This is a genomic window from Paenibacillus residui, from assembly GCF_042677205.1.
GTDB lineage: Bacteria > Bacillota > Bacilli > Paenibacillales > NBRC-103111 > Paenibacillus_L > Paenibacillus_L residui.
Window position 1 is genome coordinate 1 of the sequence record NZ_JBHTIU010000103.1, and the last position, 54,154, is coordinate 54,154.

The window sequence follows — 54,154 nt, forward strand, 5'->3', positions numbered from 1 at the left end:
CGTGTCGCCCGGCGGGTAGCCCGTCCGCGCGGCGACGGCAACGGCGGCGCGGCTGCGGTCCGCTCCCTGCCGGTTCGGAGCCCATGCCGCCAGCTCGGCCAACCGGCCGGTGACGAATTGCTCCGCGGCCAAGCGGTATTCCGGAAGCTGCAAAGCTTCGGATACCGGCTTGCCGAGGGAGGCACCGGCCAGGCCGGCCAGCAGGCTGGCTCCGATCAACAGCAGGGAGCCGGCGGACCAGGCGGCCCGCCAACCGCTGCCGCCGTCTTCGGCGGCGTATTGCCGCCTCAGGCGGGGGATGCGGTTGGCCGCAGCCAGGGCCAGGCCCGCCGCCGTCGACCGCAGCAGAGCCGCCTCGGCCTCGACCGCGAACCAGGCGTCCAGCGCCAGCAAATAGAGGACTGTGGCCGCCAGCAGCCACAGAACTCGCTTCTTGACCAGAAGCAGCGATTGGACGGCTTCCGCCAGCAGCGCGAAGCTGGCAAGCAGCCATAAGGTTCGCGTCGGCGCGCTGACGGCCTCCCAGCTTCCATTCCAAATGGAGGACAGATCGCTCCATAAGGTCTCGCCATAGGCCGACAGCCAGCCGCCTAACGGAAATAGGGCCGGATAATACAGCAGCCCCAGCCAGGTGACGGCGATGGCGGCTTTCAATATCCAGGCCAACGCGCCGGGCAGCCGCAGCAGATCCAGCAGCAGGAAGGCGGCTACAGCCGCGATCAGAGGAGCGGCGGAAGGAATCATGCGCCCTCCGTAAATTTGGGAGAGCGGCAGCAGCCATTCTCTTAGCAGAACAAAGAGAAGCAGGGTCGATGCGGCATCCGCCATCCATCCCCGGACGGATGAGCCGGCATCGGCTTGCAGCGGTCGGTGAGGTTGGCCGGGAACCTTGACCCCGTATGATCTATGCTCCGTCGGAGCAGACAGCAATCCATTCATCTGCGTTTCCCTCCCCTTCCGCTCGAGCCATCGGCTTGTGCCTTGCCTTGCAGCGGTCCGTGAGGATGGGCTGGCACGTTGACCCCGAATGATCTATGCTCCGTCGGAGCAGACAGCAATCCATTCATCTGCGTTTCCCTCCCCTTCCGCTCGAACCGCCTGCACATCCTGCAGCACTTCGCAGCCCAGCACCCTTAATGCCGGGATCCAGCTCCGGCTTCCGGATGCATCGAGTGAGGGCACGTACAGCAAGGACAGCCTCCTCCGGTTGGAACGAACCTGTTTTATACTATGCACCAGCCGTTCATCTATCCGGGAGGTGATCACGTAAATATGCAGCTCCCCCCGGAGGCTCAAGCCGTGAAAAAGCAGGTCATCCGCCAGCACATAGCCTGTCCCCGATTCTAGCGTGGCCAATTGTTCATATATCCTGGCAGGATCGTTGGCTTCCGGAAATAGAGGGCCGGCATCCGGCCCGCCAACGAAGAGGCCGGCCTCCCGCCCTGTTCGCCCGGCTTCCTTAATTAGCCCCGCTGCCAAGGAAACTCTTCTTTCCCAGACAAGATTAAGCTGTCCGGGCTCCGTACCGTCCGGATGGCGATCCAGGAAGATGGCCAGCCGTCCCGTCCGACTGGCTTCGCTCTCCCGCGTTTTTAACGTGCCACTGCGCGCCGTCGCCTTCCAATGAATCCGGTTGAGAGGATCTCCCGGCTCATAATCGCGCACCATCCCGGTCCACCCTTCCCCGGAAGGAGGAGCCAAGCCTGCAGGGCTATCCGCATCCGTGAACACCGGCCTCTGTCTAAGCGGGATGAAGGCCGGAGCAGGGTAAACCGTCAGCAGGGCGCTCTCAGCGGAATATTTTCTGGTGTCGGCCAGACCGAACAGATCTCCCGTGATCGCCTCCACCCTCTCAAAACGATATATCCCCCTGTTTAACCCATGAATGGTATAGGAGCAGGATGCCTGATTCTGAAACCAGGGGAACAACAGTCTGGCGGCGGAATACGTTTGCCCGGTGGACAGATGGGTCCATTGATCCCTAATGAGCAGCCAGGGCAGCGGCAGGAAGGCGCTCCGGCTCAATATAAGATTTATTGTCGCCTTCTCCCCCGCCATCACATGGCTTTCCTCTATATGCCGCTCTATCCTGCAGCGGCGCAAAGCAAAAAGCGAGCCCCCCCATGCATACAGCACAAGCATACCAAGAATGATCAGGGCGAGCATGGAGGCCCTCTCGGCGCCTGCCGCCAGCAGGACAAATAAGGCGGCCGCGAGACACACGATCAGAAATATTCTGCGGCCGTTCATTGCGCTCTCCCCCTGGCTGAGCCCGTAGGATAGGCGCCGGGAATGTTCTTCCACTCCACCAACTGCTCCAGGATCCGCTCCGCATTCTTGCCGGCCATTCTGGCCTCCGGGGTTAACCAAAGCCGGTGAGCCAGCGTAATGGAAGCCACCGCTTTGATGTCGTCCGGAACGACATAGCCCCTGCCTTGAATAAGCGCTCTCGCCTGAGCCGTATGCATAAGAGCCAAGGAAGCCCGGGGGCTGGCTCCGAGCTCAAAGTCCGGATGCTTCCGGGTGGCATTAATCAGCTCGACGATATAATGCTTCAAGGAATCATCGACATGAACGGAACGCACTCTCTTCTGCAGAGAGTTCAGTTCTTCTTTGAGAAGGACGGTTTTCACATAATCGGCAGGATGCCTCTCGTGGCTTCGTCCCAGCATCTCGACCTCATGCGAAGGGTCCGGATAGCCAAGCCGGATCCGGATCAGAAAACGGTCCAACTGCGCCTCGGGCAGCCGATAGGTTCCTTCGTATTCTATCGGATTCTGGGTAGCCAATAGAATAAAAGGAGACGGCAGCTCGTAAGTTACCCCGTCAACGGTGACGCGCTTCTCCTCCATGGCCTCCAGCAAGGCCGCTTGCGTCTTGGCCGGTGTCCGGTTTAATTCATCGGCCAGCACAATGTTGGCAAACAAAGGCCCCGGGCGAAATTCAAATTCATTCGTACCGCGGTTGAACAGCGAAACTCCCGTAATATCGGAAGGGAGCATATCCGGTGTAAACTGAATCCGCTTGAAGCTGCAATCCATCGTTTGGGCCAAGGCCCGGACCAGCGTCGTCTTGCCCACGCCCGGGACGTCCTCCAGCAAGACATGGCCGCCGCACAAAATGGCGATAAGCGCCTGCTCGACAACCTCTCTTTTGCCCAGTACCGCTCTTTCCACATTGGACAAGATTCTCTCAATCCACTCTTCCGGCCGATCAAAGAGATACGAACTATTTATCGATATAGACATGGATGGTCATCCTCCTTCAGGAAAAGGACATATAATTCTAGCATGGCCATCCTATCTATGTTTTAGACCTGATAGACTTGGATATCGTAAGAGGTTATTTGCAAAATGCTATATTTGGACCGGCAGGCTGGCGGACCGGCTTTGGCTCAGAGCTTGCTTTGGGATAGAGGACCATCCGGAGACCTCTTCCATGGAAAGCCGAGAGACTTGTTGGATTCTATATGAACAGTTCTATCGTCCGGCTCCAACGTATAATCGACAATCCGGTAATCGAACAGCTCCGCCATCATCCGCAAGCCGACATAGATTTCCCCATCGATCCGTTGAACATCGGCCATATGGTAAACCTTGCTTTCAGACAGATTTGTCCAGCGGATGATGCCTCCGTTCGGATCAATGGCCGCCTCACGCAGGCCAGAGCGGATGACGGCTTCGCCGGTTACTTCGTCCCACTCCAGCTCGGCATCCCAGCTTGCGGCCAGCTCGGTTAAAGGCACAGCAAACCGGCCGTTGTCAAATTGATACTGACCGGAATTCAACACCACGGGCTCTCCGTCCCATGTAATGGTCAGCGGAAGCGACTCCGACTCTTGCCGTTTATCATGCGCATAATCTTTATCAATCAAACCGGATTCGGCCTGTTTGTTTCCGTCCTGTTCCTGTTCCGAATGGGCAGACGCAACAACCTTGGAATTGTGCTCTCTAACCTGGCCCAATTGACGGACGAATTGGTCATACCCGGTATTCCTTTTCCACTTCAGAGGTCCTATCCGAAACTGAACCGGCTGGTTCTCTTCCGTCAGCGAGGCGAAAGTATAACCTTGTTCCTTGTAATAGGCAATAATTTCGGGAAGCGCCTTGACGGTTTCCTCATGCCCTTTGCCATCATGCATAAGGACAATCAATTCGGAATGAAGCGGACTTTGTTTGACATTCGCCACGATTTCGGCAGCGGGCACCCCCCTGCGCTTGGAATCGCCGCTGTCAACGTTCCAATCCACCACCTGATAACCGGCTTCCTGCAGGTAGTAATAGTAAAATGCATCGAAATTCGTATACGTTCCCCCCGGGGCACGAAGCAAGGAGGGGCGCTGCCCGGTCAGCTCCTGCAAAATCCGTTCGGTATCCACCGTCTGCTCCCAGAAGGCGTCAAAATTGTTATAAAGCTCTTTATAGACATGGTTATAGGTATGATTTCCAAGGCTATGCCCTTCCTCTACTATTCTAGCAACCGTGTCCGGATAACGTTCAGCCATCTGGCCCAGCACGAAGAAGGTCGCCGAAATCCCCTCTGCCTTCAGCAGGTCCAATACCTGCGGAGTAAGACCGCTCGGACCGTCGTCGAACGTCAAATAAACCGTCGGCCGGGCGGAGGGCTCCGGCGGCAACGGTTGATGTTCTTTATATCCTTGAAGCAGCCGGGAATACAGCTCGGCCAGTTCCCCGTCTCCGGCAGCAGCTTCGGCCTTGCCGCTGAAGGCCAAGACCGGCACAAGCAGCAAGACGGCCGCAAGACAGGCCAGCCGAACGGCAGCCCGAAGCAATAACTGATTCCAATAAACAAGATGAGTCATGAAATCCCTCCGCCCGGTTCTATCATTGATCAATCTGATAGAGTATATGGAGCCGGATAGGACAATATGACTAACAAGGGTTAAAACTACAGCAAAAATAAGCTTTTGCTGCACGACTAATCCGGATTTGTATAATTGCCATCATTTGGCGAAGCCCGGGCTTGGCCGGCCTTATGCCCTGCCTTCTTCCAGTCCCAATTCGGCGTTCCCCTTAAGCAATTCACCTTGCAAAGAGGCGATGGGAACGTCCCTCACTGCACATTGCCTGTGCGCTGCGATGGCGGCGGCTGCCCCCGCGGCTTGCCCAATCGCCATACAGCTTGGAGTTAACCGGGTCGTAGCCTGAGCTTCATGTGTTGTTGAAATGCATCGGCCGGCCAGCAGCAGGTTCTCGACCTGCATCGGCACGATGGAGCGGTAGGGAATATCATAAGCGCCGCCCTCCCTGATGAAGTTCGCAGTGACCCCCTTGCCTTCCGGGTTATGAATGTCGATCGGGTATCCGCTTCTTGCGATGACGTCGTCGAAACGCCGTCCATCGAGCACATCCACGCCTTGAAGGACGTATTCGCCAATAATTCTTCTCGTTTCGCGAATCCCTACCTGTGTCCCCGTAGCGGTGACCACAGCGTCCGCAAATCCGGGCACATATTCCCGGAAGAAGGACTCCAGCAGGAGGACCTGCTTTCTTCCCTCCATCTCGGCTTCCGTCAAGTCTTCGACATTCGTCGGATCCAGACCCGAAATCCGGGAAACGTTGACGAGCACCTCATCCTTCCCCGGACCCGTGAAAAACAGCAAGCCTTCCCTCGGTATGGGCAAATCGGCTTTCTTCCATTGGCTGTAAAACCCCATGACGCCGGTCAACGGCAGATGATCCAGTTCTTGAATCAGAGACTTCTCATAAAACTCCTCCGGATGAGCCTGCATATATTGCTTGACCTCGTCGATCCGGACGCCTTTCATGCGGAATTTCATCGTCATGGGCTGCACCCGCTGCCGCTCGTCCCCTTGTTCCCACGGCGCCCCGGCCAAATAAGCGACATCCGCGTCACCGGTCGCATCTATATATACCTTGGAGCGGATGATGTGCTTCCCGCTTTTGTTATGCAGATGGACCCCCAGAATGCGCCCGTCGGAAACTTCAACATCCGTTACCATCGAATGAAGAAGAAGCTTGACCCCCGCTTCCTTCAGCATTTCAAAGACCAGAAATTTATACACTTCCGGATGATATGGCGTTAAAGTGTGGACAAAGCCGATCGTATCCCGCAAATGCCCCGGTGAAGCGTTCAGGCTTACCAACCGGTCCACCACCTCCTGGGCAATGCCGCGTATCACTTGTTTGCCCGTTGAAGTATGAAAGGTCATCCAGGGATAGACCATCGCCATCGTGGACATGCCTCCCAAAAATCCGTACCTCTCCGCCAAAATCGTTTTGGCTCCGCTGCGTGCAGCAGCCAATGCCGCGGCAATCCCGGCCGGCCCTCCTCCAAGCACCGCCACATCATACCTGTCATCGTTACCGTACATTTCCCTATCCTCTCCTTTTTAAATGGAAGTTTGTTGGTCCAAAAGTTATCCTTTTCTAATGGCTCGGAATCCAAGCACTTCACTCGCCCGGTTTGGGCACCCGAGTGCCTAATTATTGGTCGTATAGCTTCGGTCTGGGAGCGCTCCCAGTTTTCTGATATAGTCATATTATTCCTGTTCATATCGGGAAAGTCAATGATAATATTAAGCATGAGCTTTACTTGCCGGTCCTTGGAGAGGATTTCAAAACGGTTCATGGGAGCTCTCCGACTGCTTATAAGTGTATCTGAAGTGGTGGGGAATGTCCGAATGGTTAAGGGGCTAAATAGGCATTGGGGTCTACCTTGAAAATCCATCCATTTTCATCATCTAATGGTGTCGCGGTCAGCGGTATGGGGGTCTAAATGGATTTCATACAGCTAGTTTTGCTCCTTATGGACAAAAAATGTAGACTAAGTGGAAAAACTCCATTTAGTTTGAGCAAAATGGGCGATATCAACATAATTCTTCTATTTTAAATGTAGTTTTTCCATGTAGTTTAGTCATCTTTTGAAGCCTGTTCAAACTACCTGTATAAAATACAGTTACATTCCCGGCGATGCGAGTAGACTAAAAAGTAGACACGCCGTAACTGCGACCCGATAATAAGTTGTAGGAATGGGACAAGATAGAAGTCACCAGGGGCCGCAAACGTGATTGTACAGGGCCAATAGAGGCTTGTAGGAGAACAAATTTACATTCGCTCATAATATGAAGTCACTCCCAACAAAGCGAGTTTTGGCAGGGGTCCCCATCCTCTACAATTATTCCAATTATACATAACATGAAGGTTCCTGCGCCTTCTTTCCTAAAATGCAACAACCTTGTTTTTTCCAGATTACCGATATATAGAAATGGTGGTGGCTGATTTTGTCTCATACATTGGAAACCATAGCCAAGCTGGCCGGAGTTTCACGCGGAACGGTATCACGGGTAGTGAATAATCAACCGGGGGTCAGGAGCGAAGTCCGTGAAAAGGTGCTGCGCATCATTAAGGAAACCGGGTACCAGCCCCATGCGCAAGCCCGCAGCCTGGCCGGGGGAAAGACGGAAAATATCGGGATTGTCGTATTCGGACACAATCCCCTGTTTCTGGCGCATCATCTTTTTTATGAAGTGCTGCAAGGGGTGCAGTCGTTTTTAACAAATTACAGCTATGACCTTCTCTTGTATTCCAACCGGAGCGTCACAGACCGTCAATATTGGAAACGCATCGGAGACAGGCGCAAGATCGATGGCCTTATCATTATGGGTGAGTATATCGATGAAGTCTATTTGCAGTATTACTACGACCGAAATTTGCCGTATGTCCTTGTCGGCAAACGCATCAGCGAGCGTATCCCGCTGTTCTGCGTCACCTCGGACTATCGTCAAGGGGCTTATGAAGCGACGAAGCATCTGCTGGAGCAGGGCCGGCGGAAGATTGTTTTCATTCGGGGGATCCTGGATACCTATCATGACAATGAACGATTCGCAGGCTATCGCCAAGCCCTTGCGGAGGCTGGGATGGATGTGGATGAAGCCTTGATTCTTCATGGAAATGCGGACAAAACATCCGCCTCCGATGCGGTTGCCGCTTTCCTCGCAACGGACACCGAATTTGACGCCATATTCGCCGGCAACGACTTGATGGCCTTCGGAGCCATAGCTGCTTTGCAGGAATACGGGCTGTCCGTTCCACAAGATGTCGCCGTGATCGGTTATGATGACATCCAGGCGGCTGAACACTTCTCTCCGCCGCTGAGCACTGTCAGACAGGACAAGCTTGGCCTGGGCGTCGAAGCTGCCCGACTGCTGCTGCAGTTATTAGCGGGAGAAACCGATGCTTCCATAGCAAGGGATGTCATTATTCCAAACCAATTGGTGATCCGCAGCAGCTCGGTCCGCTGACGATTCAATAATAAATTGGCACAAGGACGGGGCTAAAGATCCGCTGTCCCGGCACAACGGTGCTGAGCGAGAGGGATAGCCGTCTAAAGGGAATGGTTATTTCCAACTTCTTTGAACAGTAAAAAGGCATTCCGGAGCTAGCAGAAGCTCTGGAATGCCTTTTTATCATTACATAAACGGCACGTTGCTACACATTGGGCTCAAGCTCTGATTGGAATTCCTGTTCCGCTTCATAACGGAGCCCCTCCCATATTTTATCTATTACCTTCGACAGATTAGAAACCCCATCCTTATCCTTGGTGTCGGGGCAGAAATAGTATGGGTGTCCCTTCTCAATGGAGACGGTATCTCTGCGCAGAGGATGGGAAAACAGCGACAATCGCCACCAGGTGGCCCAATCCTTCCAGCCCGGCTGGCGAAGCCGGTAGACCCGTTCCCGCCACTCAGGAACAATATGGCATTCGGGGGAACCGACCTGTACGACATGGGGGACGGAATAGCCCTGGCCGGATAACAGCCGCGCTGCACCGTAAGCCGCAATGCCGCCTCCGCTATGGCCTACCAGGACAATGTCCCCTTCGCCGGAACGCCCGTAATCCTTCCGGATGTCCCTCGTCAGCCCGACGATAGCCGGAGAGCGATCGGGCCGGCGGTACATGTCACAGATCACCTGAATAGCTTGACGAAGCATCGTTATCCGGATCCGGCTGCGCGGTAGATGATCCATGGTGCCATAAGGATAAAAGGCCGTCGAATGAATGCGGGAGCAGCCGCCCTCCCGGAATTTGTCCGCCAGCAGCTGCATGGCCGGGGCGAACATATTTCCGGAAAACCAGGTGCCTATTCCGGCAATAAAATAGACGTTAACCGAGCGGGATAAAGGTGAAATCAAATCGCGTTCCCGGCCGCTCATGACGCTTTCTCTCCGTTCGTGAGCGCCGTCAGAACCGCTTCCATATGGCCTTTAAGTCTCACTTTGCGCCATTCCTGAATCAACCTTCCCTGCTCGTCGATGAGGAATGTCGATCGTTCCACGCCCATGTATTCCCGCCCGAACATTTGCTTCAGCTTCCAAACTCCATATAGTCGGCAGACCTTCTGCTCCTCATCGGCCAATAGAAGAAACGGAAGGTTGTGCTTCTCAATAAACTTGCGGTGCGATTTCAAAGAATCCGGACTTACCCCAATAACAACAGCCCCGGCCTGCGCAAAGCGTGAATGATGGTCCCGAAAATCGCAGGATTGCTGGGTGCAAGTCGGCGTTAAATCTTTAGGATAGAAAAAGAGGACCACTTTATGGCCGCGGAAGCCGCTTAGGCTTACTTCCTCCCCGTTAGAGGCCGGCAGAGTGAAATCGGGAACGGCCTCACCCGGTTGAAACTGAGTAGACATGGCTACCTATCCCCCCTTTCCTTTTAATATGCTTCAAAATCTCCCCGACTAATCCATGGAAACCGGTTCTACTGATTCTATTTTAAATGATCAGGAGCCTGCCCCACGATATCTCCGCACCCCATAATTCCATATACTTAGTCCGATGAATGCGAAGATCAATCCGACTACCGGTGTTAATAGAGCGGCCCATCCCCAATTGGCACGGTCCAGAAAATACGACGCCGGATAAAATCCGACGAAAGCAAAAGGAATAACCCAGGTAAGCAGCGCCCGAATGAATCGGTTATAAACATTGACCGGATACCGCCCATAATTTTGGATATTCCACATCAGCGGCAGAATGCCCGTCGGGGCATCGATGAAGAAGGATACCGCCGTCAAGGATGCGTAAACTCCCAAATAAATCAATACCGCTCCAATCAATAAAACGATAAAAACGATCGGATCGTACCATGCCAGCGTAATATCCAGCTGAGTCCATGCATATCCCATGACCACCGCACCGGCCAGCGATCCGACCAAAGAAGCAGGGTCCATATTCTCCAGCACAAGCTGGGCCAGATGGTAGGCAGGCCGGGTCAGCACCCGGTCCATCTCTCCTTTGACAATATACCTTTCGGTAAAGTTCCATAAATTAAAGAAGCAGCTAAACACTCCATAGGGGATCATGAAAAATCCGTAAATAAACAAAATTTCGGCCTGATTCCATCCTCCAAGGTAATCCGTATGCAGGAATACCGCGAGAATAAAAAACAGGTTCATGGCCTGAAACAGCAGGTCCGACAGCACTTCTATCCAGAAATCGGCGCGGTAGGTCAGCCTTGTTTTCATGTAGTTTTTCAAATAATCCCAGAACAAAGAAGCATAAAACATGGACTACCCTCCCTGTACGAACAATCGGTTTCTGGCCGACCGCCACATGATGAGGATCGGAACGATCAGGACCGCAAACCAGAAGAGCTGTACGCTCAGCACTCCGGCTGCCGTGGTCCCTGCCGCATTGCCGGCGAACACTGCTCCGGGCAAATAGGTAATCGCCTGGAAAGGCAGCAGCTTCATTACCGCCTGCCCCCATTCCGGGAAGAAGGAAATCGGGATAACGAGGCCGGAGAACAGGTCAACCGCGACCCTTTTCATCCGCATCATGCCCTCATTATTTTCCACAAAGAAGGCAAAGAGCCCGGTGAGGATATTGATCTGCGAGTTGATCAGAAAACTGAACAGCAGCATCCCCGCAAAAGCAAACCATACCCCCGGATCAGACGGCAGTCGGACTGGAAACAGCAGCGAGGCAATGATCATTCCGGGCACCGAGAATAGAAGCAGGCGGAAGATTCCTTCGCCCATCGCCTGCATCATTTTGACGACCAGATAGTTATAGGGCCGGATCATCTGCACGGCAACACTGCCGTCCCGGATTTCATTGGCAATTTCCCGGTCCAGATTATTGAAGTAAAATGCTCTCGCCATCCAGGAAATAGCTACATAGGTCGTCATCTGGACGGCATCGAGGCCGGCCAGCGAATCTTTGCCCTGGTAGATGGCCTGCCACAGAAAATATTGCGCCCCAATATTAATGACATAAATTACGATACCTGAATAATAATTAACCCTGTAAGCCAGCATCATCAAGAAACGGATGCGGATCAAGTCCAAATAAGCGCTCATCATGAAGAAGCACGGCCCCCTCCGGCAAGCACGGCTTCCTCTTCCTCTTGGCCGGGCGATTCCGTCGTCGTGCCGCTGCCTCTTCCTCCTCCGGGCAGACGATCTGCCGCTGAGGAGCTTCCGGATTTATAGATCTCTCTCACAATATCGTCCGTCTCTGTTTCTATGATTTTGACATCTTCTACGGAAGCGGCTCCTACCACCCGGCCCAGCACTTCCGATATACTGGTTTCCGCCGGAACCCAAACCCTTGCTATGGTGCCCGCTTCGAGAGTCCACCGTACCTGCAAGCCGGCCGTCATCGCCTCCAATTGACCGATAATCACCGGGGCGGCGAAACGGAAAACGACCTCCTTGCCTTGACCCCAGCGGCTCTTCAGCTCTTCCAGACCGCCGTCATAAATAATTTTCCCTTCGTCCAGCATAATGACTCTGGAGCACAGCGCTTCTATATCCTGCAAATCATGAGTGGTCAGCAGAATAGTAGTCCCATACCGCTGATTTAAAGATTTGAGGAATTCGCGAATTTCTGTCTTCACTACGATATCCAGGCCGATTGTCGGCTCATCCAGAAACAGGATGGACGGATTATGCAGCAGAGATGCCGCCAATTCACACCGCATGCGCTGTCCCAGGCTTAATTTGCGCACCGGCCTGTGCAGCAGCTCCTGAAGCTGAAGCCGCTCCACCAACTCGTCGAACCGAGGCCGGAATACCTCAGGCTCCACCCGATAGACTTTGCGCAGAAGCTGGAACGATTCAATTACGCCGATATCCCACCAGAGCTGGCTGCGCTGACCGAATACGACGCCGATTTCGCGCACGAATTTCTCCCTTTCCTTGTACGGGACATATCCGTTGACTTTCAGCTCGCCCGAGGTCGGTACCAGGATACCGGTCAGCATCTTGATCGTAGTCGACTTGCCGGCGCCGTTTTCCCCGATATATCCGCATATCTCCCCTTCGGGAATGTCGAACGATATATGGTCAACCGCCGTAATTTGACGGTACTCTCTTTTGAACAGGTCCTGGAGCGCGCCCTTCAGACCCTCCCGGTTTTTCTGAACTTTGAACTGCTTGTATAAATCACGAACCTTGATGGCCGACATGGCAAATCCCTCCCTCATTATGTCAAATCTAGCAAAATCGGCCCACTTGCGGTAATACAGACGAAAGAACTATAATAAGTGATAGATTTTGCATGATGCTGCCAAGAGTTGTCGTTTCGTGTCCGTTATTTAAGCCGACAGAAGGCTTGTACGCCGGGAAATATTGCTCCTGCTCCGTATAGCAGCCCAGCCTTCATGCGGTCCGGGACTGGCCGGACGGACGTTTCAACCACGGAGATAAGAGTTAATTTATCTCTATTAGCTAATAATACATGAACAACCGCCTTTATGCCAAAAGCTCATTGCCTTCGCTCATATACCAAATGAAGGGAGTTCCCCATGCGAAAAAAAATCAAATGGATTGTGGTTTCCCTGTGTGTTCTGCTGCTGGGAATCATAGGCTATTTCGCTTATCATATATACGATTTTGCCAATAAAATTTATGTCGATCCCACGGAACAGTCGAAATTTTTCTCCCCGGGAAACCCGACTACCAATCCTCCGCCGCCCAAATGGGAAGGCAAAGAGAGGGTTAATATTCTTCTCTTGGGAGGAGATGCCAGGGACCCGAATGAAGCTCCCCGGTCCGATACGATGCTCGTAGCCTCGATTGATCCGGTTACCAAAAAGTCGTACTTATTTTCTATTCTAAGAGATACTTATGTGAAAATTCCCGGGCATAATTCCGATCGGATTAATGCAGCCCTCGCATTCGGCGGCCCAAATCTCGCAATGAGAACAGCTAGTGAATTACTGGGCATTCCGATACAGTACTATATTTACACGGACTTCCAGGGCTTTGTCGCATTAGTGGACGCAGTGGGCGGAATTGATTATGAAGTTGAGAAAGACATGTATTACTATGACAGCTACGACAACTTTAAAATTGATCTGAAAAAAGGTTATCAGCATTTGGATGGGGAGAAGGCGATTCAATACGTCCGCTTCCGGCATGATGCGACCGGTGACTATACAAGAACGGAGCGGCAGCGCAACTTCCTGTCGGCCCTGGCGAAAAAGATGCAGTCCACGACATCGCTGCTGAGGCTGCCCAACATCCTGCAGAGCATCGATCCTTATATCGAGACGAATATTCCGATGAACGATATGCTGAAGCTGGCATCGCTTGGGTACGACGCCAAGACGGAAGGATTGACCAGCGAGCAAATTCCGCCGATGAGCCTTCTTCAGGAGAAAAAAATCGGAGGAGCCTCGGTAGTTACCGTCGACACGAAAAAGCTGCACCAGTATATAGAGGATTTGTTCAACAAGGAAGCAGAGGAGACGGTATCCCCCTCCCCTTCCGTTTCTCCAACACCTGCATCTAATTCACCAACCAACAAAGCTACGCCGAATCCGAAGCGATAGCATCGGCGCCAAGCATGAAGGGATAGGCAGGACCTTGGGTGCCGATTCTATCGGTCAGCGCCCGCAAGCGCCCCGGAAGGGGCGCTTGATCTATAATAGGAATCCAAAGGATGAGGAAACATGGACAGAACACGATCCGAAGCGCTGTATCAAGAAGCGCTCGAACATATTGTCGGAGGGGTGAACAGTCCCTCGCGTTCTTTTAAAGCGGTAGGCGGAGGCGCGCCTGTATTTATGAAGAGAGGAGAAGGAGCTTATTTCTGGGATGAGGACGGCAACCGATACATAGACTATCTTGCCGCTTACGGCCCTATTATTCTCGGGCACGCCCATCCTAAAGTGACCGAGGCCATCTGCCGCGCGGCGCAGAACGGAACGCTGTACGGCACCCCGACCGAGCTGGAAATCGAATTCGCCCGCAAATTGAAGAAGGCCGTACCTTCCCTCGATAAAGTCCGCTTCGTCAACTCGGGGACGGAGGCGGTCATGACGACCATCCGGGTCGCCCGCGCCTACACCGGCCGGACCAAGGTAATCAAGTTCGCCGGCTGCTACCACGGGCATTCCGATCTCGTTCTGGTGGCCGCGGGCTCGGGGCCTTCCACGCTGGGCACACCGGACAGCGCCGGAGTGCCGGTCTCCATCGCCAACGAAGTGATCACCGTTCCGTACAACGATCTGGACGCGCTGGGGACAGCTCTCGAGCGTTGGGGAAGCGAAACGGCCGCGGTCATGGTGGAGCCGATCGTCGGCAACTTCGGCATGGTGATGCCGCAGCCGGGCTTTCTCGAGGGGCTGTGCCGCCTGGCCAGGGAACACGGCGCACTCGTCATCTATGACGAGGTGATCACCGGCTTCCGCTTCCACTATGGCGCAGCCCAGACCTATCCCGGCCTCGGCCTCGCCGATGCCGCAGCGTTGCGCGCCATCGAGCCCGATCTGACCGCGCTCGGCAAGATCATCGGCGGCGGATTGCCGATCGGAGCCTATGGCGGCCGGCGGGAAATCATGGAGCAGGTTGCCCCATTGGGCCCGGCTTATCAAGCCGGAACGATGGCCGGCAACCCGGCTTCGATTTCCGCAGGGCTCGCCTGTCTGGAGGTGCTGGAGGAGCCAGGCACCTACGACAGGCTCGAGCGCGCCGCCAGCCGGCTCACGGAGGGCATCGCCGCCGCCGCCGTGCGCGCCGGGATCCCGCTCACGATCAACCGGATCGGGGGCGCGTTCTCCACGCATTTCTGCGACCATCCCGTAACGAATTACGAGGAGGCGCAGGACACGGACAGCGAACAGTTCGCCCAGTTTTTCCGGTTAATGCTGGAGCAGGGCATCTGCCTGGCACCATCGAAGTATGAGGCGTGGTTCCTGACCATCCGTCATACGGACGAAGATATCGACGAAACCATCCGCGCCGCCGAGCATGCCTTCCGGCAAATGGCGGTTTCGGGCAAGTAAACACCCGCTCGCGGAATCCGAGGGTAAAATATATACCCGGCAATATGGGATGCGGCAACTACAGCGACCCGCGCCTCTCTTGGCGCGGGTCGCTGCTTTGCCGGCATTTTTTCGCACCGCATGAGACTCCCACCGCACGATGCGTTGCGGCTCTGCACTGCGGGTAGTTAGGGGCCCTGTTAATCTTCTATGCTGCGATGTAACTGTATTTTTTTGTTGTAAATATTTTCCATTTGGCAGTTATCCAACTGGATTTCCCCTGCCATTATTGCCCATTATACAAGTAATCCGACTGTTTTATTTTGCAGTGTATAGACCGCATATTCCACTATTTAGCATTGGACCGACTGTTTATTCCACTATTTGAAATTGAATCCACTATATATTCCACTGTTTGGAATTGAATCGACTATATTGAAATTGAATCGACTATACTATTTGGCATTTAATCGACTGTTTACCCCACTTTTTGGCAGCCCCACACTCGTTTTGAAGTAGTTCTACTCTTAACACTTCCGTTATTTGCAATAATACTCCATTCTGAGGCCGATCTGACTGTATTTTATACAGGTAGTTTGCAGCCGATTTCTAATATGTGACTCAACTGCCTTGAAAATCCGTCTATTTTACCGTCTGCAGGCATCGTTGCAAGTGAAGCGGCACGTCTAACTGTATTTTGTACAGGTAGATTCAAGCGAATGGGCGAAAATGATCAAACTAACTGGATAAACTACAGTTAAAATGGGCAACTTTGGGCGAAACGGCTGTTTTGGCGCAATCTAGCTGTAGGTTTTCCAGTTAGTTTCCATATTTCTTCCGAATATAGAAATCTAACTGTATGAAATCCATTTAGTTTGCATTTTTCGCCCTAAAGGATCCCTAACTGTGTGAACCCATATAGTTGTTGCTTAGTTGTTGCTTAGTTGTTACTTTAGAGGATTCCGACTACATGCAATCCATTTAGTCTGCACATTTCGCTCTAGAGGATTCCAACTACATGAAGCCCATTTTCCTCCATGTTGTTAACCACTGTCATACCACGCCACACACACCGCCCACTAGAAGTCTCGTGAGGTGCGGAAAGAACCGAATGATGAAGAGTGCAGTTTATATAAGGCCGCTTTCGAGACCCTGTTTTGTAACCTCATAATAAAGAATTCTTGAACCCGTCCCGCGGATGATCGGCTTTAACCACCCTTTTTGACATAACCGTTTGAGATGAGCTACCGCCGTTCGATGATCGATGGAGAAATAATGGGAAACATCGATGGGCCGGATGGGTCGGGCTAGAAATAAGGAGTAGCGCAAGATTTCATTATCTGCAAAAAATACCCTTTCCACCTTGGTGTTCGCCGATTCATATCGATTAAGCACTATGCGCAGCAAATAGATGCAAAGATCAGGCCGATTAGCCACATCGTCATAAGCAAACGAAATAACATGGAATCCCATACCGCTCAAAAATGTTTCCCGATTCAGTTCGTTGCAATATTTTGTACGATCCATGTTGGCGACATGTTCACCGTAACCTTTAATTTCGATGAGAATTTTCCAGAGTTTTGGCGCAAACACATAATCGGCAAAGTATGACCTACCCCGCCAATCCATCACTTCGTATTCCGGATGCAAGTCATCAAAATGACCTTTTAAAGGCCACCATATATTTTTTGCAAACATGACCTCTGCGTGCCCATGGCCTCTTTCCAGTCTTCCGCGCCTTTCTCCTGTTCTTTTGTTCAGATGATACTCAATAAAAGTGGAGTGCGCCTCCTGAAATCCATTCACATTACCAACTCCCTAAATAAATTTGCTCCTTGGAAAAATAAAAAAACGCCCTCACTCATCAATAAGATGAATAAGGACGTTCTTCGTCACTTTCCTTCATTATAGAGCAAAATGGCTATTTCATCCAGCCGGAAGGCTAAAATCTTAAATTAGCAAGTGAACATCAGCATTGATCCATTGCATGATACGGAATCTGACGAGGACCGCGAGAGACGCTCTCACCATTCGTGACGGAACTATGCTTTGAAGGTTAGCTCGCCTTGCAGACCTCCTACTACCTTCCGCAAGCTTGCCGCCCACCTTGCCACCTCAAGCTTACTTCAAATTGGCGGACCAGTTCTCTGCGCGCTTCTGCAGATCGTCCAGGAACGATTGGATGTCCGGGGCATTGCCTGTCGCTGCTTTGCTTATGAAGCCGTTGACTGCGGGGACGATATCGCTCATGTAGAAGGGGTTCGCTTCATCCATCAGCTCCGAATGTCCGACCTCCGCGATTTTGAGAGCCATCTGGATATATTTGTCCTCCTTGTCGACGAAATCGGCATTTTTCAAAGTAGGCGTGTTGGAGAAGTTCTCATACAGATACTTCTGGGTCTGGTATCCGGACAGAAACTTCATGACCTCCCAAGCAGCGTCCACATCCTTGGCGTCCTTTGCCATGACGAACGGGTCGACCGCCACCCAGCCTTCTCCCTTGGGCCCCATATTCATCCGCGCCTCGAACCGGTCGAGCAGCTCTTTATTGTTGTTCGAGCGATACTCGCTCATCGTGGAACCGCCGGTCTGGTCGATGCCGATGGCGATCACATTCTTCTCCCTTCCAAAGTTCTCCGCCCCCTGTCCGTTGACGAATCCGGCCGGCGGAAGCTTGGCGGCTTCCTTGAGCCACTCCATTACTTTAACCATTTCCGGAGTATTCAGCTTCCACTTGATTCCTTTCAAATCGGTTAAATTTCCTTCCGCGCCCGGAGCGTTAAAGGCCAGCGTCAGAGCAACGAAGGTGGAACCGTTGAGCGAGTTTCCGCTCCAGTACAATCCATAGTTATCCTCGCCGGTCTTCGGGTTCTTGCCGGTCATCTTCTTCGCTTTCTCCAATATTTCCTCCGGCGTCGGCTTCTCGGAAATCGGTTCGACGCCCCACTCCTCAAACAGCTTCTTGTCAAAGACAATCAGCCTGCGTCCCAGTATGGCCGGAATCCCGAATTGCTTCTTCCCGTCCGGCGACTTGGTGCTGTACGAATTATTCCATATTCCGTCCAGGTAGATGCCCGGATCAAAGCTGCTGTCCTTGGCGATCAAATCGTCAATATCGCGCAGCAGTCCTTCGTTGTACCATTGAGAGGCGAAAGCTCCCCCCGAATACAGAATATCCACATCCTTGGACATCAGCATCGCTGTTTGCTTGGCCTTTGCGTTCTCCCAAGGAATCTGGTAAATTTCCAGCTTGATGTTCGGGTACATTTTGTTAAAGGTCTGCTTCAAGTACTGGTTGAGTCCAACGGTCTTCTTCCCGGTTTGCGGGTCCAAGCCGTTGTCCAGATTCCAACCGGCCAGCGCTACCCGGACGGTGCCCTTCATATCGGACACTTTGCTGACATCTCCGTAGTCGCTGCCGCCGGAACCCGAGGAGCAGGCGACGATCGAAACCGCCATCAAGATGGATAGCAGGATTAACACGACTTTTTTCATGAAATAACCCCTTCCTTTTATATGAACTCGTGAACTGCTGAAGGGACCCGCTATGGTTGGTTATGCTGCGGGGTCTCTCTCCATTGAACAGACCTCTACCTTGGGCCGGAAACTCTATTGTTTAATTCCCGTCAAGGCAATGCTTTCGATAATATAGCGCTGCAGGAACAAATAGACGACAACGACCGGAATAAGGCTCACCGTAGTGGCGGCCATGATGATGGAAGGCTGCTGGTTGATGCCGTTGTTATAGGTGAACATAGCCAACCCGATTTGGATTGTGTATTTATCGGGGGTCTTGAGCGCAAGCAGCGGCCACAGCATATCATTCCAAACCCCGAGAAAAAGCAAAATAACCATCGTAGCGATAATAGGGGTGCACAATGGAAAATAAATTCTCCAGAAAACCGCAAACTCGCTGGCTCCGTCAATGACACCGGCCTCCCTTAAGCTGGAGGGCAATTGATCGATGAACGCCTTCGCCAGAAAGGTTCCGAAAGCATAGTTCATAGCGGGCAGGTAAAAAGCCCAGTACGTATCGATCAATCCGACTTTGCTGAACAGCAAATACTGGGGAATCATCGTCATTTCGAACGGAATCATCATCGTGCTCAGAGCCAGCAGCAGGACGATATTCGCTCCTTTAAACCGGATTTTGGACAGGGAATAACCCGACAGCAGTGCGGACATGGAGCTCACGAAAATCACTCCGGCGCTGACGAGAATCGAGTTCAAAATATATTTGGCCATGGGAATGTTGGTAAAAGCCGCTTCGTAAGTTTTGAAGGACGGCTCCTCGGGCCAAATCTTGGGAGGAAAAGTAATGTTCAGCCGGGCCGCCCAGTCAAAGCTTGTGATCAGCATCCATAGAAAAGGAACGATCATGACGAACGAACCGAGAAAAAGAATAATAAAAAGGAAAGTCTGTGCAGCAGCTTCCCTTCTTCGCCGACTGCCGATTTTGGGCTGTATTAATGGAGATTGCGGCTGCAGGGTATTCGTTTGGGACAATGCTCTCCCCCCTTAAGAAGTTTCTGCTTTGACTGCCATTCGATTTCTCATGAAATCGCCCCCACGAATGGTCAATTAAAAATGAAAGGATTTCTCTGAAGTAAGCGTTTACCAATTAAGCCGGCGCAAGCCTTGGTTGAGCGGGGTTGAGCGCGGTTGCGCAGGGCTCTTCAGGATCTGCGATATCCTCCGTAACTTTCAGAGTAATTCCGAATACCGCACTTGCTTTATAAATCAGTCGATGCTGTTCTTCCTCCGATTCATCAGCATCATAAAGATGGTCAGGATCAAAATGATAATAAACAGCAAATAGGAAGCTGCCGTAGCTACGCCCATCTGCGAAGCGAGGAAGGCGTTCCGGTAAATATACAGTACCGCGGTCATCAGGCTGCCGCCCGGGTTGCCCGCCGTGCCTCCGATTAACCAAACATCGGTAAATCTCTTCATGCCCCCGATGGTACCCATGATCAGCATGAAGACGAAAATCGGTCTTAAATACGGTATGGTAATGTAATACCAGCGCTTCAGCCCGCCCGCTCCGTCCACCTCCGCCGCTTCGTACAATTCCCGCGGAACGCTTTGCAGCCCGGCCAGGAAAATGATCGTATTGTAGCCGAGAGCTCCCCATAAGCTCATCAGCACGATGCTGAACCGGGAGAACCGGGGATCGGTGAACCAGCCGACCGGCTCGATGTTAAACCAGCCGACGACGAAGTTTAGCAATCCTTCTTTGGCCGGATAAAACAGGAAGGAGAATAACAAGCTGGTGGCTACTGCCGAGACAACGTTGGGAAGAAAATAAACGCCTTTAAAAAAGTTTTTGCCGAGCTCCCATTTCAGACTGTTGATCAGGCTCGCCAGAATAAAGGACAGCCCGATTCCAAGAACAACCGAGAAAATCCCCATATAGAATGTGTTATACAAGGCCTGCCAGAAAATGGGGTCCTTCATTACATACTCATAGTTGCTCGCACCAACCCATGTTCCGGACATCGCCGATCCACCCGTCTGGAGGAAGCTCATATACAAGGCGGCAAACATAGGGTATATGGCAAACGCCAGCACTCCGACGATCAACGGGGCGCTAAACAAATACCCCATCCAATCGTTGCGGGTCAGGAATCGTTTGCGGCGTCGCACAGGTACTCGCGGCGGGTCGATATCCACTCCGGTTTTTACGGGCAAGTCAAGATCCCTCCTCCGATGTCGAAAATTCCCACTTCGTTACTTCTCTACACCATGCCGGTGCGGGCCGAGCCCTCGAAGCTTCTCCCGGGGAAAGCTCCGGCCTTCTGATTCCATGCCAAAAAAACCAAGGACAACTTGTACAGAAAGCAAATTTCCCGTTCGGAATTTCAGGTCCAAAGCCTGCCTTCTGTCCCCGGTACCACCTCCCTGATTCCAGAAATAAGGTATCACCAAGAATACTACAATTGCCTAAGGCTAACGCCAATGTCATAGAATCACTACATTTTGCACAATATTCAGAAAATTTAAGTAAAACATCTTAATCATTTACCGCATTAACCATTAAAGGTGGAGCATTTTCAGCTCGAGGTGGATAAAAATCAGGCCGGAAAGAAAGTCTCTAGAAATCCTAAACGGGGGACTAGGCTGTACCCCTGTTGAGGTGAAAATGAACGCTTGCATTATTTAGCAATTGGAGAATCAAACGGGGCCCGCTCTCCCCCCTTTATCATTCATCGACTGCTTGAATTCCATCGGGCTCAGGCCGGTGTGCTGCTTGAAAACGCGGCTAAAATAACGAAAATCGCTGAAACCGATTTTCTCCGATATTTCAGCGACGGTATTCGAAGTCTGCAGAATTAGCTGCTTGGCCCTATCCACCCGAATTCCGTTCAAGTAACGGGTGAAGTTGACACCGGTTTCCAGCTTGAAGAGCTGGGACAGGTAATTTTTATTCAAATGGAAATGCTTGGCTGTCTGTTCCAGCGTAATCTTGCTGGCATAATTGACGGATAAATAGCTTTGAATTTCCACTATGACCCTTCTCCGTCCCGTATCCATCAGTCTTCGCTTCCGCTCCAGCAAATAAGTGCAGTACTGCTTCAGACGCTCCTTCGTCCGCTCGACGTTCCAGTGAAGGTTAAACCCCGGCCCTTCCCAATCCTCGACCGGTCCTATATCTTTGGCAGACGGATAACTGTTAAACTCCATCGCGCACACCTTCATCAAAGCGGCCGTCTTGTCTATACATTGCTTTGCTGTCCGGGGCGTACATCGGTCCGCCTGCAGCAGGGCAAAATGCTCCTCGATCGTCTCCAGAGCCTCGTCTTCCTTGCCATAGGTTAACGCATGTGTAATCCGCTGCCGGAAGCCGCTGTCAAAAAGAGCCACCAGATCGGCATCCTCACCCGCATTCGGCTGATCTGATAGCTCGCGGCAATGTACCGTAAAGGTTTCCTTACGGAACATGTTCATTTCTGCAGCTTTCTTCGCTTTGGCGTATCCGGTCAACAGCCGCTCCAGAGGGCAGAAGCCGCTAATTCCAAAACGGACATCAAGCTTAAGATGCTTCCGTATATGACCGGCTAGCTCTGTCCATCGGCGGATCAATCTTGCTTCATATTCACATAAGCTTTCCTGCGGACGGCTTTCCACAAGAAACACATATTCGTCATGCTCCACTTTGAAGAAATCCAGGTCTTCGTATTTATGAGCCAGCTCCTGAAGCAGATTAATCAGCGAGAAGCTGACCAGATAGCTGCCGTCTTCCCCAAACCGCAGCAAAGCCTCCTTCAGATTCACCTGCATGACGGTCACAGAAAACCTTACGAGGATCGAGCGGAGACGGAACAGACCGGCTAATTCCTTGATTTGATGCGCTGCGTACCTATAGGTCAGGATATCTTTAAAGAAGCTCTCCACCTTATAACGCTCCTGCGGCAGTATGCTCCCCCATCCGTTTCGCGGCTTTTTCTGCTCTATCATTTCTGCGGCGACCTTACGAACACATTCGGTCAAATCATCGGGACGGATCGTCATTTTTAATAAAAAATCGGAGGCCCCGAGCAGCAGGGCTTCCTTGACATAATTGAAATCGTTCGTACAGCTCAGGACGATAAATTTGCTGGAGGGCTTGCGGGCTTTGACCTGCCGGATTAACTCAATTCCATCCATGTCGGGCAGGATCATATCGGTAATGATTAAGTCGGGCTGCCAATCCTCGAAACGGTCCATGACTTCTTGCCCGCAGGCAGCTTCTTCCACCCGGCTGAATTGCAGATCTTCCCAGGGTACGGAATGACGAATTCCATGACGGACAATAGCTTCATCGTCGACAATGACCAGATTCAGCATTCTCATCCTTCCTTTCCTAGTAAAGGCAATGTGACCGTAACTATCCCTTCTCCGGTACGTTGTGAGCCGATCCTGGAACTGGTAGCAGACGGGAGCCTGTCCGATGAATGAAAATGCAATATTTACTGGAACAAAGTTAATCAGCCGTCCTATTCCGAAGGAAAACGCTCTCCGCCCGAGATGAAATAAATATCCGAACCAATCGCTTCGCGACAGTCTTCCCCGGGGCTTGCGACCAGGAACACGATAAGCCTATAGAACCCAATTCTGATTTTATAAAATTCATCCTGCTTTAAATGCTCTTGTCCGAATGCTGTATTATATTCGTTGGGGACAATTTTTTCCCTACTATATTCAAGGAAATAAATGGGATAAAATCTTGAAATAAAGAGGGGGATTTTTTTATAAAAAGATTGGTATTGGAGAGTTGTTTTGAAGTTCAGCTATGCCGGAAATCTTTGTTCAAAGACTCATGTATGCGTTAAGAAAAGACCGACCATTATGCTTGCATATTGGATTTAGAAGGGAAGGAGTGGAGAAGGTTTAATCGAAGAGGCCTGTTAGTCAAATACATAAAGAGGAGGAAAACCGATGACCTGGATTATCGTTATCCTGTTGTTAATCAATACGGCGATTCTCTTGAACATCAACTATAAAATTAAAGGGAGAGATCTCGTTCAGGAAGCATTGGATAGGGATCAGCGAAGAGGACGTACAGTTTCTCGACAAAATAGAACTGAATAAGTATGCAAAACTTAAACTTTCTTACCCTATTAGAAAGTTTAAGTTGAGTAAAGCATTAAAATGCCTGACGGAAAGCCACACGTCGCATCCGGGCCAGTAGAAACATCGCAAAGACGAGCAAAAATACATTAAAATCGTGCCTTTTCCCGAAAAGAAGGCGAAAGACGCTCAAATGTGCAGGTCTTTTTCACAAAATGGGGCCATTTCGCTAAAAACGCTCCAAAGACGTGCAATATTGCTCTAGAATCAGGTATGTGGCGACTTTTCTTCAAAAAGACGTGCGTTATTGCTGTAGAATTAGGCACTACGTGGTACTTTGAGGCTTTTCTCGAAAGACCTGCAGTTTTGCTTGTCTTTCACACCATCCGGTGGACGATCCGGATTGGGGCGTTTTCAAAAAGCCAAGAGGAATGCTTGTTCGCTTATAGTTTGTGAAGTGAAACAACTAATGGCCCTGACCGAAAGGCCAGAGCCGATGCAAAATTCCGAGAGGCTTAACTCATTGTAAAGAGGTACTTTTTATCAACAAGAAAAGGTTAATCACCATATTGACTGCTGGAATTATTATAATTACTTTATCCGTGTATTTTGTGAGGCAGAACATTTGGATCAACAATTTATGAAATATCCTGTCGAATTTGATGAAGAATCTTTATACTTTATCAAATCTAAGAACAGAAGTTACATTATTGCAGTGCTAAATCCTGCTTTAAGAAAATTATTCACGATGGAGATTTTTTATTAGCTCGACTTCGCAGCAAGCGCCGATAATCTTTTTGATAAAATTAAACCAGCCCACCGTAAACATCAGAAAATCTTTATTATAGCTGATAAATTTCAATTTGGAAGAATGGGGTGCGCCCCCGCCCATTTTTCCGCAACATTTATCGTAAAAAGAGCGAGGACAGCCTAAATAATCTTGTTCCCATGCGAATACATTGAAATTTAAGTATGCTAATATATCGTTTGGCCCGAGCGGTTCCATAAGCCGGAATCCATCAGTTGATCCGCGAAGCTCCGGAACTGTGCGAGATCGATCTGCTGCTCCGAATCGGACCAGGCCTCCGGCGGATTCGGATGAACCTCCACCATGACTCCATCGGCTCCGGCCGCCAGAGCAGCTTTGGCACAGGGGAGCAGTATATCCTTACGCCCCGTCGAATGGCTGACATCGACCAGTACCGGCAGATGGCTCTCCTGCTTCAGAATCGGCACGGCCGAAATATCAAGTGTATTCCGGGTCCACTTCTCGTAAGTGCGAATTCCCCTTTCAATGAGCATCACCTGCGAATTGCCCCGGGAAACAATATATTCCGCCGCCATCAGAAATTCTTCCATCGTGGCGGCCAGCCCTCTTTTTAACAAGATCGGCAGCTTCATCATCCCGGCTTCCTTAAGCAGCTCGAAGTTCTGCATGTTGCGGGCACCGATCTGGATAATATCGAGATATGGGGCGGCCGCTTCCAAATGAGCCGGCGTTACGACCTCACTGATAGTCAGCAAGCCGTATTCATCCGCCACTTCCTTCATCATCTTCAGCCCGTCTATTCCAAGCCCCTGGAAGTCGTAGGGTGATGTACGGGGCTTGAACGCCCCGCCGCGAATAATTCGAACCCCCTTCTCCTGCAAAGCTTCGGCTGTCTGCCGCATCTGCTCCCAGGACTCGATCGAGCACGGTCCGGCGATCAGCTCGGTGCCGCCGCCTCCAATCTCCACATCGCCGAATCGAATAACCGTATTCTCCGGTTGGGCCTGGCGGCTTACTCTAAGCGCGGGCTTGGCTGGCTTGACCGGCTCCTGCGTCGCTCTTGCAATGGCATCCCGCAATTGCCGGATCGCCTGGCTGTTCAACGGGGCGTTCTCATCCTCCCCGGCCTCTCTCCACATCGATTCGGTCAAGCAGAGAGACCGCGCGCGATATTCCGCCGGGAGCTCCCGGAACACCCGGGCTCTCTCATTCAACAGACGAATGAGAACACTGTCGATTTCGTTCACTTTTCCTTGCAGAACCTGAAGCTGCTCGTTATTCATAATGATCTCTCTCCTTAACCTTGTATTCATACGCGAAAGCTTGGGTTTCTCCGGCCGACCATATAGGGGAAGAGCAAACACCGCGCGCCAGTGTTCAACTCCATTCCCGCCTCATGACCTGATATAACCAAAAAAGCTGCCTAACTCCGGGACGCGTCGACGTGGTACCACCCGAATTTAGACAGCTTCAAACAAACAAGCTTTCTCTCTCACCATGATAACGGTATGAAACCGGAACTCTCCTACTGGGCGCACCGCCGTTCAGAGGTCAGCTCAGGAGTGAACTTCGGCTGGCCGTACCCCCGGAACGCTCTCAGTCTACCGGCGTTCCGTCCCTGTGGGGACTGCTTCGCTTACTCTCTCCATCATAGCCATTTAGAATTAAATCTAAATTTTCAAACATTATATGTTCATTTCCAGAACAATGCAAATATTTACTTGAAAGCGAGCCAGCTTTAAAGCGAAAAAGCACTGCTCATAAACCTGACTGGGCACTTTGAAGAGGCTAATAAGCATTCCGGGCGGCCCCCTCCCTCCAACAAGCTTCCATCTCGCGCAACGCGATACGGCTCTGGCAGGAGAAGGGTCCGGCTCCGGTCAACAAGCAAGCGAGTGCAGCGGATCCATTAACGCCGATTATCCAGACTTAGCAGGTTGTAAACGGCTTGGGCGCTTTCACTGCGAATCACCGCACCTTTAGGCTTGAAGGTGTTGTCCTCATAGCCGCTGAGCAAGCCCAGACGAGCTGCGGTATGGACATAAGCTTGCGCCCATTCGCTGATGGTGCCGGAATCGTTAAACACGGCCGGCACCTCCATACCGGGCTGCTCCCCTGTCATAACCGTATAGGTCCTTAGCAGCATCACCGCCATTTCTTCGCGCGTAATGGAAGCCTGCGGATGGAAGAGGCCTGCTTCGTCCCCGGTTACGATCCCGGCCTCCCGGGCGGCGGCTATGCTGGCCGCGTACCACTCGTCAGCCGCTACATCCGGGAAGCCGCTGCTGCCTGCTGCCTTCAGATCGAGCGTACGAACGAGCAGCTTGGTAAACTCGGCACGAGTCACCTCACGCCCGGGCTCGAACGTATCCGCCGTTACTCCATCGACGATATGCCGGGCAGAGAGTAAGCGGACCGCTTCGGCGGCCCAATGGTCGCTGGGGACATCTGTGAAGGTTTTGTCATATTCAAGCAGCATATAGTTCCCCGACCGGGTGACGTCGGCAGCCATCCGCTTCTCATCCCAGCGGCTTCGGAGATAATGAAATCCCCCGCCCTCTCTCCATTCATAAATCCCTGACAGGGAAGCCTGTTTATTTGGGGACAGCTTCAACGACATCCGAATCGGCGGCGCAAATGCTTCCTGCACCGTACGGCTGCCGTCCGGCTTCATTCCTGCAAACTCGATCCGATAGGCGTCAGAGGCCACCTGAATGGCTTCGGAGGAATGAGCCGCTGCTTGCAGACTTCTCGCCGCCTCCGTTGTAGATATGCGGGCTATATCCAGCACCAGCCAAGGGGCAGCTCCTTCCTGCTTGCCTAACGAATCCAGCATGGAGCGGATCGTAGCGGCGGGAATGGACAGCTCGCTGCCTTCAAAACGGACGATGACGGAATCAATCTTCTTGAAATCGGAATAGGCAGCGGAGAACACAAGTCTCCCCTTACCCTGCTCCAGCTCCACCGCAACGATGCCGGCTTCGGCCGTCTCCAACCTTTTGGCATCGACAATAATATCATCCGGCCCCGATGGGAGCTTTGTATCATCGCCGGGAGATGCCATACCCGGCTTCGGAGAAGCGGCCGGATCCGGAGTAGCACTCGGTGTCGGCCGCGGACTCGGATCCGGTGTAGCGCTCGGCGTCGGCCGCGGACTCGGATCCGGTGTAGCGCTCGGCGTCGGCTGCGGACTCGGGTCCGGCGTAGCGCTCGGCGTCGGCTGCGGACTCGGGTCCGGCGTAGCGCTCGGCGTAGGCTGCGGACTCGGGTCCGGTGTAGCGCTCGGCGTCGGCTGCGGACTCGGGTCCGGCGTAGCGCTCGGCGTCGGCTCTACCGGAGACTTAATCGTGACCGACTCCTCGATGGGATCGGCCGCCTTAGCCCCGCCTATCCTAATCCGATACGTCTGCCCCCGCATGGAAGCTGTAACCGGGAAATCAAATACATATTCCCCTGTCTCTGAACTGGCTGCCTGATCTACATAAATAACATTTTCACGGGAATCCAGCACCTGGATCGTAACCTGCAGATATGCATCCGGAGCGTTGCCCGAAACGGTCACTTTCGTCTCCGATTGGACAATACGCACGGGAGACCAGCCGGGAGAATCCGCCGCTGCGGCCGGCATCAAGCCCATAAGCAGAATTAATAGGGTCAGGATGGTAACCTTCTTCAAAATAGCAAGCCTCCTTTCAGGCATTTCATCGGACCGGAACGGTCACTCGATTGGACAGCGGCCTCATTCCGTCCAGACTGTCCCAGACGAAGGCGCGTACTTCATAGGTGCCGCTTGCCGGTATTTTGATCATCGCCGTAGGGGTTATGCTCTTGGCCGCCTCAACTTCTTGGGTAACGGCCGTATAAGCCACCATTTCTCCCGATGTAGTGTCGAACAGGCCCATGATCAGCGTCATCTGCTTGGAAGAAGTCGTCAGATTGGTAGCCTGCACGGTCATTTTCGCATCGTTGCCTAACCGGAATTCATCCGCGGGCGACTGCCATTCGATCCGGAACGGGTTCACGTCAATAGAGTCCAGCTTCGCCTGAAATTCGGCTTTCTGCAAGCTGTCCGGCAGCGCTTCGACCAGCTCCCGGGCAATGTCATAATAATCTCTATCCCTTAAGGCTTTGACTACCGCATCCGAGGCTCCGGCAATCTTCTCCTCCAAGGACCCCGGAATCAAATCGCTCGCTCCCCAGTTAAGATAGACGATGTTATCGCGAGTGATCATCTGACCATCGGCCGACAATACGAATAGTCTGGGCGTAATGTCCGTATCGTTCACACCGTCATTTTTATGAAATTTAAGAGTCAGGAGATCGGGAGCTCCCTCGAGTATTTTTTGCTTGCCTGCCAAATCCCCGGCCAGCGCATCATCGGGATTATGGATATCGAAGCTGACTTTCACCTCGCCGGGCGTGCTATGGTCTACTACCACATCCGCCTTCCCTTTCAGCGCAGGGCCCAGATCATACGTGTCATACGCCGCTTTACCGACATCATACATAATCGTGAAATTTCCCTTGACGAAGTTATCCGCCAGCGGAAGCTTCACATTCACTCCAATATTCGCTTTATCCGTTACGTTCGTGACAAGCGTCGCCGTAAATCGGGGCTGGTAAGTACCTTTGACATATTCGAAAACCCGGTCATACACATTCCGACGAATGACGGATAGGGAGTCTGTTTCCTTGTTATCTCTAGGTGCATAAGCGAAGGCACCCACGACAATCGGATTGGAGCTTAAATAATACGTGTTGGCCGCTTCCGTCATATAACCGCTGAAGTAGCCGTAATTCAAATATTGGGCCAGCGTCCGGTAATCATCATATTCCACCTCGATGGAGCCCCCAACTCTTCTCGCCAGCTCTTCGGTTGCCGGGAAAATCTGCTTGCTGGAATTTCTGAAAGCATAGGAAGGCTGAATGGAGGCCGTGTCAAAGCCAAGATCCCGCCAAATATAAGGTGAAGCCGGTCCTATGTAAGGAATCCAGGTGAAATAGTAGCCTTTCTCGTGCAAATGATCGGCCGCCGCACGAATCATTTCCACCTCTCCATCCTTGGCCAGCACCCTCTCGTGATACCAGTAGAAGCTGTTCAGCTCCAAATGATCATATCCCGCAGCTTTAAAACGGCTAATAACCTCATCGATATACCAGCGGACAATGGCCTTTTTGTTCTCTACCGCCAGTCTTGCCATTTCGTAGGCACCTTCTCGGGATTGCGGATCCATCCCCTTCTCTCTCACCGCAGAGGCAAAATCGCCGGCATAAGTATAGAATGGGGCGCCATAGCCAATATCGCCGAAATCATTGCTTTTGTTCTGGTCGTCCAGATACGGAATAGCCATATTGATTCTCACTTTTTTATCCGTGCCCAGCTGCTTGTTCAATTCTCCGACCGCCCAGTTGATTGCCCCCAGTTGGGTTTCCTGCTGGAAAATAAAATCGACGAAAGCCAGCATGTCGCCTTTGGTTTTGTAAATGGCCGCACCGGTGCCGGTCGGCGTCGTCGGAGTAACCATCGCAACGACCGGAATCGCCAGAATGTCATCGAAGTACCAATCGGTGTAGCGGCCTTCGATGTCCCGGTGGCCAAGCATCGTCATCACTTTCTCCCGGGTCCAGTCCGTAAAATGCTTGTTCGCCTCATTCATAGGCCCCGTATACCACAAAAACTGGTGAGCGACCTCCGCCCCTTCCGGCACCCCCGGCTTCACCAATTCATCGTAAGTGAACCCGTCCGGGAAGTTCAGAGTCTCCGGCAGAACGGCATCTTCCGCCATCCCTTCCACACCGCGAATTTCAATTTCGTCCGCCCACCCGAACGTATCGATCACAAAGACCAGCTTCACATAGCGCGCCTGCACCGTCAGCTCGGAGCCATCCGGCAATGACGACAGCTTGTACAGCTTGCGGTCCATCTGGGTCGAACCGGGGTTGTATGCATAGAACAGCGGGACATCCGGCTCGGCGACCCCCACGTAGTGATACTGCTCCCCATCGTTCGAAACATAGTACCTGACGTTAAAAGGAGGAGCAATGCCAACATCGCTTCTTTGCCCGAAGCTGATCGACATCTCCTTCACGGTCTGAATGTCCCCGAGATCAATGATGACCTCTCTCTTCATCTTGCGGTAGAAAACAAACCAATCCGTTACATTGCTCCAGTCGCTTAAATTGCCGAGCTTCCCGTCCGTAAGCAGCGCCAGCTTGGCAGTGTCTCCCTTGTCCGATTCCTTCTCGTATTTCAGCGGCTCGTTATTGATCACATCGAAATGAATATCCGGTTCCAGAATAGTGACGGAGCGATTTAAAGCCAGATTTGTGTAAGTGCTTTCATTAACGGTCATGTCAAAATCCACGGCCGCCTGAGCTCTCTCCGTTGGAAAAACACCCGTGAACCAAGACAGAACCATGCACAGTACCATGACGATACTTATCCTTCTTTTGGCACTCATTCTTCTTCCTCCCCAAAAATCGGATTTTCCTTGCTACAAGTTCGGGTAACCATACATCTGCTGATACGATCCCCACTTGGTTGGCAAGCGCTTTCAACATCCTGAAAAAACAGCTCTCCTCCTTCTATTGAAAGGCCTCCTTTCCTTCCCCCTTTCTCACCCCATAACAACCTAATATTTCCCACTCATAGTAACACCCGTTATTATGTATGTCAATGCATCTATCACACCGTTATTGATTTGCCACAATCCGGCTCCCCATATGAATAATATCTTCTGGCGCATTCAATACCCAAATCCTTTAAAAATAAGGCATTCAGGCTAATTTACCCACTCCCTTCAGTAGATAGATGTTCCAATGTGAATTGAAGTGTTACAAATGAATATTAAAAAATCCCATAACACTCGTTATCATCCAGAGTGCTACGGGATTTCGCCCGTATGTAACTCTAAAGTTGTTAGCCGCCCGTTCCGTCTGGATTTTCCTCCGGAATCCGGTCGGCGGATGATCTTTCCTTGTCTACTTTTCATTTCAGGTTACGGTCTTTTCAGCCAAGGAGAGGTACTAGCTGTTCCTATTTTTCCTGTGATCGTCATCCAGACATTGACGCGGGTCCATATGTATAAGCTCCCATTTTCCTCCCTGCCCCTTCCGGTACTGAGCCGTCAAAACATCCGTATCATTCGTCAGAACGAAGAAGATAAACCGATATTCCCTCCCGTCCTTCCCGGAGAAATCAATCTGCTTGATATAACCGTCCTGCCGGGTAGGCTTTCTCTTCTCCACAAGCTTGCACCAATTGCCATATTCGATATCGACAACGGCCTCGGCCATATGATTCCAATGATGGTAAGCCGCACATAAGAAATCCTCCCCTTGCAGCTCGACATCGGAAATTTCATAACGATCCCCGTTTTGTTTAATATAGACATAACCATAGTAATATGCAAAATAAGTGTTGGACTTGGAGGAACCCTCAATTGTCTCCAGTTCAATAAAATACCGTTCTTCCCCCGGCCGCTCCGGGTCCGCCGGAACCTGACGGAGCTTAATCAGGTTAATATGGGCGATCTCCTGGAAGGACTGTATATATGCCTTATAAGAGAGTCTGTTCCGATATGCATCCGACAGAAAATGATAAGCAACCGGATAAGGGATCTTCGCATTTCCAATCGTTCCGCAGCCTCCCGTCGTTTCGCATAAATTTTCAGCCTCCCGAAGAATGCTGAAATAATTGAGAATGGTGTTCTCGGGGGTATCCATCAAAGACGAAGGGAGCTTGATCTCTTCCACCTTTTTATCAAAATAAGGTTCGAAAAAATTCCCGTTAAACCGGTCGTTGAGAACGGGCAGCTTGGAAGGGCGGAAATACCGCTCCACATCCTTACCCTCCCGGACCGGTGCGCTCGCACTAAGGTCATCATCTTCACAATTTGTGGATGCTTGAACCAATCTTGCACCCATAACCGCCGCTTCCGCTGGAGCGGAATCCCAGCCGAACCGGAGCACCAGAGCCAGGCCTATTGCCAGAAGCACAACGATCCCCCACTTTATGGGCTTCGCACGGATTGTCAGAAAAATAATGTCTCCCCCTTTATATTATCATTTTTGATATTAATGTCCTTCCATGCGGATAACCGGATTCCGGGCAGAAGTCCTACAGTCTGTGGTGTGTGTCTCTCTTACAAAGCTTGAGGAGTTGAATGACTTTTTGGGGTTGGTGGCTGCTGCTGAGAGTAGTACTATTCGCTTACAAGGATGAACCGTTAGGAGACCGCAAGATACGCCATCCCTACTGATATATTCAAAGCGCAGCTTGGACAGAACGCCAAGTTGTCCATTAACCGGACGACTATGTTATCATTATCGATACCAATAACAAAATGCAGCAAAAAACAGGCTCCACCAATGGGTGAAGTCTGTCCTCACAGAAGAATTACTTGCTTGCGTGCTTCCATGGAGCCGCAAGACGTGGGTCCGCTGATCATGGAATCATTAATAAGGAAAGAAACTTACTTGTCTGCGGAATAAACTTAATGGCGGGCCTCGATAAATTGAAAACCGGGGGTTGAGCCGCCGATCGCCACGAAAGAGTGGGTCAGCATGCTTCCGTCTTTGAGCTTGCGGACCCCCTTCAACAAAGGGCTATCCGTGATTCCGGTCGTCACAAAGAAACAGTCTTCCGATCTAACGAGATCGTCGATCGTCAACCCTTTGTCGGGCTCGGACAATCCCATCCGGACGCAGCGCTCGTACTCTGCCCGGCTGTTAGGGACCAATTGGGCCTGCAGATCTCCCCCCAGGCATTTTAAAGCGGCTGCTGCAATGACTCCTTCGGGTGCGCCCCCCGTACCCGCTAGCAAATCAACATCCAGCTCTTCCAATGCAGTAGCTATGGCACCAGTAATATCACCATCGGAAAACAGCTTCACCCGAGCCTCCAAATCGAGGACTTCCCGAATTAAACCTTCATGACGGGGGCGATCCTGAATCATGACGGTCAGCTCCTGCACCTCTTTACCCAGAGCTTTGGCCACCGCTTTCATATTTTCCGTTAAGGAAGCCTGGATATCTATGCACCCTTTGGCTTTAGGGCCAACCGCTATTTTCTTCATGTACATATCGGGAGCATGCAGCAAGCTTCCTCTCTCAGATGCGGCTATAACGGCCATAGCATTGTCCTGGCCCTTGGCCATCAAACTGGTTCCTTCCACCGGATCCACAGCGATGTCCAGATGAGGCCCCTTCCCCGTTCCCAATTCCTCGCCAATGTAAAGCATGGGGGCTTCATCCATCTCCCCTTCCCCGATCACGATGACTCCCTTCATCGGAATGAGGTTCATCTGACGGCGCATCGCTTCCGTCCCGGCCCCGTCCGCTTCATTCTTATTCACCTTGCCGATCCAACGATAGGAAGCGATGGCCGCTTGCTGAGAGACGGTAAGAAAGCTCATGGCCAATGCCTGAACACTGCCCGCATCGCTTATCCTCCTATTGGCTTCCATCCTGTTCACCCCCCACAGGTAATCTCCTTCATGCTTATCGTGCTCTTACCGGGCTTGCAAAAATTGCCGCTCCTTATCGATAATTTGCTGCACTTTTCTGGCGGATCGGCCCCCGGGAAACTCGGATTCCAGATAGACTTTAACAATCTGCTTGGCTAATTCTATCCCGATAATTTGCGCCCCCATGGTGAGAACCTGGGCATTGTTGCTCTTCTGCGCTCTTTCAGCCGAATAAGTGTCGTGGCACAAAGCCGCACGGATACCCGGAACCTTGCCCGCCGCAATAGCTACTCCTATCCCCGTCCCACAGACGAGAATTCCTCTATCTAGTTTCCCTTCCGCGATATCGCCCGCAACCCGGAAAGCGACCTCCGGATAATCTACTTCCGTACAGGAGTCGTTGCAGCCGTAATCCGTTACTTCATGCCCCAGCCCCCGGATATGCTCCTTCAAGCTTTCCTTCATGTCAAAAGCATTGTGATCGGACCCTATACCGATTCTCATTTCCTATTCACCTCGCGAGATGTGATTATTATCGTTTATTTTTATTTATTATCATTTATATATTTATTTTTTCATTTATTTCGAAATTTGTCAATAATAATTACGTTTTGTTATCGTTATTAATTGTTTTATAGTTATTCCTTGCGGAATTCCCGCTATTTATCTCCGGCAACCTACTCCATTTGAAGAAAAATTCGACATTCCCTACTCATTTGATTTATAATTTTCCTGAATTGGGTAGAATAATATATTAACTCCTCTCTATCACTTATCGCGATCCATTCGGGCTGCAAGAAACCGAGATTTGCTCCTCCAAGCCACCACGACTGCCTTCTAGTCTGTTTATTGTTTTCTTTTGTGTTATAACGCTTTAATTTTTATTTTGTCGTATTTTACACAACAAATGATGTATGATGTATTATGAAACAAGAAGAAATGGCTTTCGCCGTCCTTGTCTTCCTTTATATCGTATTAACGTTGTAAAGTTCTTAAAATTGCTGTGTGGTAAAATAAAATCTACTAAGTTGCCAATAGGATAGGCAGCGATAACCGCGTTTTCAGTTATCCGGGTGGGACCGCCGACATATATGCTCACTCCGTCGATAGTTCTATCAGTAAACAGGTGCTGCAGACTCTTACCCGGAGATGCGGCCGAAATATACTCAGTGCGCAGGTGAATAATACAATGCAAAAAATGTTCGCTCCCGAAAGAAGACAAATTATACTGGAGAAGTTAAACAAACACCAAAGGGTGACAGTCAAAGAGCTGTCCCGGGAAATTAACGTGTCTGAGGCTACGCTTAGAATGGACCTTACCAAAATGGAAGAGGACGGTCTGCTTCAGAGAACCCATGGTGGAGCCATTTCCATCCAAAACACGGATCCGGAAACGAGCTTTTTTACCCGTGAGAAGAAAAATAAGAGCGAGAAATCGGCTATCGCCAAGAAAGCGCTGGAGCTGATTGCCGACGGGCAGTGCATCATGCTGGACGCCAGTTCAACCGCGCTCGAATTGGCCCGGATTCTGAAGGAGAAGTCGATTCGGCTCACCGTCGTTACGAGCGGGATTAATACTGCTCTAGAGCTGCATGAGCATCCGGATATGACGGTCATTTTGCTGGGCGGCATTGTCAAGAGAGGCTCCTATTCCTTGGAGGGCAGCCTGGGAATCCAGATCCTGAAGCAGATTAATATCGACTTGATGTTCACTTCCGCCAACGGCTTTTCCTTCGAAGCGGGCTTGACCGATTTCAGCGTCTACGAGGTCGAATTGAAGAAAGCGATGGTTCATGCGGCCAAGAAGGTGGTGGCCCTGCTCGATCATAGCAAGATCAATAAAAATTCGATCGCTTCTTTCGCTTCCCTGGATGAGATCGATATTCTCATTACCGATTACGCCATGCCGGACAGCGAGCTGAAGGCCTTGAAGGGACAGAATATTGAAGTTCTTATTGCACCGACAGACGAATAATCCGGATAAATAATTGTATCGCGGTTGAGCCTGATCATACGAAAACCTGCCCCGGACATTCCCACGGAGCAGGTTCTTTGCTTTATTATTATCGGCGGAACGGAACATCATTTCATCTTGCGAAGAAGCTCAATAATATAAATCACGTTGCGAATAATGTGATAAGGGTCCTTGACCGGCAGCGCGACTACCTTCTCTATCGGCTCGCCGTTCCGCTTGCGAATCTGTATCCACTCCCCGACTTCCCTGTCGGGATTGGGGAACGTGGAGAAGGTATAGTCATGCACCTTCCGATAGTCATCCAGAAATTCCGGGTTCCCGGTCAGATGGTAGCACAGCAGCGTAGTATAGAGCGCCTCGGAATGCACCCACCACAGCTTGTTGTCCCAATTTTCCCGGATCTGCTTGATCATCGGCTCCGACTCCAGACCGGCCGGTGCCTCCCCAACAGGAGGTCCGCCCAGGCGGTCCATGAACAGGAGCAGCCCTCCATACGGTTCGTCCCAGCCGAGCTCGAACATTTTCTTGGTCGTACGTACCGCCTTCTCCACATAGCCTTCCAGTCCCAGCTTCTGCGCGGCATGAATCAGGAACCACATATCCTCGATCACGTGGCCGGGATTGCAGTATCTCCCCAGCAGCGTATCGTCGCGGCCGTTATCGGTGCAGATCATTTCGTTCAGTACCCCGGATTCATCCATGAAGAGGCAGATCTCCTCCATGCAATTCCTCATCATACCGGCCAGCCTGTCCGTATCCTCGTCCTTCAATGAGGCGGCGGCTTCCCACAGCTCCTGGGTAACATTCAGCAGAATCATCGGAATGTTGTGAGACTTGTATCCTTCGGGAGTAGGATAAGGGGCCATGTGGTAATCCCGGCGGGCTATCCGGTCGGTCACCGAATCATGCAGGGATCTCGCGAAAGACAGCGCCTCCCGGTCCTCGGCCGCCGACGCATAATGGGCCAATCCGGCAATGACGAAGCAGTCGGCAAAGATGCTTGAATCATAAGGATCACCCGGTTGATTGACTTTCGGGCGGCCTTTCTTATCCATGACGAAGGTGCAGTGGCCGTTTTCCAACAGACAGTGCTTCCTCAGGAACAAAGCGCCATGACCGGCCAGCTTCAGAAAATGCCTGCGCTCCGCGTCGCTGAAAATGCCCGAATCGCTCGTCGCCAGCTTGGCGTACATCCAGACGAACCTTCCCTGTGACCAAGTGTACTTGTCTTCGCTGACCAGCACGGCCCCGGTATTGTCATAGCAATTAAAATAACCGCCGTCCTCCCAATCGACAGACTTCAGCCAGAACGGCAGCAGAACATTTTTTAAGTGATCCGTATAAAAATCCAGCAGTGCATCTCTATTCCAATTATCGGTTATCATCGTTAGTTCTTCTCCTCCATTCCCGGATATTCCCTGACTACTCTGGCCATCTCGGAAAGATCGTGATCGCCATAGCCCTTCAATTGTCCCAGCCGAAGCAAATTCAGCCCGCCATCCAGTACGAAGGAGGGCATCGAGTATTCTTCGAACAGCTTCTTCACGTATGTTATGTCTTTAAGCGCGAGATCAAGAGAGAAGGACGGCTCGTAAGTCTGATCCACGATCTTCGGCCCGTTGCTCTGATACATGGCGCAATTGACGCCGCTGTGACCGATCGTCTCGAACAACTGCAGGGTATCGAAGCCCAGCTTCTCCGCCAGCGGAAAAATTTCCGAATAAAGCGCGACATACATAATCGCCAAATAATTGTTGGCCAGCTTGGCAATGTTGCCTGAGCCCGGCCCGCCCATGTATTGAACCCCCCGGGAAGCAAAGCAGCTCATTATCCCGCGGGTATCCTCGAACGTCTCCTTGTCACCTCCGAATGTGACCATTAGCGTCCCCTGCTCGGCATGGGCCGGGGTCCCCATCAGAGAAGCATCGGCAAACCGGCCTCCGGCTGCCCGGACCTCTTCGTGCAATTGCTTCGAGGACAAGGGATAGCTGGTGCTTAAATCGATGATGATTTTGCCCTTCACCCCGTGGGCTATCCACTCCCGAACGGTTTCCTCGACCTGCACCGATCCCGGCAGGGACAGGAAAATTACATCGCTACCGTCCAGAAGCCCCCTACCGTTCTCAGCAATATTCGCATAGGAGGCAAACGGCTTCAGCAGTTCCCGGTTGATATCGTATGCCGTGACGGAATACCTCTGCTTGATCAAATTCCGGCAGATCCCGCTACCCATCCTCCCTAATCCGACCATTCCGATTTTTGTCATGGCAGTCTTCCTTCCTTATGAATGGATATGTAATAAGTGCGTAAGCTTTTTCATGCCGACTAGAAAGCGAGCCCTTCCATATTTAGCGCAGCTCTTTCTCTGCGGGTCGCTTAACCGGGAAATCCTCCGACAGCGGTTTTTCTCATTACAACTGCATGCTTCGCTCGGCGGACTCCTTGAAATAATTAGGATACTTCTTTAACAGCTCGTCCTTCTCAAAGCGGGATTTTACATGGATTCTCAGCTCCCGCTCCGCCATATCGAAATCGCGCCGGCGGATGTATTCGACAATGCGGGTATGCTGCAGAATAATCGTTTCCCAGTCAAAATAAACCTCCAGCAGCAGATTGCGGAATCGCTTGTAATGGCCAAGCATCTGCTGAATGACATTCCACGTCCGGGCCTTGCCGCATTTGTAGAAAATAGCGCGATGGAATTCCTCGTCCAGCTCATGCATCTTCTCATAGCTGTCATGTCCAGCGTAGATGACTTGCTGGGATATAAGCGCTTCCAAATCGAGCAAATCCTTCTCACTAAAGCTTCTGCAGGCGATTTTCAAAACGGCCACTTCCATATTCTCACGGACAAAGCGAGCCTCCTCTACTTGCGCCATATCGATCAACGATACAAACGAGCCCTTCTGAGGATAGATAACAATCAGCTCTTCCTCCGCCAGCTTGATAAATGCTTCCCGGGTTGGAGTCCGGCTTACCTGAAGCCTCTCCGAAATCTCCTTCTCGGAGATGAGCATTCCGGGCTTAAGCCTCATGTTCAATATGCTATCCTTGACGGTGTTATAGACATAATCACGATTCGAGCCTCTCTGAGTCACCAAACTAATCTGCTCCAGTTCTTTGATAAACTACATTCAACCAAATCATACTAGTATACTAGTGATACTAGCATGATTTGGTTGAATGTTCAACAATTTTCCATATTTCGCCGAAAACAGACAAATTCCTGCTTCTATCCCCTTTTCTTCCTTGTTCTTCACTGACTTCCCGTTCCTATATAAAGAGGCCCCGCACCCTGCATTGCATAAGACACCGGACCGGGACTAACCCCGGTTGTCCCCCTGTACTGCGGGGCTATGGCGGGATGCCTCATTGCGCCAATAACGGCAGCTTCGAAAGGATCTATAACGGAAAAAAGAGCCTTTCCCTAAATTGGGAAAAGACTCTTTATTCTTTACCATCAAATTGATGCAGCGAAAGAACATCCCTTGAAACACAGACGTTCTAAATTATTCAATAGGATGACTCACTTCGCCTTGGCGGCGAGATAGGCTTCCTTATATTGGGCGGCGCGCTTGGCTACCAAGCTGAAATCGCCGGTCTTGACCGCTTCCGCCGTCAGGTCGGAGCCGATGCCTACCGCTACTGCGCCCGCGCGGATCCAATCGCCCAGATTATCCAGCGATACTCCGCCTGTAGGCATAATGTTGGCTTGCGGGAGCGGGCCTTTGACCGCTTTGATCATTGCCGGCGAGAACAGGTTGCCCGGGAACAGCTTGACGATGTCCACCCCGAGCTCCAGAGCGCTCTGGATTTCCTGAATCGTCATCACACCCGGCATGACCGGAATCCGGTAGCGGTGGCAGAGCGTAACCGTTGCCGGATTGAGCGAAGGCCCGACGACAAATTCGGCGCCGGACAGAATAGCCGCTCTCGCCGTCTCCGGATCGAGCACCGTTCCCACCCCTATGATCGCGAACTTCGCGGGATCTTCCGCAGTTGCGGAGTAGCGCTTGCCCAATTCTTCAATGGCGCGCAGCGCAAAGGGAACGGTCATCGTCACCTCGATGGCCTTGATTCCACCGGCAATCGCCTGCTCGGCCATCTCCACTACTTGCTCCGGAGTATCGCCCCGCAGTACCGCGACTACTCCTTCTTCCATCAGCTTGCTTGTTACGATCATTTTCTTCATCGAGATCACACTTCCGTCTGTTAAGGTTTAGTTGTTTCCTGACATTCGGTTATCTTTCAACATGGGCTACCCGATTCAAGGTCGCCTGCACCTGCTCCCAGGTCGGGATGCCTTCCCAGTCCCCCTCCATCTGAATGACCATGGCTCCGACCAGGTTACCCAGACGAACGGCTTCGTCAAGCGAGTAGTTCTTGAGCAAGCCGGCAATGAATCCTGCGCAGAAGCCGTCACCGGCACCGACCGTATCGACCACCTGCTCTACCTTGAAGTACGGAATGGAGCGGACCTTCCCCTGCTCTACAATAAAGGTCTCGGCGTCCCCGCCCTTGACGATGGAAACGGCTTGCAGCCGACTTAGCTGTTCCACAATCTCATCGAAATTATCCGTCTGATACAGCAGCTTAAGCTCGTCCAGGCCGGGCAGGAAATAATCCGCCTGCTCTGCAAACGTGAACAAGGTTTCCCGTGCCTTGTCGACACTCCACAGCTTCAGACGCAAATTCGGGTCGAAGCATACCTTCACTCCGTTGCGGCGGGCGATGGCAATCGCTTCGGCTACGGTATCCCGGCAGCTCTCGCTTAATGCCGGAGTAATGCCGGTCACATGGAGAATAGAGGCCTGACGAATATAGGATTCGTCCAGATGCACGGGCTCCATTCGGCTGGCTGCCGAGTGCCTGCGGTAATAGTAGACCGATGATTTGCCGGCTACATTCTCCCGCAGAATGAGACCTGTCGGAGCCTCCGACGTCAATTCCGCCCTGGAGACATCGACGCCTTCCCCGCGGATACGCTTGAGAATCATCCGCCCGAGCGGATCCTCTCCCAGCCGGCCAAACCAGCCGGCCCGGTGGCCAAGACGCGAAATCCCGATGGCTACGTTGCTTTCAGCTCCCCCGAACGACTTCTCCAGATGGGAGGTATATTCGATTCCTTTGGAGCCATTAGGCATCAGAACCGCCATTGTCTCTCCGAACGTGACAACCTCAGGCTGAAACATTTGCATACGGTCCGTCATCTTATCTGCTCATCCATCCGCCATCGACATCAAGCACATGGCCGCTCATATAATCCGATGCTGCAGAAGCCAGGAAGATAACGGGTCCTTGCAAATCTTCCGTCGTTCCCCAGCGACCGGCCGGAATCCGCTCCAGAATCGCTTTGTTGCGGTTCTCATCGGCGCGGAGAGCAGCGGTATTATCCGTGGACATGTATCCGGGAGCGATTGCGTTCACATTGATTCCCTTACCCGCCCACTCGTTAGCCAGAGCTTTCGTTATTCCTGCCACACCGTGCTTCGCAGCCGTATACCCGGGCACGTTAATTCCGCCCTGATAACTGAGCATCGAAGCGATATTAATTATTTTTCCCGACCCTTGCTTGATCATTTCGCGTCCGGCCAACTGGCACAGGAAGAAGACCGAGTTCAGGTTGAGGTTAATGACGTCATGCCAATCCTTCGCAGAGTGATCGGCTGCTGGAGTACGACGAATGATTCCGGAGTTGTTGACCAAAATATCAATCTTCCCGAAAACTTCCAAAGTTTCGTTGATCACTTGCGGAAGCTTGCTTTCATCGCTAAGATCAGCCACAATGGTATGAGCTTTGCGTCCCATGGCTTCAATCTGGTTATGGACTTCGCGAGTCTTGTCGCGGCTTGTAACAATGGCAACGTCCGCTCCCGCCTTGGCCAGACCCAGTGCCATTCCTCCGCCCAGGCCTACGGCCCCGCCAGTGACGATAGCTGTTTTTCCCGTAAGATCAAATAAATTCATGAAAGCAGCACCCCATCCGTTATTCTTTATTTGAAGAGCGGACACCCTTGTCCGATTCTCCCCCCATTATAGTCCAAACCCGGCTGATGTGCCAATAACCGGCAAGGATTTAACCGAGTGCGCACTCCTCGATCTCGAATCCGAGGTCTTCGATCATCCGGTGATCGGCGAGTGACTCCTGGCCTTCGGTCGTCAGGTAATCTCCGACAAACACGGAATTGGCCGCATACAGGCTGAGCGGCTGAAGCGAGCGAAGCTGCAGCTCGCGTCCCCCGGACACCCGGATTTCCTTAGACGGGCAGATGAAGCGAAACAGAGCCAGTACCTTCAAGCATCGGCGGGGGTTCAGGTCGTTCCGGCCGGCCAGCGGGGTACCTTCGATCGGATGAAGGAAATTCACGGGAATGGAATCGGCTCCAAGTTCTCTCAAGGACCAGGCGATTTCCACAATTTCCCGATCGCTCTCGCCCATGCCGATGATACACCCGGAGCAAGGCGACATTCCGGCGGTCTTGGCCTTCTCTACCGTCTGAACCCGATCGTCATAGGTATGGGTCGTCGTAATCCGGCCGAAATGGCTGGAGCTCGTATTCAAGTTGTGGTTATACCGGTCCACTCCCGCTTCTTTCAGCCTCCGAGCCTGCTCCTCATTCAATATGCCGAGGCAAGCGCAAATTTTCATCGGCATCGTCGCCTTGATTTCCCGAACAGCCGCCACTACCTGGTCCACCTCCCGGTTGCTGGGACCCCGGCCGCTCGCCACAATACAATAGGTTCCTGCCTTAAGCTCCATCGCTTTGCGCGCTCCATCCACCAAGGTATCTTTCTCCAGCAAAGTATATTTTTCAATCGGTGCATTGGAAACGATCGACTGCGAGCAGTAGCCGCAATCCTCCGGACACAGCCCGCTCTTGGCATTCATTATCAGGTTCAGCTTTACTTTATTGCCGTAATAATGCCTCCTCACCCGGTAAGCCGCCTGCAGAATAGCCAGTAATTCGCTGTCATCCGCCTGAATCACGGACAAGCTCTCCTCCATGGTGAGTCTTTCCCCGCTTAGCGCTTTATCCGCATATTCGTTCCAGTTGATTTGCTGCAGCTTTGTCATATGTATTTTCCTCCCGTAACCCTGTTTTCTTCTCGAATAATCATGTGAAAATGGACTTTTATATTAATTGTAAACCATTTTTCATCGTATATAGGTTAACATTTTACATCCGCTGTTGTACACCTTTAATTTGTAAGAGCTCTTCAGGATGCGGGAACAGCCGCTTAGGTCACCTGGGCGTTTATTCCAAAGCCCCATCGGGTAAAAATATAAGGAGAAGCGAACATAGTCGGTCAAGGAAAGGAGGTGGGCGGGATGACGGATTGGCTGCAGCCCTGGGGATCGGTTCTATTGTTTACCGTCGTTATTGTGGTCACCTGTACCCTTACGGCTATTGGTGTCTTGCTGTTTCCGGCCAAAAAAGAGGAGCAAGCCGAATTCGAGGAATGGACTCCTTTTTTCCAGGAAGTGAAACCAACGATGAATAAATATGAATGGTCTGAAGAGGAGAAGCAGGACGATGCGAATGAGGAGTCGGATGCGGAGGCCGGTTTATTTGCGGACGATAATCGGTCTTATGACGGAGAAGAGCCGGAATACTCCCGGTAATGCTTTAAATTTCGCACAAAAAGACGGCCCGTCCGATGGAAACGCGACAGCCTGGCATCCAGGATTACCTGAATAGAAATCGCAATTCGGAAGAAGCTCTTCTCTATCGCGATTTCCGGCGGTTTCATCGGACGAGCCTGCACTCGGCGTGCTAAATCGCTGATTACCCTTTCAGCAAAAATTCATTACCGTCTATATCTTTAAACCGGGCATAAGTTCCCCAGGCCATTTGGTTGGGGGGCTCCATAAATTCTACCCCATTGCCGGCCAGACGGTCGTAGGTGCCCTGAATGTCTTCGCATTCGAATACAATAGAGGCTTTCAACTCCTCGGAATTCGGCATCAATTTCTTCGGATATAGGACGAGGCGAGATTGAGCGCCCGGGGGCGCGACTTCCATCCAGTGAGCTTGGGGGCCCATCGGATGATTGGCCACCACTTCAAAGCCGACCTTCTCGGTCCAAAATTGCAGCGATTTCTCCTGATCCTCCACATAAACCGCAACAGTAGCTATCTGTTTGATCATCGTTATTCATCCTTTCATCCCCAGTAATGGTTTCATCGATATTGTTCGTATCCCGTCAGCAAATTATGGCGAAGGCTAAGCGATCTGCCGCCACAGCCCCCTGACGTCTGGAGTGCTTAACTGGACTTTATTATTCTGTCTTCTTCCCCGGGAGCTAAAACCCGGAGTCCCCGATTCACCCCATAATCTCGTAAAAATGCTGCCCATTGCGCCTGTCCTGGGTGCTCTCCGGATTCTCACCCTATTGCCCCATCTGGCTGTCTACCCGGATTCTACCCTATTGCGCCCATCCTGGCTATCTACCCAAACTCTACCCTACGCATCGGCTTTGACATTTTTTTCATTCCAATGATATATTAAAACTGTAATACTTATTACAAAATTACATTCGGGTGTTTATTTATGAGCAGAAAGTCAAAAAGAAGCATCGTTATCTCCGTAAGACTGGATGAAACTACTCTCCAGGCCGTGGATTTGTTGGTGAATTCCGGGCTTGCGCAAAGCCGTTCCGAAGCAGCCTCCCAATTTGTCAGCATCGGGGTGCAGTCCTCCGAAGAGCTGCTGCTCAAGGCCAAAGCCTTGGAAGCCCAAGTCCGCGATTTGAAGAACGAAATGCTCGACGCGGTGAAGAGCCATAACCTGGACAAAGTCAAGCAGCTTCTGGATATCGATGAGAAGCTGAAGGACGCCAAGACCGAAGAGGGCCAAACCGCCATCCTGATGTCCGCTTACTACCGGGCTAACGAGATCCGGGAGCTGCTCCTGCAAAGAGGGGCCGAGCTGAGCTTGTATGAGGCGGCCGCAGTCGGCAATACATCGAGAATCCGGGAGCTGGTAAGCGCGTCCCCGGAATTGGTCAACAGCCACAGCTTCGACGGGTACACCCCGCTCGGTCTTGCGGCGCATTTCGGCAACGAGGAGGCGGCGGCTTATTTGCTTGACAACGGGGCCGATCCCAATCTTAAAGGGAAGGACGGCAAGCTTGACAATACTCCGCTGCATGCCGCCATTGCCGCCAACCATCTTAATCTCGTCAAACTGCTGCTCCGGCACGGTACCGACATCGATTCGCAGTGTGAGGGGGAGGCTCGTCGCGGCTTTACTCCTTTGCATGTCGCGGCCCATTTCAACCGGACCGAAATCATCGGGCTGCTGCTTAAGGAAGGCGCCAATCCCCGCATTGTAAACCGCGATAAGCTAACGCCGGAAGAATACGCACGGATGAAAGGCAATCTCGAAGCCGCCCGCCTTATTCAGGCGGCTGTTAACCCTGCAGATGGGAGGGATCCGATTTGAAGCTGCCCGTCATTAACGAGGAATGGGCCCGGCGGATTCAGCAGTCGGAAGTCGAATTTTTTACTTCGAGAATCAGCTCTATTGGCGAACGGGAAGGAAATCCGAACGGCGTCGAAATTCGGCGTTTCGGGAAATCGACGGCCTTCTATGTTAGAGAAATGCCCTGGAGCCTGTTCAATTCCGTAAAAGGGTTCTCCCACGAGGACCTGAAACGGCTGGAGGAAATCGTTCAATTCTACCGGGAACGGCAGAGAGCCTTCCAGATGGATATCAACCCTGTCGACTGCAGCCCGGAGCTGTTCAAGGAACTGGCCCGGCATGGCTTGCAGCAGGAGGGCTTCCACTCCGTCCTGTATGGGCTGCCGAAAGCCGAACTGCCCGCGCTGCCCGCAGAAATCTCCATCCGTGAAGTGAAGGATGAAGAGGATTTCCAGCACTATGCGGAAGTTCATTGTGTCGGATCGGGGATGGCCCCGGTACACAAGCATCATTTCTTCAATAACAATATCGGCCTGCTGGGAAGGCCGGGCTGGAGAATCTACCTGGCATCGTGGCAGGAGCAGCCGGCTGCCGTAGCTGTCATGCATATAAGCGATGACATCGCTTCCTGCACTCTGGCCGCAACCGCTCCTCAATTCCGGAGGAAGGGGCTGCATACCGCGCTTCTGTTAAGACGGATGCATGATGCGTATAAGGCGGATTGCAGACTCGTAGCGGCACAGGCGAGCTTCGCCGGCACCAGCCAGAACAATATGGAGAGAGCCGGGATGCGAATCGCGTGGACGCGCGCGGTCTGGGGCACCGTTACCACCTAGCCTTGAACCTTTGCTCGCTCTCATCACTTGAATCTTTTCTAACGCGACTATCATCGATTTCGATTAATGCTTTTAAATATTGCTTGCTTTAATTAATGCTTTAATAAATGACCTTAATCAATCGCCAAGGAGAGGATAGCCCTATGCCGGAACTTGCCCCTGATTTAGTCAAAGATTTTGTGTACCAGGCTCATGCCGATTTCGATAAGGTTAAGGAGATGCTGGAGCAGCACCCCGGGCTGCTTAATGCCGCATGGGATTGGGGCAATGGAGATTGGGAGACGGCATTAGGCGCAGCAGCCCACATGGGCAGGCGCGACATCGCGCTCTATCTGCTGGAACAAGGGGCCCGAATCGATCTGTTCGCCGCCGCCATGCTGGGCAAGCTGGACATCGTCAAAGCCATCCTTCAGGATAACCCGGAAGCCCTTCATTCCAAGGGACCTCATACCATTCCGTTAATCGGGCATGCCAAAGCGGGAGGAGAGCATTCGTTAGAAGTGGTTCGGTTTCTTGAAGCTCTTGCTGTATAGTCGCCCGAGTACAAGGCTCCACAAAGTAACGTATGGCCTTCGAAGCGTATTCCGGGTACTTTGCGGGGAGCCCCGTAAATACCCCACAAAGTGACGTATGGCATTCCGGGTACTTTGCGGGGAGCCCCGGTACTTGAGATGAATAACCCGGTATTAGAGGTACCTTTTTATGCCGACTGAAATTTGGCCCCATGTTAATGCTTTATTGCTAACCTTTCAAACGTAGTTAGAAAAAGCCTGCAAATCTGCATGCTTTTGACCGTTTGGCTCCGTGCCCACAGCAAAGCCTGCTAAAATACATCTTTATTCTCGTTCTAGGAGCCTTCGGGCGAATTTATTCGAAAATTCATGCATTATCGCAGCTTTTCTCCTTGAGTACCACGAAACGGCTCAAAATTCATGCATTATCGCAGCAATTTCTCCACGGCCCCGCTTTATGGTGTCTAAACGTTCCTATTTTCATGGCCAGTCACTCCTTATGACTTTGCTTTGATGGTGGGTTTTAACAGCCCTTTAGCGGAGTGCTCCGGAACTTTACAAAGCCCCGATAAGCCGTACATATACAGCTTACCGGGGCTTGAACACGCAGGCTTACAGAAGCTCCACCAGCCGGCGGTAGGCCTGAACTGCTCCGATCTCCGCCTGTTTGGCCCCTCTCATTAAATCAGCAGCCGCGTAACGCCGCTCGACATCCGGAATCGGTCCGAACGGCTGCATCCACGGAAACATTTCGTTCAACTGCCCGAATGCTTCGTTCAGCTTCGCCGCATAACCGATGGCCGCATCGAAAGCGGCATCCAGAGCCGGATCGTTCAGCCGTTCCTTCACCTCGATGAGGAACCTCCAGCCGGAGTGACGCAGCTCCCTCCAGGCATTGGCATGCAGCCCCAAATACCAGCCGTCATACTGCCCTTTCTCCAATGCCCGTATAAGAACGTCAAACGCATCCGGCCCGGTGACCATGCCCGGCTGCGCCCATTTGCCCGCAGGATCGGCGAACTCCACGGCGAGCTGCAAGGCTTCCCGCACCGCCGTGCGGTCGCCGGGAGCCGGCTTCGGCTTGGTCCAATATAGCCGAACCTCCCCCTCCTCCTGTGGAGACAGAATAGCGCCCCTCTGCTGATTTCGCTGACATTCGTCACAACGGCATACCGTTCGAACCGGGCCCTCGTCCTGGAAGTTCACCCGGCGAGCCGTACAGGGCTCACAAGGGCATTGCCCGAGACCGTACATCGTCCAAGGGATGGTCCGCTCCGACGGCCCATGCCATGAGCTTGTATAATATCCGTCCCGGTCATACCCGCGGATAATCGAGTATTCGCCTCCGGGGAAATCGACAGCCCGCCCGAAGCAGGCCCAGCCTTCATCTATCGCCTTCCTTGCGGCGTCCCATGCCTCCCGCAGCAGTGAGCGGTAGGCTTCGCCACGGGCGCAGCCTTCCACCCCGCCGATGTCCAAGCCGATGTTGCCGAACAATTCAACCAAACGACGCTCCGGCAGCGGGATGCAGAAATCATGGACGTTAATCCGTTCATGCATGGCAAATAACAAGGGCCTTCCGGTGATTCCCTGCAGCCAGGCATCGGAGCAAGCAATCCCGTAATAGTTAACTATTCCCCGGTAGGTATTAAAGGGAGACATGCAGCTCATGCCGTGGTAACGCAGACCTTCCAGCATTGTTTGATGGCCCAGCTCCTCCGACAGCCGCCGCATGATCTCCGACACGGAGCTTTCCAGCGAAGCCGCGCGGCGGATCGAGTCCGCAGCCTTCGTCTGCCAATCCGAGTCTGACGGTCGCTGAGACGCGCCATCCAGAAACCATCGCTCCGCCTCGCCGAGAGCGGCGGCAATCGTTTGATATAACCGGCTCCCTTCTTTAATCAGTTCGGTCAGGGAAGGACCGGCTTGCTCCATGCTCCGGTGCAAATACAGTACAGCCTGCTCGCGGGCCTTCCGCCACTCCGAAGCGATTCCGGCATGCCGGGAAGGGTCGTCCGCCGTATCCGAAATGGCCTCAAGCCATTTCCTGTACGCATGAGCATTGTCCTCCCCCGCCTTGGCAGCCAATCGGAAGGCTGCTTCCATTTGATGACGACGGTCCGTCCCCTCAACCTGACGCACCGAATAGATTCGCGGCGCCTCTCCTTCCTGAAGCTGTTCATCCGGATAGAACGCCAAACCGCCTCTTTCCGGGCATTCGAATATCAGGGATCGCCCCTCGCATCCGGTTACGGCCATATATGGCCGTTTCCCCTTAAAGCCGGCGAACAACGGCACCCCTTCCGCCAGCAAATCCGCTGCATGATCCGTCTCCGCCGGTTGGATGTCAATCCCAAGCAGACGGGCCTGTGCCTGCAGGAGGCGGAGATTCTCGTCATCCTTGTCAAATACGCTGCGGGGAGGGGAAAAGGCCAGCCCGCTCACCCCCATCCAGTCGCTCTCGTCGATATAGCGGTTATAATAATGCATGGCTCCGAGCAAGCATGCCCACAGGGAATGCTCATGCGGCGCGGGCCGATATCCGGGAAGCGCGAAGGTTCGGCTCTTCGCTGCTCCATTGTCTGCGGCGGATACGAAGTCGGCAGGCCGATGCTCCTTCACGGCCAGCATCCCCACCCGCAGATTCGCCCGCCAGCCGGTACGAATGCCGATCGGACCTTGGAGCCCGCGATAGTTTCCCGGAAGCGCAAACCGCTCTTCCCCATTCACGAGAAAGCGCATGACATCCTCCGCAATCACCCATTCCACCTGATGCCAGCGGCCGGCCGGCACGCTGCCCAGCCCGGGCATGTTAAAGGCTTGGCCCGTTACCGGGTGCCGAATATGGAGAAGATCCTCCCGCCGGTCCCAATTCAGAATGACCTGCCCTTTCCCATAGACAAGCACAATATTGGTGCTGTCCGTCATCACGGTCGCTTCAATGGATAGCGGCGTCCGATAATGACGCTCCGTCAAGGCGGGATGGATGCCGAACGAGTCCGTAAGCTGCATCCCTTCCGCTATGCGTATTGGCTTACTGTCCGGGTGGGCGACAAGCCGGTCCACAGGCCGCCCCTCCTGATAAACGGTTATCCATACCTGCTCTTCGGTTGCTGTGCTATGGGCCATCTGCTCTTTCATCATCGTCCCTTCTCCTCCTCTTCATTCGAAAGACAGCGGGACAACCGCCTTAAGGCGGTTAATCCGGCCTCTTCACAAGCTTTGATTTGCTGCAGCAGCCTGACGGCTTCCTTCGCTTCTTCCTGGTCCAGCGGATCTCCCCCGGATGGAAAAGGAAACCGGGAAGCCAACCGGGCGAAGCATGCGGCCGCCTCGTAGTAATAACCCTCCGCTTCGAACGCGAGACGTTCCTTCTCCCCTTGCCAGCCCGCGGTCCATTTTCTTAAAAATTGAACGGCATGCCGCCTGGCATCGGCTGCAATTAATAGCGTATAGCTGTTGCCCAACGCATCTACCGTACCGTTGCGAAAAGCCGCCATCCAGGCTTCATAGGCGGCTAATCCGTTTGCATAACCCGGGAAGGACCGTTCGCCGTATGCATGGGCTTCCACCATCGCAATAGCTCTCTTCAAGGCTGCCTCCGGCGAAACCGGAGAAATATGCCGGTCAGGCTCCATAGCCAGCACGAACACCCCTCCGTCCTCGCCGCGCCCTAGCCGGTCGTACGCAATCTTGCCCGGTCCGCTGCCGTCATCTCCGGTGAATTGCTGCCGGGCATCGTCATAGCCGTAGAGCAGCCCGAATTTCGGGGCGAACAGGTCCCAGGCGATAACGGCACGTCCGGCCGCAATCTCTTCCCTCGCCAGCGCGACGGCCTCTCCCAGCATGTACGCGGAGGGAGCCGTACCGCCGTCTCCAACATGCCGGGCCCGCAGCCCCAGGTTGGCCAGCCCTTCGGCGAAGACCGGCTCCCAGAAATACATGGCCGGTCCCGACACCCCTATCCTGGCCGCATCCAGACTGATGCGGAACGCCTGACCGGTAAGCCCCATGACATCGGATACCGTCACATCCCCGCAGCCGATATTCCGCATATATAGAAAGGCACAAACCGCAAACGAGGTTTCCGCGCTTCTCCATTCTTCGGCAGTCCATCGCATGGGCAGAAGATTGTTGGCCTTACGCAGCATTCCGTGAGAAGCGGCTTCCATCCTGTCGCGCAAATATTCGCGCACTCGCGCTTGTTTGACCTTATGCCGTGAACGGGAGATCGCTTTATATACGCTCCCTTCGCTCATTCCCAAGGCGTCTGCAATCTCCCGGGGCGACAGCTGCCGGAACACATGGGCTTCGAACACCTCCCGTTCTCCAGCCGATAATCCGTGCAGCATTCGATGAACCGCGGCAAAAAACTCCCTCTGAAGCCACACACGCTCCGGATCGGCTGCCCCCACGGTCGGCCCCTCCGTATTCCTCGCAAGCCGGTATAATAAGCTGTCCAGATCGGGCCTCAGCTCGCCATTAGCTCCCGCATCCTCTTTAACCGGCAGGCTGCTGAACACCGTTTCGCGGGATACTCGCGCTGTCCGACGCACATCCATTAACGCTTCGTTGCGGACGATCCGGGACAGCCATGGGGCAAATCTCTCCACATCCGCAAGCCGGTCTATATGCTTGAACGCCTGAATCAAAGCATTCTGTACGACATCCTCCGCCTTCATCCGGTCACGGACAATCCTCCTGGCAATTCCGACGGCTCTTTCCCGATGCAGCCGGACCAGCTCGCCAAATGCCTCCGAATCCCCTTGCCGGGCTCTATTCACAAGCACGGTCTCCCTCTCATCCATTTCGATTGGCTTCTTCGTTCTCCTCCCCTCCTTCACCGCATAATAGGATAGATGCTCTAGGGCCCGGATTTTGGACATATTTAACGAAAAAAGTTGGCCCAAATAGAAAAATTTATTTCAGACTGCGATTCTCCATCTGTTTTCCAAGCGCAGCCCTGGTATGTTATCTCTTTAGAACGTTGAAATAACGGGTACTAACTAATTCGCAATACTGCCCGCCACTCCCTTCTACAAAAAAAAGAAAACCGCGACGCGACATTAATCGCTGTCTGGTTTTCCATCGTCACTGATGCTGTTACAAAGTTATTTCACCCTCAGCGTTCTCATCCGGTTAACGGCGGCGGCGAGCTCGTGCTTTCGCGGCAGCGCCAAATCCCCGGGATGCTGTCCACGAAATGGCGAAATCACATCCAGCCCTTCTCCGGCCACCTGCTCATATAGCCGGTCTATCGCTTCCCTCAAACCTTCGCCTTTGCTAAAGCTGCGACGGAACAGGATCCGGAGCATATCCGCTATCGCCCGGGTTTGGCTCGGATCCGCAAGCTGCTCCACGTTCGACAGGTCGACCTGCGATCGGCCGATCAGAATCGCGGATAAACCTTTCGCCGAAATCTTTTCCTTCTTGCCGGCAGCAGCATCGAAGCTGTCAGGAAGCGGATAACGCTCTGTCGGCGCCGTGAACCCCTCGCCCCGTTCCATCTGCCGGCGGCTATCGAGCTCGCGCGCAATGGCGAGGGCCTCCTCCGTCACATCCCTTGGAGAATACTCATCCATCATAATTACCCGGTCGGCCGCGTCGAAATAATCTCCGGAGCCCCCCAGGACGATAATGGTGGATACTCCATGCCGGTCATACAGTTCCCGGACCCGGTCGATGAACGGGGTGATCGGCTCCTTCTCCTTGCCCACCAGCCGCTGCATTCTGGCATCCCGCACGAGGAAATTCGTGGCGCTCGTATCCTCGTCGATCAACAAACAGCGGGTCTTCATTTCGAGCGCCTCCATAATGTTTGCCGCCTGAGAAGTACTTCCGCTGGCATCTTCGGTCGTAAACCGGTTCGTATCTTTGCCGAACGGGAGGTTGGAGATAAACGGAGTAATGTCCACCTTCTCCACCCGGCGACCGTCCTCCGCCCGAATCTTGCAGGCGCTCTCGTCTGTAATGACGTACTCCCTTCCGTCCCCCGGAAGGTGGTTGTAGACTCCGCGTTCTATCGCCTGCAGCAGCGTGCTTTTGCCATGGTAGCCCCCGCCGACGATCAGTGTCACTCCCTCCGGAACAGCCATACCGGTAATTGTCGTTCCATCCGGCAGCGGAATGCTTCGTTCCATGGACGGAGGAGCCTGGAACGGAACAACGTTCCCGCGGCTCAACGGGCGATTGCTGACGCCGCTTTCCCTGGGCAGGATCGCCCCATTGGCGACAAAAGCCACGCATCGTTCGCGCTTCAAATATTCGCGAATCGCCTGTTGGCGGTCCGCCGTGCGAAGATGCTCCTGCAGTACCTCCCATGAGAAGCCGCTCATGGCCTGCAGAACGATATCGGGCACTACGCGGCACAGCAGGCCGGCCGCTTGTTTGCCCAGAATACGCCGGCCGGCCGCCGGCAGGCCGACCGACAAGCGCACCTCCACCTGCTCTAATCTGGCGACGACCGCCGTCCTCATCAGCACCTCCTGGCCCGGAGCGTCGATCCAGATCAACCCGCTGGATCCCGTCCCGCCGTCCCGTTTGGCAGCAGGCTGCTTAGTCCGAATCGCCTGTCCCACCTCTCGGGCAAGGAAATCCTCCAGCGCCGTTCTTCTCCAAGCCGCCTCCAGCCATTCGGCCTTGAACGGCTTGCTTAGCGGATTCACCACCACGCGAATTCGGGACGGGGACGCGAACGGATCTCCCTGGACATAGTCTATATGCAGCGTGAAGCCTTTTCCATCATAAGAGCCCTGTATTTCTTTATAAGCTTTGTATCCTTTGCCATCTATGGCTTGCAGCTTGCGTTCCAGCCTTTCCACCTTTAAGTTCAACATCCTTTCCGGCAAATTGTCCATATAGCTTTCGACCGTATTTTTCCTGTATCTGCTCAATAAAAGTCTGCCCGACGGGTATATTCGTGCATACTTAATTCGCGTTATATTGATTACCTCATGAAGGGTGAGCGGCATGGGCAACTAAGTGGATTTCATACAGCTAGCTTTGCTCCTTAGGGTGAAAAAAGGAAACTACCTTGAAAATCCGTCTATTTTACCGTCTGCAGGCATCGTTGCGTGCGGAGCGGCACGTCTACCTGGAAAATCCGTCTATTTTCACCGCCTGCTGGTGCGTGCAAACGGAATGGTGCGTCTAACTGTATTTTGTACAGGTAGATTCAAGCGAATGGGCGAAAATGATCAAACTAACTGGATAAACTACAGTTAAAATGGGCAGCTTTGGGCGAAACGGCTGTTTTGGCGCAAACTAGCTATAGGTTTTCCAGTTAGTTTCCATATCTCTTCCGAATATAGAAATCTAACTGTATGAAATCCATCCCTCTGGTTTTTAGGGTTATTCTCACGC

The 54,154-nt window shown here is 52.4% G+C and carries 40 protein-coding genes and 1 pseudogene; 9 read left to right on the plus strand and 32 right to left on the minus strand.

All coding sequences use genetic code 11. The features are described from left to right. The 5 genes and pseudogenes from ACFQ03_RS23945 to ACFQ03_RS23965 all read right to left on the minus strand — a co-directional run. Window positions 1-939, minus strand: a pseudogene (locus tag ACFQ03_RS23945) (hypothetical protein); the annotation flags it as partial. A 93-nt stretch (window positions 940-1,032) separates the two neighbouring features. Further along, entirely contained in the window at window positions 1,033-2,250 is a 1,218-nt protein-coding gene (locus ACFQ03_RS23950; RefSeq protein ID WP_379291450.1) for a DUF58 domain-containing protein, read from the minus strand. Beyond that, window positions 2,247-3,248, minus strand: coding sequence for an AAA family ATPase (locus ACFQ03_RS23955; protein ID WP_379291452.1), 1,002 nt, complete (start codon window positions 3,246-3,248; stop codon window positions 2,247-2,249). Before ACFQ03_RS23955 ends, ACFQ03_RS23950 begins: the two co-directional genes overlap by 4 nt. Before the next feature lie 146 nt (window positions 3,249-3,394). Next, window positions 3,395-4,822 (minus strand): polysaccharide deacetylase, encoded by a 1,428-nt coding sequence (locus ACFQ03_RS23960; protein ID WP_379291454.1) that lies wholly within the window; start codon window positions 4,820-4,822, stop codon window positions 3,395-3,397. A 171-nt stretch (window positions 4,823-4,993) separates the two neighbouring features. Further along, window positions 4,994-6,355 (minus strand): FAD-dependent oxidoreductase, encoded by a 1,362-nt coding sequence (locus tag ACFQ03_RS23965; protein ID WP_379291456.1) that lies wholly within the window; start codon window positions 6,353-6,355, stop codon window positions 4,994-4,996. Between the two features lie 909 nt (window positions 6,356-7,264). On the opposite strand from ACFQ03_RS23965, the gene ACFQ03_RS23970 reads away from it, so the two are divergent. After that, window positions 7,265-8,284, plus strand: a complete 1,020-nt coding sequence (locus ACFQ03_RS23970) for a LacI family DNA-binding transcriptional regulator (RefSeq protein WP_379291458.1) — start codon at window positions 7,265-7,267, stop codon at window positions 8,282-8,284. Window positions 8,285-8,471: 187 nt separating this feature from the next. On the opposite strand, the gene ACFQ03_RS23975 is transcribed toward ACFQ03_RS23970, so the two are convergent. The 5 genes from ACFQ03_RS23975 to ACFQ03_RS23995 all read right to left on the minus strand — a co-directional run bounded on the left by ACFQ03_RS23975 (window position 8,472) and on the right by ACFQ03_RS23995 (window position 12,456). Further along, window positions 8,472-9,197 (minus strand): hypothetical protein, encoded by a 726-nt coding sequence (locus ACFQ03_RS23975; protein ID WP_379291460.1) that lies wholly within the window; start codon window positions 9,195-9,197, stop codon window positions 8,472-8,474. Beyond that, window positions 9,194-9,676, minus strand: coding sequence for a thioredoxin-dependent thiol peroxidase (bcp, locus tag ACFQ03_RS23980; protein ID WP_379291462.1), 483 nt, complete (start codon window positions 9,674-9,676; stop codon window positions 9,194-9,196). Before bcp ends, ACFQ03_RS23975 begins: the two co-directional genes overlap by 4 nt. Window positions 9,677-9,766: 90 nt before the next feature. After that, window positions 9,767-10,552 carry an ABC transporter permease gene (locus tag ACFQ03_RS23985; RefSeq protein ID WP_144941845.1) on the minus strand — a complete coding sequence of 262 codons (786 nt, stop codon included), beginning with the start codon at window positions 10,550-10,552 and terminating at the stop codon, window positions 9,767-9,769. A 3-nt stretch (window positions 10,553-10,555) separates the two neighbouring features. Then, entirely contained in the window at window positions 10,556-11,350 is a 795-nt protein-coding gene (locus ACFQ03_RS23990) for an ABC transporter permease (protein WP_379291464.1), read from the minus strand. Next, complete coding sequence (locus ACFQ03_RS23995) at window positions 11,347-12,456, minus strand: ABC transporter ATP-binding protein (RefSeq protein ID WP_379291466.1); 1,110 nt, start codon at window positions 12,454-12,456, stop codon at window positions 11,347-11,349. Before ACFQ03_RS23995 ends, ACFQ03_RS23990 begins: the two co-directional genes overlap by 4 nt. Before the next feature lie 339 nt (window positions 12,457-12,795). Here ACFQ03_RS23995 and ACFQ03_RS24000 point away from each other — a divergent pair, with 339 nt between their 5' ends. Both ACFQ03_RS24000 and ACFQ03_RS24005 read left to right on the plus strand, forming a co-directional pair. Beyond that, window positions 12,796-13,824, plus strand: a complete 1,029-nt coding sequence (locus ACFQ03_RS24000; protein WP_379291468.1) for an LCP family protein — start codon at window positions 12,796-12,798, stop codon at window positions 13,822-13,824. Between the two features lie 120 nt (window positions 13,825-13,944). Further along, window positions 13,945-15,279, plus strand: a complete 1,335-nt coding sequence (locus tag ACFQ03_RS24005; protein ID WP_379291470.1) for a glutamate-1-semialdehyde 2,1-aminomutase — start codon at window positions 13,945-13,947, stop codon at window positions 15,277-15,279. A 1,107-nt stretch (window positions 15,280-16,386) separates the two neighbouring features. Here the strand turns inward: ACFQ03_RS24005 and ACFQ03_RS24010 are convergent. The 5 genes from ACFQ03_RS24010 to ACFQ03_RS24030 all read right to left on the minus strand — a co-directional run bounded on the left by ACFQ03_RS24010 (window position 16,387) and on the right by ACFQ03_RS24030 (window position 23,091). After that, window positions 16,387-16,956, minus strand: a complete 570-nt coding sequence (locus ACFQ03_RS24010; RefSeq protein ID WP_379291472.1) for a hypothetical protein — start codon at window positions 16,954-16,956, stop codon at window positions 16,387-16,389. A 423-nt stretch (window positions 16,957-17,379) separates the two neighbouring features. After that, entirely contained in the window at window positions 17,380-18,753 is a 1,374-nt protein-coding gene (locus ACFQ03_RS24015; protein WP_379291474.1) for an extracellular solute-binding protein, read from the minus strand. 114 nt (window positions 18,754-18,867) lie between these two features. Further along, complete coding sequence (locus tag ACFQ03_RS24020; RefSeq protein WP_379291510.1) at window positions 18,868-19,713, minus strand: carbohydrate ABC transporter permease; 846 nt, start codon at window positions 19,711-19,713, stop codon at window positions 18,868-18,870. A 285-nt stretch (window positions 19,714-19,998) separates the two neighbouring features. Further along, a complete protein-coding gene (locus ACFQ03_RS24025) occupies window positions 19,999-20,865 on the minus strand; it encodes a carbohydrate ABC transporter permease (protein ID WP_144939775.1) in 867 nt (288 codons plus the stop codon). A 567-nt stretch (window positions 20,866-21,432) separates the two neighbouring features. Continuing rightward, entirely contained in the window at window positions 21,433-23,091 is a 1,659-nt protein-coding gene (locus tag ACFQ03_RS24030) for a response regulator transcription factor (RefSeq protein WP_379291476.1), read from the minus strand. 585 nt (window positions 23,092-23,676) lie between these two features. Here ACFQ03_RS24030 and ACFQ03_RS24035 point away from each other — a divergent pair. Further along, complete coding sequence (locus ACFQ03_RS24035; RefSeq protein WP_186328433.1) at window positions 23,677-23,829, plus strand: hypothetical protein; 153 nt, start codon at window positions 23,677-23,679, stop codon at window positions 23,827-23,829. Between the two features lie 954 nt (window positions 23,830-24,783). Here the strand turns inward: ACFQ03_RS24035 and ACFQ03_RS24040 are convergent. The 6 genes from ACFQ03_RS24040 to rpiB all read right to left on the minus strand — a co-directional run bounded on the left by ACFQ03_RS24040 (window position 24,784) and on the right by rpiB (window position 34,548). Then, window positions 24,784-25,860: a bifunctional 3-deoxy-7-phosphoheptulonate synthase/chorismate mutase gene (locus ACFQ03_RS24040; protein ID WP_379291478.1), complete on the minus strand. Its 1,077-nt coding sequence runs from the start codon at window positions 25,858-25,860 to the stop codon at window positions 24,784-24,786. Window positions 25,861-26,486: 626 nt separating this feature from the next. Then, complete coding sequence (locus ACFQ03_RS24045) at window positions 26,487-28,253, minus strand: S-layer homology domain-containing protein (protein ID WP_379291480.1); 1,767 nt, start codon at window positions 28,251-28,253, stop codon at window positions 26,487-26,489. Between the two features lie 25 nt (window positions 28,254-28,278). Further along, complete coding sequence (locus tag ACFQ03_RS24050) at window positions 28,279-31,038, minus strand: DUF4855 domain-containing protein (RefSeq protein ID WP_379291482.1); 2,760 nt, start codon at window positions 31,036-31,038, stop codon at window positions 28,279-28,281. A gap of 565 nt (window positions 31,039-31,603) precedes the next feature. After that, complete coding sequence (locus ACFQ03_RS24055) at window positions 31,604-32,575, minus strand: hypothetical protein (RefSeq protein WP_379291484.1); 972 nt, start codon at window positions 32,573-32,575, stop codon at window positions 31,604-31,606. 497 nt (window positions 32,576-33,072) lie between these two features. After that, window positions 33,073-34,044 carry a class II fructose-bisphosphatase gene (gene glpX / locus ACFQ03_RS24060; RefSeq protein WP_379291486.1) on the minus strand — a complete coding sequence of 324 codons (972 nt, stop codon included), beginning with the start codon at window positions 34,042-34,044 and terminating at the stop codon, window positions 33,073-33,075. 45 nt (window positions 34,045-34,089) lie between these two features. Beyond that, a complete protein-coding gene (gene rpiB, locus ACFQ03_RS24065) occupies window positions 34,090-34,548 on the minus strand; it encodes a ribose 5-phosphate isomerase B (RefSeq protein ID WP_144939751.1) in 459 nt (152 codons plus the stop codon). 685 nt (window positions 34,549-35,233) lie between these two features. Between rpiB and ACFQ03_RS24070 the strand changes: the two genes are divergently transcribed. Further along, window positions 35,234-36,019, plus strand: coding sequence for a DeoR/GlpR family DNA-binding transcription regulator (locus ACFQ03_RS24070; protein ID WP_260982165.1), 786 nt, complete (start codon window positions 35,234-35,236; stop codon window positions 36,017-36,019). A 107-nt stretch (window positions 36,020-36,126) separates the two neighbouring features. On the opposite strand, the gene ACFQ03_RS24075 is transcribed toward ACFQ03_RS24070, so the two are convergent. The 7 genes from ACFQ03_RS24075 to bioB form a co-directional block, all read right to left on the minus strand. Continuing rightward, complete coding sequence (locus tag ACFQ03_RS24075; RefSeq protein ID WP_379291489.1) at window positions 36,127-37,404, minus strand: AGE family epimerase/isomerase; 1,278 nt, start codon at window positions 37,402-37,404, stop codon at window positions 36,127-36,129. Window positions 37,405-37,406: 2 nt separating this feature from the next. Further along, complete coding sequence (locus ACFQ03_RS24080) at window positions 37,407-38,285, minus strand: NAD(P)-dependent oxidoreductase (protein WP_379291491.1); 879 nt, start codon at window positions 38,283-38,285, stop codon at window positions 37,407-37,409. 145 nt (window positions 38,286-38,430) lie between these two features. Beyond that, window positions 38,431-39,117 (minus strand): GntR family transcriptional regulator, encoded by a 687-nt coding sequence (locus ACFQ03_RS24085; RefSeq protein WP_379291513.1) that lies wholly within the window; start codon window positions 39,115-39,117, stop codon window positions 38,431-38,433. A 428-nt stretch (window positions 39,118-39,545) separates the two neighbouring features. Then, window positions 39,546-40,211 (minus strand): bifunctional 2-keto-4-hydroxyglutarate aldolase/2-keto-3-deoxy-6-phosphogluconate aldolase, encoded by a 666-nt coding sequence (locus ACFQ03_RS24090; RefSeq protein WP_144939737.1) that lies wholly within the window; start codon window positions 40,209-40,211, stop codon window positions 39,546-39,548. A 49-nt stretch (window positions 40,212-40,260) separates the two neighbouring features. After that, a complete protein-coding gene (locus ACFQ03_RS24095) occupies window positions 40,261-41,229 on the minus strand; it encodes a sugar kinase (RefSeq protein ID WP_379291493.1) in 969 nt (322 codons plus the stop codon). A 1-nt stretch (window position 41,230) separates the two neighbouring features. Beyond that, window positions 41,231-41,986 (minus strand): 2-dehydro-3-deoxy-D-gluconate 5-dehydrogenase KduD, encoded by a 756-nt coding sequence (gene kduD / locus ACFQ03_RS24100; protein ID WP_144939735.1) that lies wholly within the window; start codon window positions 41,984-41,986, stop codon window positions 41,231-41,233. A gap of 109 nt (window positions 41,987-42,095) precedes the next feature. Next, window positions 42,096-43,094, minus strand: coding sequence for a biotin synthase BioB (gene bioB, locus ACFQ03_RS24105; RefSeq protein WP_379291496.1), 999 nt, complete (start codon window positions 43,092-43,094; stop codon window positions 42,096-42,098). 255 nt (window positions 43,095-43,349) lie between these two features. Between bioB and ACFQ03_RS24110 the strand changes: the two genes are divergently transcribed. Then, entirely contained in the window at window positions 43,350-43,643 is a 294-nt protein-coding gene (locus ACFQ03_RS24110) for a hypothetical protein (protein WP_379291498.1), read from the plus strand. A gap of 163 nt (window positions 43,644-43,806) precedes the next feature. Here ACFQ03_RS24110 and ACFQ03_RS24115 read toward each other — a convergent pair whose 3' ends face one another. Beyond that, window positions 43,807-44,169: a VOC family protein gene (locus tag ACFQ03_RS24115; RefSeq protein ID WP_379291500.1), complete on the minus strand. Its 363-nt coding sequence runs from the start codon at window positions 44,167-44,169 to the stop codon at window positions 43,807-43,809. A gap of 402 nt (window positions 44,170-44,571) precedes the next feature. On the opposite strand from ACFQ03_RS24115, the gene ACFQ03_RS24120 reads away from it, so the two are divergent. The 3 genes from ACFQ03_RS24120 (at window position 44,572) to ACFQ03_RS24130 (ending at window position 46,813) form a co-directional block, all read left to right on the plus strand. Continuing rightward, window positions 44,572-45,465: an ankyrin repeat domain-containing protein gene (locus ACFQ03_RS24120; RefSeq protein ID WP_379291502.1), complete on the plus strand. Its 894-nt coding sequence runs from the start codon at window positions 44,572-44,574 to the stop codon at window positions 45,463-45,465. Next, a complete protein-coding gene (locus ACFQ03_RS24125; RefSeq protein WP_144939725.1) occupies window positions 45,462-46,280 on the plus strand; it encodes a GNAT family N-acetyltransferase in 819 nt (272 codons plus the stop codon). The genes ACFQ03_RS24120 and ACFQ03_RS24125 overlap by 4 nt, the downstream gene beginning before the upstream one ends. A 143-nt stretch (window positions 46,281-46,423) precedes the next feature. Then, window positions 46,424-46,813, plus strand: coding sequence for an ankyrin repeat domain-containing protein (locus ACFQ03_RS24130; RefSeq protein WP_144939723.1), 390 nt, complete (start codon window positions 46,424-46,426; stop codon window positions 46,811-46,813). A 591-nt stretch (window positions 46,814-47,404) separates the two neighbouring features. Here the strand turns inward: ACFQ03_RS24130 and ACFQ03_RS24135 are convergent. The 3 genes from ACFQ03_RS24135 to ACFQ03_RS24145 form a co-directional block, all read right to left on the minus strand. Continuing rightward, a complete protein-coding gene (locus ACFQ03_RS24135; RefSeq protein WP_379291504.1) occupies window positions 47,405-49,936 on the minus strand; it encodes a hypothetical protein in 2,532 nt (843 codons plus the stop codon). Further along, complete coding sequence (locus ACFQ03_RS24140) at window positions 49,933-51,576, minus strand: RNA polymerase sigma factor (RefSeq protein ID WP_379291506.1); 1,644 nt, start codon at window positions 51,574-51,576, stop codon at window positions 49,933-49,935. Before ACFQ03_RS24140 ends, ACFQ03_RS24135 begins: the two co-directional genes overlap by 4 nt. 327 nt (window positions 51,577-51,903) lie before the next feature. Then, a complete protein-coding gene (locus ACFQ03_RS24145) occupies window positions 51,904-53,685 on the minus strand; it encodes an ABC-ATPase domain-containing protein (protein ID WP_379291508.1) in 1,782 nt (593 codons plus the stop codon). Window positions 53,686-54,154 lie beyond the last annotated feature (469 nt).

Coding starts and splice junctions, on each gene's coding strand:
- ACFQ03_RS23950 (WP_379291450.1), bottom strand. CDS start 2,250: ATGAACGGCCGCAGAATATTTCTGATCGTGTGTCTCGCGGCCGCCTTA.
- ACFQ03_RS23955 (WP_379291452.1), bottom strand. CDS start 3,248: ATGTCTATATCGATAAATAGTTCGTATCTCTTTGATCGGCCGGAAGAG.
- ACFQ03_RS23960 (WP_379291454.1), bottom strand. CDS start 4,822: ATGACTCATCTTGTTTATTGGAATCAGTTATTGCTTCGGGCTGCCGTT.
- ACFQ03_RS23965 (WP_379291456.1), bottom strand. CDS start 6,355: ATGTACGGTAACGATGACAGGTATGATGTGGCGGTGCTTGGAGGAGGG.
- ACFQ03_RS23975 (WP_379291460.1), bottom strand. CDS start 9,197: ATGAGCGGCCGGGAACGCGATTTGATTTCACCTTTATCCCGCTCGGTT.
- bcp (WP_379291462.1), bottom strand. CDS start 9,676: ATGTCTACTCAGTTTCAACCGGGTGAGGCCGTTCCCGATTTCACTCTG.
- ACFQ03_RS23985 (WP_144941845.1), bottom strand. CDS start 10,552: ATGTTTTATGCTTCTTTGTTCTGGGATTATTTGAAAAACTACATGAAA.
- ACFQ03_RS23990 (WP_379291464.1), bottom strand. CDS start 11,350: ATGATGAGCGCTTATTTGGACTTGATCCGCATCCGTTTCTTGATGATG.
- ACFQ03_RS23995 (WP_379291466.1), bottom strand. CDS start 12,456: ATGTCGGCCATCAAGGTTCGTGATTTATACAAGCAGTTCAAAGTTCAG.
- ACFQ03_RS24000 (WP_379291468.1), top strand. CDS start 12,796: ATGCGAAAAAAAATCAAATGGATTGTGGTTTCCCTGTGTGTTCTGCTG.
- ACFQ03_RS24005 (WP_379291470.1), top strand. CDS start 13,945: ATGGACAGAACACGATCCGAAGCGCTGTATCAAGAAGCGCTCGAACAT.
- ACFQ03_RS24010 (WP_379291472.1), bottom strand. CDS start 16,956: ATGTTTGCAAAAAATATATGGTGGCCTTTAAAAGGTCATTTTGATGAC.
- ACFQ03_RS24015 (WP_379291474.1), bottom strand. CDS start 18,753: ATGAAAAAAGTCGTGTTAATCCTGCTATCCATCTTGATGGCGGTTTCG.
- ACFQ03_RS24025 (WP_144939775.1), bottom strand. CDS start 20,865: ATGGGGTATTTGTTTAGCGCCCCGTTGATCGTCGGAGTGCTGGCGTTT.
- ACFQ03_RS24030 (WP_379291476.1), bottom strand. CDS start 23,091: ATGAGAATGCTGAATCTGGTCATTGTCGACGATGAAGCTATTGTCCGT.
- ACFQ03_RS24035 (WP_186328433.1), top strand. CDS start 23,677: ATGACCTGGATTATCGTTATCCTGTTGTTAATCAATACGGCGATTCTC.
- ACFQ03_RS24040 (WP_379291478.1), bottom strand. CDS start 25,860: ATGAATAACGAGCAGCTTCAGGTTCTGCAAGGAAAAGTGAACGAAATC.
- ACFQ03_RS24050 (WP_379291482.1), bottom strand. CDS start 31,038: ATGAGTGCCAAAAGAAGGATAAGTATCGTCATGGTACTGTGCATGGTT.
- glpX (WP_379291486.1), bottom strand. CDS start 34,044: ATGGAAGCCAATAGGAGGATAAGCGATGCGGGCAGTGTTCAGGCATTG.
- rpiB (WP_144939751.1), bottom strand. CDS start 34,548: ATGAGAATCGGTATAGGGTCCGATCACAATGCTTTTGACATGAAGGAA.
- ACFQ03_RS24070 (WP_260982165.1), top strand. CDS start 35,234: ATGCAAAAAATGTTCGCTCCCGAAAGAAGACAAATTATACTGGAGAAG.
- ACFQ03_RS24075 (WP_379291489.1), bottom strand. CDS start 37,404: ATGATAACCGATAATTGGAATAGAGATGCACTGCTGGATTTTTATACG.
- ACFQ03_RS24080 (WP_379291491.1), bottom strand. CDS start 38,285: ATGACAAAAATCGGAATGGTCGGATTAGGGAGGATGGGTAGCGGGATC.
- ACFQ03_RS24090 (WP_144939737.1), bottom strand. CDS start 40,211: ATGAAGAAAATGATCGTAACAAGCAAGCTGATGGAAGAAGGAGTAGTC.
- ACFQ03_RS24095 (WP_379291493.1), bottom strand. CDS start 41,229: ATGACGGACCGTATGCAAATGTTTCAGCCTGAGGTTGTCACGTTCGGA.
- kduD (WP_144939735.1), bottom strand. CDS start 41,986: ATGAATTTATTTGATCTTACGGGAAAAACAGCTATCGTCACTGGCGGG.
- bioB (WP_379291496.1), bottom strand. CDS start 43,094: ATGACAAAGCTGCAGCAAATCAACTGGAACGAATATGCGGATAAAGCG.
- ACFQ03_RS24110 (WP_379291498.1), top strand. CDS start 43,350: ATGACGGATTGGCTGCAGCCCTGGGGATCGGTTCTATTGTTTACCGTC.
- ACFQ03_RS24115 (WP_379291500.1), bottom strand. CDS start 44,169: ATGATCAAACAGATAGCTACTGTTGCGGTTTATGTGGAGGATCAGGAG.
- ACFQ03_RS24120 (WP_379291502.1), top strand. CDS start 44,572: ATGAGCAGAAAGTCAAAAAGAAGCATCGTTATCTCCGTAAGACTGGAT.
- ACFQ03_RS24130 (WP_144939723.1), top strand. CDS start 46,424: ATGCCGGAACTTGCCCCTGATTTAGTCAAAGATTTTGTGTACCAGGCT.
- ACFQ03_RS24135 (WP_379291504.1), bottom strand. CDS start 49,936: ATGATGAAAGAGCAGATGGCCCATAGCACAGCAACCGAAGAGCAGGTA.